The following is a 57,671-nucleotide window of genomic DNA, read 5'->3' on the forward strand; positions in this document are numbered from 1 at the left end:
AGGGCGCCACCTTCGTCCGCAACGAGAACTGGGACCCGAAGACGGACACCATCCGCACGGGCCTGCCGGACAAGGTCACCTTCACGGTGACGACCAACCCGGACGACATGGACGCCCGCCTGCTCTCCGGCGACATCGACCTCGCGGTCGACGGCACCGGCCTCCAGCAGGCCGCGAAGAACAAGGTCCTCAAGGACCCGAACCTCAAGAAGAACGCGGACAACCCGTTCACCGGCTACATCCGCTACTTCGCCTTCCCGCAGACGGTCGCGCCGTTCGACAACATCGAGTGCCGCAAGGCCGTCATCTACGCGGCCGACCCGAAGTCCCTGCAGACCGCCCGCGGCGGCCCGACCAGCGGTGACCTCGGCGCCAACATGCTGCCGCCCGGCATCCCCGGCTCCGACAAGAGCTACGACCCCTGGGGCCTGACCAAGGGCCAGCCGCAGGAGGACAAGGCCAAGGAGGCCCTGAAGGCCTGCGGCAAGCCCGACGGCTTCGAGACCACCATCGCGGTGCGCAACAACCGCGCCCCCGAGGTGAAGACGGCCGAGTCCCTCCAGGCCTCGCTCGCCAAGGTCGGCATCAAGGCCACCATCGACCAGTACGACGGCAAGCTCTCCTCCTCCACGATCGGCTCGCCCGAGAACGTGAAGAAGAAGGGCTACGGCATCATCGTCATGGGCTGGGGCGCCGACTACAACTCCGGCTCGGGCTTCCTCCAGCCGCTCGTCGACGGCTCGTTCATCCTGCCGAACGGCAACAACAACTACACGGAGCTGAACGACCCGGAGATCAACGGGCTGTTCGACAAGGCCGCCGCCGCCGCGACGCCGGACGCCGCCGCGCCGTTCTACACCGACATCAACAAGAAGATCATGGAGAAGGCGCTCTACCTTCCCATCAACTTCGACAAGGCCTTCGTCTACCACAACCCCCGTCTGACAAACGTCTACTTCAACGACTCCATGGGCAAGATCGACCTCGCCGTGATCGGCGTGGGCAAGTAGCCACCGGGCGAGTCGCCACGTAACAACAGGCAAGTGCCTTCACCGCACATGCGCTAGTCCGAAGGGCAGGTGAAGGCCGCAGGCGGCGGCTGCCGTCCCCACGAGGGGCGGCGGCCGCCCGCCCCGGCGGCCGACTGCAGTGCTCGTCTACCTCATACGGCGGCTGTTCAACGTCGCCGCCACGCTGCTGGTGGTCTCCGTGGTCACCTTCGGCATCTTCTTCGCGGTCCCCAAGATCACGGGCAGCGATCCGGCGCTCATGTACGCCGGCCGCGAGACCAACGAGACCGCCCTGGCGGGCATCCGCGTGAAGATGGGCTTCGACAAGCCCATTTCCGAGCAGTACCTGACCTTCGTCAAGGGGATCTTCGTCGGCCGCGACTACGACGGCGGCACCGAGACCACCCACTGCGAAGCACCCTGCTTCGGCTACTCGTTCAAGACCGAGGCGCCCGTCTGGGAGACCATGGTCGACCGCATGCCGGTCACCCTCTCCCTCGCGCTCGGCGCGGCGGTCATCTGGGTCCTCGCGGGCGTCGCCACCGGTGTGGTCTCGGCGCTCAAGCGCCGCACCGCCGTCGACCGCACCGTCATGGTCGGCGCCCTCGCCGGCGTCTCCCTGCCGATCTTCTTCACCGGGATGGTCGCCCCCGCGATCTTCGTCTACAGCCTCGGCTGGCTCGACGTCTCCAACTACAAACCGCTCACCGAGGACCCCGGGGCCTGGCTCAACTCCCTGATCCTGCCCTGGATCACCCTGGCCTTCCTCTTCGCCGCCACCTACGCCCGCATCACCCGCGCCACGATGCTGGAGGTCCTCGGCGAGGACTACATCCGCACCGCCCGCGCCAAGGGCCTCAAGGAGGGCGTGGTCATCCGCAAGCACGCCCTGCGCTCCACCCTCACCCCGATCGTCACGATGTTCGGCCTCGACCTCGGCGGCCTCCTCGGCGGCGCCGTGCTCACCGAGACGACCTTCAACTTCCAGGGCCTCGGGACGGCAGCCGTCGCCGCCATCGGCCAGGGCGACCTCCCCGTGATCATGGGCGTCACCCTGCTCGCCGCGCTGTTCGTGGTGATGGCCAACCTGATCGTGGACCTGCTGTACGCCGTCATCGACCCGCGCGTGAGGCTGACGTGACCGAGAACCCCACCGCCGGATCCGGCGGCCCCGCCGCGGCCACCGCCGGCGGCCCCGCGTTCGTCCCCGAGCAGGCCGGCCCGCGCAGCGGCGCCTTCCTGTCGGTGCGCGACCTCAAGGTGCACTTCCCGACCGACGACGGCCTCGTGAAGTCCGTCGACGGGCTGTCCTTCGAGCTGGAGCGCGGCAAGACGCTGGGCATCGTCGGCGAGTCCGGCTCCGGGAAGTCGGTGACCTCGCTGGCCATCATGGGCCTGCACCGCACCGGCAACGCCCGCAGCCGCCCGCACATCTCCGGCGAGGTCGTCCTCGACGGCGAGGACCTCGTCAAGGCGGACGCCGACCACGTGCGCACGCTGCGCGGCCGCAAGATGGCGATGGTCTTCCAGGACCCGCTGTCCGCGATGCACCCCTACTACACCGTCGGCAAGCAGATCGTCGAGGCGTACCGCACGCACCACGACACCGACAAGAAGGCCGCCCGCAAGCGGGCGGTCGAGATGCTCGACCGCGTCGGCATCCCCGAGCCGCACCGGCGCGTGGACGCCTACCCGCACGAGTTCTCCGGCGGCATGCGCCAGCGCGCGATGATCGCGATGGCCCTGGTCAACAACCCGGAGCTGCTCATCGCCGACGAGCCGACCACCGCCCTCGACGTCACCGTGCAGGCGCAGATCCTCGACCTGATCCGCGACCTCCAGCGGGAGTTCGGATCCGCCGTCATCATGATCACGCACGACCTCGGCGTGGTCGCCGAGATGGCCGACGACATCCTCGTCATGTACGGCGGCCGCTGCGTCGAGCGCGGCACCGCGGAGAAGGTCTTCTACGAGCCCCGCCACCCCTACACCTGGGGGCTGCTCGGCTCCATGCCGCGCATCGACCGCGAGCAGACCGAGCGCCTGATCCCGGTCAAGGGCTCCCCGCCCAGCCTCATCAACATCCCGAGCGGCTGCGCGTTCAACCCGCGCTGCCCGTACGCGGACGTCCCCGAGGGCGGTATCACCCGCACCCGCCGGCCCGAGCTGACCGAGGACGGCAGCGGGCACTGGTCGGCCTGCCACATGACGCAGGAGGAGCGGACCCGGATCTGGACCGAAGAGATTGCGCCGAAGCTGTGACCGACATGACGAAGAAGGACACGGCCGGGGCGGGCGCGCCGGAGGCGACCGCCGAGGAACCGCTGCTGAAGGTGACCGGCCTGGTCAAGCACTTCCCCATCAACAAGGGACTGCTGCGCCGGCAGGTCGCGGCCGTCAAGGCCGTCGACGGGATCGACTTCGACGTCCGGCGCGGTGAGACGCTCGGCGTCGTGGGCGAGTCCGGCTGCGGCAAGTCCACGATGGGCCGGCTGATCACCCGCCTGCTGGAGCCCACCGGCGGCACGGTCGAGTTCGAGGGCCGCGACATCACGCACCTCGGGGTCGCCGGGATGCGGCCGCTGCGGCGCGATGTGCAGATGATCTTCCAGGACCCGTACGGCTCGCTGAACCCGCGCCACACGGTCGGCACGATCGTCAGCGCGCCGTTCAAGCTCCAGGGCGTCGAGCCGGAGGGCGGGCTCAAGGCGGAGGTGCAGCGCCTGCTGTCCCTGGTCGGCCTCAACCCCGAGCACTACAACCGCTACCCGCACGAGTTCTCCGGCGGCCAGCGCCAGCGCATCGGCATCGCCCGCGCGCTGGCGCTCAAGCCGAAGCTGGTCGTCGCCGACGAGCCGGTGTCCGCACTGGACGTGTCGATCCAGGCCCAGGTGGTCAACCTGCTGGACGACCTCCAGGAGGAGCTCGGCCTCACGTACGTGATCATCGCGCACGACCTGTCGGTCATCCGGCACGTCTCGGACCGCATCGCGGTCATGTACCTCGGCAAGATCGTGGAGCTGACCGACCGCACCTCGCTGTACGAGACCCCCATGCACCCGTACACCAAGGCGCTGCTGTCGGCCGTGCCCGTGCCGGACCCGCGCCGGCGCGGGGCGAAGAGCGGGCGCATCCTGCTCAAGGGCGACGTGCCCTCGCCGATCTCGCCGCCGAGCGGCTGCCGCTTCCACACCCGCTGCTGGAAGGCGACGCAGATCTGCACCGTCAAGGAGCCGCCGCTGGCGGCGCTGGCCACGGGGCACCAGGTGGCCTGCCACCACCCGGAGAACGCCCCCGACCAGGCGCCCGGCGACCCGGCCCTGCCCGGTGCGGCGGACGCCCTCGCCGCGGTGACGCCCTAGGGACCGAAGGGCCGGCACTGGACAGACGGCCCGTCCCCGGGGCACCTTCGTCCGACGGCCCGGGCACCGAGTAGCGGTCGGTGCCCGGGCCGCCGGCCTGTCCGCCGGGGCCGTCCGGCGGGCGGGCGGCGGGCGGGCGGCACAATGGGGCGGTGCTCCACGACCTCTTCCCGCCCGGGATCCAGCACGCGCTGGACCTCGCGGGCATCTTCGTCTTCGCCACCGCGGGCGCCCTGCTCGCCGTGCGCAAGAACTTCGACGTCTTCGGCATCGCGGTCCTCGCCGAGGTAACCGCCCTGGGCGGCGGCCTCTTCCGCGACCTCGTCATCGGCGCCGTCCCGCCGGCCGCCTTCGCCGAGCTCAGCTTCTTCGTCACCCCGCTGATCGCCGCGGCCCTCGTCTTCTTCCTCCACCCCGAGGTGCAGCGGATCAACCGGGCCATCAAGGTCTTCGACGCCGCGGGCCTGGCCCTGTTCTGCGTGACCGGCACGACGAAGGCGTACGAGTACGGGCTCGGCCTCACCGCGTCCGCCGCGCTCGGGCTGGCCACGGCCGTCGGCGGCGGCGTCCTGCGCGACGTCCTCGCCAACGAGGTGCCCACGCTGCTGCGCGACCGGGAGATGTACGCCGTGCCCGCCACCGTCGGCGCGGCGATGGTGGCCCTCTCCATCGCCTTCGGCGCGCTGAACGCGCTGACCACGGCCGCCGCCATCGTCACCACCTTCGTGCTGCGGCTGCTCGCCATGCAGTTCCACTGGCGGGCCCCGCTGGCCTGGAACCGCCGCTCGGCGGTGTCCGAGGAGCCGTGATCAGCACGCCACATCGAAAAGCTACCGCTTAGTAGTCTTCGGTTGTAGGCTCGATCCCATGGCATACGCAGCAGCCCAGGCCTCCATCGGCGACAGCGAGTTCGACCGCGACACCACCCTCACCGAGCGGGCCGGCGAGCCCGGGGTGTACGACGCCGAGCTCTCGGCCGGATGGACGATCATCACCGCCGTCAACGGCGGCTACCTGCTGGCCATGGTCGGCAGGGCGCTGGCGGCGGCCCTCCCGCACCCGGACCCCTTCACGGTCTCCGCCCACTACCTCACCTCCAGCGAGCCCGGCCCCGCCGTCATCCGCACCGAGGTCGTCCGCGTCGGCCGCACCCTCTCCACCGGCCAGGCCTCCCTGTACCAGTACGACGAGACCGGCGCCGAGGTCGAGCGGATCCGCGTCGTCGCCTCCTACGGCGACCTCGCCGCCCTCCCGGACGACGTCCGCACCACCGCCCTCCCGCCCGCGATGCCGCCGTACGAGGCCTGCCTCGGTCCGGAGGCCGGCCCGGCCCCCATCCCCGGCAGCAACGCCATCGTCGACCGGCTCCGCCTGCGGCTGGACCCGGCGACCGCCGGCTGGGCGCTCGGCGCCCCCTCCGGCAAGGGCGAGATGCGGGCCTGGTTCGAGCTGGCCGACGGCCGGGACGCCGACCCGCTGTCCCTGCTCCTCGCCGTCGACGCCCTCCCGCCGACCTGCTTCGACCTCGGCATGATGGGCTGGAGCCCGACCGTCGAGCTGACCGCGCACGTCCGCCGCCGCCCCGCCCCCGGCCCGCTGCGGATCTCCATCACCACCCGGAACCTGGCCGGCGGCTTCCTGGAGGAGGACGCCGAGGTCTGGGACTCCGAGGACCGCCTGGTCGCCCAGTCCCGCCAGCTGGCCCGCGCCCCGCGGAGCTGACCCGCGGAGCTGGCCCGCGGCAGCCCGGCCCCCGGCGGGCCGGAGCGGAGGGCGGCGTGGGCCCCGGGCGCCCCGGGGCTCGTAGAATCGGGAAATCATGGCCTACCTCGACCACGCCGCCACCACTCCGATGCTCCCGGAGGCCGCCGCGGCGATGACCGCGCAGTTCGCCGCCACGGGCAACGCCTCCTCGCTGCACGCCGCCGGCCGGCGCGCCCGCCGGACCGTCGAGGAGGCCCGCGAGGCCCTCGCCGAGGCGCTCGGCGCCCGGCCCAGCGAGGTCGTCTTCACCGCCGGCGGCACCGAGGCCGACAACCTCGCCGTCAAGGGCCTCTACTGGGCGCGCCGAGCCCAGGACCCCGCCCGCACCCGGGTCCTGGCCAGCCCCGTCGAGCACCACGCCGTCCTCGACGCCGTCCACTGGCTCGCCGAGCACGAGGGCGCCCGCGTCGAGTACCTGCCGGTCGACCGGTACGGCCGCGTCAGCCCCGGCGAGCTGCGCGAGGCCATCGCCCGCAACCCCGGCGACGTGGCCCTGGCCACCGTGATGTGGGCCAACAACGAGATCGGCACCGTCATGCCGGTCCGCGAACTCGCCGAGGCGTCAGCCGAGTTCGGGGTCCCGCTGCACTCCGACGCCGTCCAGGCCGTCGGCCAGCTCGACGTCCGCTTCGGGGACAGCGGGCTCGCCGCGATGACCGTGAGCGGCCACAAGATCGGCGGCCCCTACGGCATCGGCGCCCTGCTGCTCGGCCGCGACCAGGCGCCCGTCCCCGTCCTGCACGGCGGAGGCCAGGAGCGGCACGTCCGCTCCGGCACCCTCGACGTGCCCGCCATCGCCGCCTTCGCCGTGGCCGCCGTCCTCGCCGCCGAGCGGCGCGAGCGGTTCGCCGCGGAGGTCGGGCGGCTGCGCGACGAGCTGGTCCGCGCCGTGCGCGCCGCCGTGCCCGACGCCGTCCTCGGCGGGGACCCCGACAACCGGCTCCCTGCGAACGCGCACTTCAGCTTCCCCGGCTGCGAGGGCGACTCCCTGCTGCTGCTGCTCGACGCCCAGGGCATCGAGTGCTCCACCGGCTCCGCCTGCACCGCCGGCGTGGCCCAGCCCAGCCACGTCCTCCTCGCGACCGGCACCGACCCGGAGCTGGCCCGCGGCACCCTGCGCTTCTCCCTCGGCCACACCTCCACCGAGGAGGACGTCGCCGCCGTGGCCGCCGCCATCGGCCCCGCCGTCGAACGCGCCCGCACCGCCGGGCTCTCCTGACGGGCCGACCGGGGCCGGACAGACTCGCGGTCCGACGGTCAGGCGGAGCCCTTGCCCGCCGCCTCGGCCCGCACCAGGCGCAGGTACCGGTCCCAGTCCCAGTGCGGCCCGGGATCGGTGTGGTCCGTGCCCGGCACCTCGGAGTGCGCCACTATGTGCCTGCGGTCCACCGGTATGCCGTACCGGCGGCAGATGTCGCCCGCCAGCCGCGCCGAGGACGCGTACATGGCGTCCGTGAAGTCCCGCGGCCGCTCCACGTAGCCGACGTGCTCGATGCCGATGCTCCGCTCGTTCATCGAGCGGTTCCCGGCGTGGAAGGCGACGTCCAGCTCGCGGACCATCTGCTCCACATGCCCGTCCTGGCGGACTATGTAGTGCGCCGACGCCTTGTGCCACGGGTTCCTGAAGGCGTCCACCGACGAGGCGAAGCCGCCCTGCGTGACATGCACCACGATCCGGTCGACGCGGTAGTCGTCCGGCCGGTCGGCCAGCCGCCAGTTCGCCGGCGAGGCCGCCGTCCAGCCCGCGCCCGCGTAGTCCAGCTCGCCCTCCTTGCGCGGCTTGGACACCCCCGGCAGCAGCCACCACAGCCGCCGCACCTCGTCCGCCCCGGCCGCGCCCGCCACGGCGAGGACGCCGAGGCCGCCGAACAGCACCGCCCGGCGCGTCCTGCCCCGGCCCGGCCCGCCGGCGGGCCTCCCCGCCTTCTCCCCGGTTCCCATGCGCTCACCCCCTGCCCCCGACAACGCACTGTGACCCCGCACGGTTCCCCCGTACCCTGGAAGGCGCTATGACTGAGAACCTGCCGCGCCCCGCCCGCCCCCTCCGCGTCCTGGCCGCCATGTCCGGCGGTGTGGACTCCGCCGTCGCCGCCGCCCGCGCGGTCGAAGCCGGGCACGACGTGACCGGCGTCCACCTGGCGCTCTCCGCGAACCCGCAGTCCTTCCGGACGGGCGCGCGCGGCTGCTGCACCATCGAGGACTCCCGGGACGCCCGCCGCGCGGCCGACGTCATCGGCATCCCCTTCTACTGCTGGGACCTCGCCGAGCGCTTCCGCGAGGACGTGGTGGAGGACTTCGTCGCCGAGTACGAGGCGGGCCGGACCCCTAACCCGTGCCTGCGCTGCAACGAGAAGATCAAGTTCGCGGCGCTCCTCGACAAGGCCCTCGCCCTCGGCTTCGACGCGGTCTGCACCGGCCACTACGCGACGATCGTCGTGGGCGAGGACGGCACCCGCGAGCTGCACCGCGCCTCCGACATGGCCAAGGACCAGTCGTACGTCCTCGGCGTCCTCGACGAGAAGCAGCTCGCCCACGCCCTCTTCCCGCTCGGCGACACGATCACCACCAAGGAGGAGATCCGCGCCGAGGCGGAGCGGCGCGGCCTCGCCGTCGCGAAGAAGCCCGACAGCCACGACATCTGCTTCATCGCCGACGGCGACACCCAGGGCTTCCTCGCCAAGCGCCTCGGCCGCGCCGAGGGCGACATCGTCGACGAGTCCGGCGCCAAGGTGGGCACCCACGACGGCGCCTACGGCTTCACCATCGGCCAGCGCAAGGGCCTGCGCATCGGCCACCCCGCCCCCGACGGCAAGCCGCGCTACGTCCTCGACATCTCCCCGGTGAACAACACCGTGACCGTCGGCCCCGCCGAGTCCCTCGACATCGGCGCCCTCACCGCGATCCGCCCCCGCTGGTGCGGCTCCACGCCCGCCGCCCCGGGCACGTACACCGCCCAGCTGCGCGCCCACGGCGGCGAGACCGAGGTCTTCGCCGAGGTCGTCGACGGCGAGCTGCGCGTCCGGTTCACCGAGCCGGTCCGCGGCGTGGCCCCCGGCCAGGCGATCGTCCTCTACGACGGCACCCGCGTCGTCGGCTCCGCCACCATCGCCACGACCACCCGCGCCGCCGCCGCGGTCTGACGCCGGGCGGCCGCCCCCGCGGCCGCCCGCCTCCTTCGCGGGCTCACACCACCGTCAGGACGATCTTGCCGGTGGTGCGGCCCTGCTCCCCGATCTCGTGGGCCTTCGCCGCCTGCTCCAGCGGCAGCACCGTCTCCACCAGCGGCTTGAGCAGGCCCCGCTCGACCAGGGCGGTGATCTCCTCCAGGCCCTTGAGGTCGGGCTCCACCACCACGAAGGAGGCGCGCACCCCGTCCGCCCCGGCAGGGACGTCCGGACCGAGCAGGGTCACCAGGTGGCCGCCGGGCTTCAGCACCTCCAGGGAGCGCTGCGCGACCTCCCCGCCGAGCGCGTCCAGCACCACGTCCACGTCCGAGACCGCCTCGGCGAAGTCCCCGGCGCGGTAGTCGACCAGCTCGTCGGCGCCGAGCTCGCGCAGCACCCCGTGCTTGGCCGCGCTGGCGGTGCCGATGACGTACGCGCCGCGGGCCTTGGCGATCTGCACGGCCAGGTGGCCGACCCCGCCGGCCGCCGCGTGGACCAGCACCCGCTGCCCCGCCGCGACCCCGGCCGTGTCGACCAGCGCCTGCCACGCGGTCAGCGCCGCCAGCGGCAGCGCGGCCGCCTGCACATGGTCGAGAGAGGCGGGCTTGCGCGCGAAGTGGCGCGCCGGGGCCGTCACGTATTCCGCGTAACCGCCCGCCTGCTGCGGGAAGCGGGGCATCCCGTACACCTCGTCGCCCGGACGGTACAGCGTCACCCCCGGTCCGACCGCCTCGACGGTGCCCGAGACGTCCCAGCCGACCACCGGGACCGGGCCCCAGCCGACGAAGGCGCCGCTGGCGCGCGTCTTCCAGTCCACGGGGTTCACGCCGGCCGCGTGCACCCGTACGAGGATCTCGCCCAGCCCCGGCTCGGGCCGGTCCACCTCGGTCTCGGTGAGGACCTCGGGACCGCCCCACCGGCTGACGACGACGGCACGCATGGATATCTCCTTTTATGTCTGTTCCACACCGGTTTTCCCGGGTGGGGGCACCAGCTTCGCCGCCGCCGTGCCCGCGCAGTACTGGCCGGACGGCCACCATGTGACAGGATCTGGCCATGCACCGTGTCGCCGTACTCGCCCTCGAAGGCGTCCCCCCGTTCGAGCTCGGAATGCCCTCCCGGGTCTTCGGCAACGCCTACGACGACTCCGGGAACCCGCTCTACGAGGTCACCGTCTGCACCGCGGACGGTCAGCCCGTGGCCAGCGACGCCGGGTTCACGATCGGCGTCTCGGCCGGCCCCGAGGCGCTCGCGGCCGCCGACACCGTGGTCATCCCGCCCACGCACGCCATGGGCGAACTCCTCCAGGGCGCGCCCCTGCCGCAGGCGTACGCCGACGCCCTCGCCCGGATCCGCCCCGGAGCCCGGATCGTGTCCATCTGCACCGGCTCCTACGTGCTCGCCGCCGCCGGGATGCTCGACGGCCGGCCCGCGACCACCCACTGGCTCAAGGCCCTGGAGTTCCAGCGGGCCTTCCCGCGCGTCAAGGTCGACGAGGACGTCCTCTTCGTCGACGACGGCGACATCCTCACCTCCGCCGGCGTGGCCGCCGGCATCGACCTGTGCCTGCACCTCATCCGCGCGGACCACGGCACCGCCGTCGCCAACCTCGCCGCCCGGCTGTGCGTCGTACCGCCCTGGCGCGACGGCGGACAGGCCCAGTACATCGAGCGGCCCGTGCCGGAGCCGACCGCCGCCACCACCACCGCCACCCGGGCCTGGGCCCTGGAGCGGCTCGCCGAGCCCCTGACCCTCGCCCGGCTCGCCGCCCACGCGCGGATGAGCCTGCGCACCTTCACCCGCCGCTTCCGCGACGAGGTCGGCATGACCCCCGTCCAGTGGCTGACCGGCCAGCGCCTGGAGGTCGCCCGGCACCTGCTGGAGTCCAGCGACCTCCCCGTCGACCTGGTCGCCCACCGCGCCGGCTTCGGCTCGGCCAACTCCCTGCGCCAGCACATGCGCAGCGCCCTAGGCGTCTCCCCGATCGCCTACCGCCGCACCTTCCGGCCGGCCGACGGCGAGGACGCCGGACCGGCCCGCCGCCGCGGCGCCCGCGCCGGGTCCGCCGAGCCCGCCCCCACCGGCTGACCGCCCCCGCAGGCCCGGCCGGAGCCGGGCTCCGGACCTGCGAGCATGGGCGGTATGCCTACACACCTGATCACCGGGGCCGGGGCCGGCATCGGCGCCGCCGTCGCCGCCCGCCTGCACGCCCGGGGCGACGACCTGATCCTGCTCGCCCGCGACGCCGCCCGCGCCCGGCAGCTCGTCGAGCGCTACCCGGGCGCCCGCACCCTCGTCGGCGACCTCGCCGACCCCGACCGGCTCTCCTGGGCCTTCGACAAGCAGGCGCTGCCCGACCGGCTCGACTCCCTCCTGCACATCGCCGGGATCGTCGACCTCGGACCCGTCGGCGAGCTGCGCCCCAAGACCTGGCACCAGCAACTCAACGTCAACCTGATCGCCCCCGCCGAGGTCACCCGGCTCCTCCTGCCGACCCTGCGCGCCTCCAAGGCCACCGTCGTCTTCGTCAACTCCGGCGCCGGGCTGAACGCGCACGCCGACTGGAGCGCGTACGCCGCCTCCAAGCACGGGCTGAAGGCGCTCGCCGACGCGCTGCGCGCCGAGGAGCGCGCCAACGGCATCCGCGTCACCTCCGTCTATCCCGGCCGCACCGCCACCGCCATGCAGGCAAAGGTGCACTCCCAGGAGGGCAAGGAGTACGACCCCTCCGCCTGGATCGACCCGGAGTCCGTGGCCACCACCATCCTGATGGCCCTCGACCTGCCCCGCGACGCCGAGGTCAACGACCTGACCGTGAGGCCGGGCCGGTGACCGCGAACGCCACCGGGGTCGGCTCCCTTCCCGGCGGCGACGCCCGCGAGGCCGCCAAGACCGCCACCGGCTCCTTCGAGGACTTCCCCTACCTGCCCGAGCTGCCCGCCCGCGGCCCCGGCGCCGACATGATCGGCCGCTCGCTCGGCCTGCTCGTGGACCTGTACGCGCACGTCGAGCCCAGCGGCTGGCGCATCAGCGACCGCCCCGGCCGCGACACCCGGCGCGCCAGGTCCTGGCTCGGCGAGGACCTCGACGCCCTGGAGGAGTTCACCCAGGGCTACACGGGGCGCCTGAAGGTGCAGGCCGTCGGCCCGTGGACGCTCGCCGCCGCGCTGGAGCTGCACGGCGGCGAGGCCGCCCTCCAGGACGCCGGCGCCTGCCGCGACCTGGCCGCCTCCCTCGCCGAGGGGCTGCGCGGCCACCTCGCCGACGTCCGCCGGCGCATCCCCGGCGCCGAGATCGTCCTCCAGTTCGACGAGCCGTCGCTCACCGCCGTCCTCACCGGCCGGATCCGCACCGCCAGCGGATACCGGACCTACCGGGCCGTGGACCGGCAGGTCGTCGAGGGGACCCTGCGCCAGCTGTTCGCCGTCCACGAGGGGGACGTCGTCGTCCACACCTGCGCCCCCGGCGTCCCCTTCGGCCTGCTCCGCCGGGCCGGCGCCCATGCGGTCTCGTTCGATTTCTCGCTGCTCACGGAGCGCGAGGACGAGGCCGTCGGCGAGGCCGTCGAAAGCGGCATGCGGCTCTTCGCCGGAGTCGTGCCGGGCACCGATGCCCCGTTGTCCGACCCGGGCGGTAGCGTCATGGGTGTCAGGAAGCTTTGGCGCAGGCTGGGGCTGGCCCCGGGCACCCTCGCGGAGTCCGTCACGGTCACCCCGTCGTGCGGCCTCGCGGGCGCCTCGCCCGCCTACGCCCGCGCGGCGCAGGCCCACTGCGTCCGCGCGGCGAGGTCCCTCGCCGACAACCCTGAGTGACGAACCGAGACGGGCCACGGGAGGACACGGCATGGCAGCCGAACAGCAGGACACGGCGGTACCGGCGGCGGTGCGCGAGCAGCACATGCTGCTGGCCGAGCAGGTCGAGGAGCACCGCTTCCGGTACTACGTGAACGACCAGCCGGTCGTCAGCGACGCCGAGTTCGACCGGCTGCTGCGCTCGCTGGAGGCGCTCGAGGAGCAGTACCCGGAGCTGCGCACGCCCGACTCGCCGACCCAGAAGGTGGCGGGCGCGTACGAGACGGACTTCGCGTCCGTCGAGCACCGCGAGCGCATGCTCTCCCTCGACAACGCCTTCGACGACGAGGAGCTGTCCGGCTGGGCGGACCGCGTCGCCCGGGACGTGGGCACCCCGGACTTCCACTACCTGTGCGAGCTCAAGGTGGACGGCCTCGCGGTCAACCTCACCTACGAGAAGGGCCGGCTGACCCGCGCCGCCACCCGCGGCGACGGCCGCACCGGCGAGGACATCACGCCCAACGTCCGCACCATCGCGGAGGTTCCCGACCGCCTCTCCGGCGACCGCATCCCCGACCTCGTCGAGATCCGCGGCGAGGTCTTCTTCCCGATGGAGAAGTTCGAGGAGCTCAACGCCCGCCTCGTCGCCGCCGGCGACAAGCCGTTCGCCAACCCGCGCAACGCGGCGGCCGGATCGCTGCGCCAGAAGGACCCCAAGGTCACCGCGACCCGCCCGCTGCACATGGTGGTGCACGGCATCGGCGCCCGCGAGGGCTTCGGGATCGCCACCCTGTCGCAGGCGTACGGGCTCCTGCGCGAATGGGGCCTGCCCACCGCCCGGCACAACCGGGTGGTGTCCTCCCTGGCCGAGGTCCGCGAGTTCATCGCGCACTTCGGCGAGCACCGCCACTCCGTGGAGCACGAGATCGACGGCGTCGTCGTCAAGCTCGACGAGATCCCGCTCCAGGGCCGGCTCGGCTCCACGGCGCGCGCCCCGCGCTGGGCGATCGCCTGGAAGTACGCCCCCGAGGAGGTCAACACCCGGCTCGTCGACATCAAGGTGGGCGTCGGCCGCACCGGGCGGGTCACCCCGTACGCGCAGGTGGAGCCGGTGACGGTGGCCGGCTCCGAGGTGGAGTTCGCGACCCTGCACAACCAGGAGGTCGTCAAGGCCAAGGGCGTCCTCATCGGCGACACCGTCGTCCTGCGCAAGGCCGGGGACGTCATCCCCGAGATCCTCGGCCCCGTCGTGGACCTGCGCGACGGCACCGAGCGGGAGTTCACGATGCCCGCCGAGTGCCCCGAGTGCGGTACGCCGCTGCGGGCCATGAAGGAAGGCGACATCGACCTGCGCTGCCCCAACGCGCGGACGTGCCCGGCCCAGTTGCGCGAGCGGCTGTTCTACCTCGCGGGCCGGCAGTGCCTCGACATCGAGAACTTCGGCGCCGTCGCCGCGGCGGCGCTCACCAACCCGCTGGAGCCGGCCGAGCCGCCGATGCGCGACGAGGGCGACCTGTTCGACCTCACCATCGAACAGCTGCTGCCCATCAAGGCGTACGTCCTCGACGCCGACAGCGGGCTGCCCAAGCGCGACCCGAAGACCGGCGAGGAGAAGGTCGTCACGGTCTTCGCCAACCAGAAGGGCGAGCCGAAGAAGAACGCCCTGGCGATGCTGGAGAACATCGCCGCGGCGAAGGAGCGGCCGCTGGCCCGCTTCATCAACGGCCTGTCGATCCGGCACGTCGGCCCCGTCGCCGCGGAGACGCTGGCGCGCGCCTTCCGGTCCGTCGAGCGGATCGAGCAGGCCACCGAGGAGGAGCTGGCCGCGACCGAGGGCGTCGGGCCGATCATCGCGGCCGCCGTCAAGGAATGGTTCGCGGTCGACTGGCACCAGGAGATCCTGCGCAAGTGGCGGGCCGCCGGCGTCCGCATGGAGGACGAGGGCTCCGGCGAGGACGAGGGCCCGCGCCCGCTCGAAGGCCTCACGGTCGTCGTCACCGGCACCCTGCAGCACCACACCCGCGACGGCGCCAAGGAGGCCCTCCAGAGCCGCGGCGCCAAGGTCACCGGCTCGGTCTCGAAGAAGACCTCCTTCGTCGTCGTCGGCGAGAACCCCGGCTCCAAGTACGACAAGGCCGTACAGCTGAAGCTGCCCGTCCTCGACGAGGCGGGCTTCGCCGTCCTGCTGGAGCAGGGCCCCGAGGCGGCGCGCGCGGCCGCCCTCCCTGCCGAGGGCGGTGCGGCGGCGGCCCCGGCGGTCGAATAGCACCCCCGGGCCGTCCGCACGGCGCAGGCGGCGCCGGTGGACGGATGCGTGGCGTGCGGCCGTGCGAGCGGGCGCACGCCCGGCGCGGCAGCCGGCGGCAAACGGCCGGTACAGGGCTGTTGGCGGCGTGGTGACCTGTCGGATCATCGGACGGGTGAGCCGGGGGTCCTGGTCCCAACTCACCTGTTCGGCGGATACCGTACTGATGAGGATGGCTGGGTCGCGTTCGGGCAACCGCCGCCGACCGCTGCCCCTGGGAGCCTCTCGCGTCCTACTGTTGAGGGGTGCGCCTGTCGTGCACGGCTGCGTGGTGCGATGCCAGCCGTGATGGCATGACATCGGGGCCATCGCGTGACATCGGCAGAGCCGGCTGTGAGAGGGACGGGCATGAAACCCACCGATAGCGCCGACCCGTCACCTGATGTCGGCGGGGAGATCCCGCCCATGCGGACGGGACGGCCGGGCGTCCGGCGCGCCAGGACGCCCGACACCCGCCCGCTCGACACGGGGACGGGACAGCAGGGGGCCGCGCAGCGCACCGTGCTGCCGGTCGCCGTGGTCGGCCTGGCCGCCGTCCTCCTCGCCGCGGCCGTCGCGGCGGCGCTGATCGACCGTCAGGCGCTGTTCCCCGGCGGCGCGGTCGGCTGGGCGCTCGCCCTGCTGACCGGCATCATCGTCGGCCACCTGGTCGCCCTCGGCCGCGACCGCTGGTGGGGCGGCACCGGATCGGGCGCGGCCCTGACCCTCGGCGTGCTCCTCCTCTACGGCTGGCTGCCCGCCGGGCTCGTCTCCCTCTCCGTCGTCTCGCTGGTGTGGGCCGCCCGCCGGCACCGCTGGCGGCAGGGACTGCTGCACGGCGCCGCGGACATCCTCGGCATCGGCGCCGGGGCCCTTGTCCTCGCCGCCTTCGGGGAGGCGCCCACCGTCGAGTCGCCGTGGACGCCGGACACCTGGGGCCTGGAGGCCGCGCCCGAGGTCGTCCTGGTGGCCGTCGCCTACCTGCTGGTCACCCGCCTGCTGCTGTGGCTCGCCCTGGGACGGCGCGGCGGGGGCCTGCGCACCGCCGCCCGCACGGCCCTGCTGCGGCAGGCGTTAGTCGCGGTCGCCCTGCTCGGCATCGCCCCGCTGATCTGCGTCGTCGCCGTCGCGCAGCCCCTGCTGCTGCCGCTGTTCGCCGTGCCGCTGATCGCCCTGGACTCCACCCTGCGGATCGCGCGCGCCCGCGCCGAGGAGCAGCTGCGCGACCCGCTGACCGGGCTGCCGAACCGGCAGTGGCTGCTGGAGCGCACCTGGTCCGCGCTTGACGAGGCTGAACGTTTGGGCACCCGCTCGGCCCTCGTGCTGATCGACCTGGACCGCTTCCGGGCCGTCAACGACACCCTCGGCCACCTGGCCGGGGACCGGCTGCTGCTCCAGATCGCCGAGCGGCTCCACCAGGCCCTGCCCGGGGAGGCCGAGGCCGCCCGGCTCGGCGGCGACGAGTTCGCCGTCCTCCTGCCCGTCGCGGACTCCGCGACCAGCGCCCAGCGGGTCGCCCGGCACCTCGTCGCCGAACTCAGCTCCCCCCTGGACCTGGACGGCCTCACCCTCGTCCTGGAGGCCAGCGCGGGCCTCGCCGTCTTCCCCGACCACGCGCTCGACGCCGAGGGGCTGCTGCGGCGCGCCGACGTGGCCATGTACCAGGCCAAGCGGGACCGCACCGGGGTGGAGGTGTACGAGTCCAAGCGGGACAGCAACACGCCCGACCGGCTCGGCCTCCTCGGCGACCTGCGCCGCGCCCTCGACGCGGGCGAGGTCGAGCTGCACTACCAGCCGAAGGTCCGCTTCGACGGCCAGGTGGCCGGTCTGGAGGCGCTGGTGCGCTGGGTGCACCCGGAGCGCGGGCGGGTCCCTCCCGACGAGTTCATCGCGATCGCCGAGACCTCCGGGCTGATGCCCCACCTGACCGAGTACGTCCTGGAGACCGCCCTGGCCCAGGTGGCCCGCTGGCGGGCGCAGGGCCTCAAGGTCCCGGTCGCCGTCAACGTCTCGCCCCGCGACGTCCACACCCCCGGCTTCGCCGGCGCGGTCGCGGCCCGCCTCGCCCGGCACGGCGTCCCCGCGAGCGGTCTCCAGCTGGAGATAACGGAGCACGTCCTGCTGGAGGACCCGCAGCGGGCCGCCGACACGATGGCCGGCCTGACCGGCCACGGCGTGAAGATGTCGCTGGACGACTTCGGCACGGGCTACTCCTCGCTCGTCCACCTGCGCCGGCTGCCGGTCAGCGAGCTGAAGATCGACCGCTCGTTCGTGGCCCGGCTCGCGGTCGACGCGCAGGACGCGGAGATCGTCCGCTGCACCGTCGACCTGGCGCACTCGCTCGGCCTGCTCGTCGTCGCCGAGGGTGTGGAGGACGACGAGACCTGGGAGCGGCTGCGCGACCTCGGCTGCGACGCCGTCCAGGGGTGGCTGGTCGCGGCCGCCATGCCGCCGCAGGAGGCCACCGCCTGGCTGCTGGCCCGCGGCGAGCGCGGCTGGCGCCGGCCGGCGGACATCACCCGCGAGCTGTCGCCGGCCCCCGCGCCCGCGGAGTCCCCGGCGCCGTAGCGGCACGCGCCCGGGCCCGGGCCCGGCGGTCCGCCCGCGGCGCGGTCCGCCCGCCGCCGGGCCCGGCGGGCGCCCCGGGGGCAAAGGGTGTCGTGGCCCAGGGGCCCGGCCCCATAGGATTGGTGGGAAAACACTCACTCACCACCCCCAGAGGATCGCTGCATGCCTGGCATTTCGCGCGAGGAGGTCGCCCACCTCGCTCGGCTGGCGCGTATGGAACTGTCCGGTGAAGAGCTCGATCACTTCGCCGGACAGCTCGACGACATCATCGGCGCGGTCGCCCGCGTGTCCGAGGTCGCCGACCAAGACGTACCGCCGACCTCCCACCCGCTGCCGCTGACGAACGTCATGCGCGCGGACGAGGTCCGACCGTCGCTCACCCCCGCGCAGGCGCTCTCCGGCGCCCCCGCCCAGGAGCAGCAGCGTTTCAAGGTGCCGCAGATCCTGGGGGAGGACTAATCACCATGGCTGACACGCACATCATCAAGCTCACGGCCGCCCAGACCGCCGAGAAGATCGCCTCCGGCGAGCTGACGGCCGTCGAGGTCACCGAGGCCCACCTGGCCCGCATCGAGGCGACCGACGAGAAGGTCCACGCCTTCCTCCACGTCGACCGCGAGGGCGCCCTCGCCCAGGCCCGCGCCGTCGACGCCAAGCGCGAGCGCGGCGAGGAGCTCGGCCCGCTGGCCGGCGTCCCGCTCGCCCTCAAGGACATCTTCACCACCGTCGGGGTCCCGACCACCGTCGGCTCGAAGATCCTCGAAGGCTGGATCCCGCCGTACGACGCCACCCTGACGCGCAAGCTGAAGGAAGCCGGCGTCGTCATCCTGGGCAAGACCAACATGGACGAGTTCGCCATGGGCTCCTCCACCGAGAACAGCGCCTACGGCCCCACCGGCAACCCCTGGGACCTCACCCGCATCCCCGGCGGCTCCGGCGGCGGCTCCGCGGCCGCGCTGGCCGCCTACCAGGCGCCCCTCGCCATCGGCACGGACACCGGCGGCTCCATCCGCCAGCCCGCCGCCGTCACCGGCACCGTCGGCGTGAAGCCCACGTACGGCGCGGTCTCCCGCTACGGCATGGTCGCCTTCTCCTCCTCCCTCGACCAGGGCGGCCCCTGCGCCCGCACGGTCCTGGACGCGGCCCTGCTGCACGAGGTGATCGCCGGGCACGACCCGCTGGACTCCACCTCCATCGACGCGCCGGTCCCGCCGGTCGTCGAGGCCGCCCGCAACGGCTCCGTCGCCGGCATGCGCGTCGGCGTCGTCAAGCAGTTCCGCGGCGAGGGCTACCAGGCCGGCGTCGTGCAGCGCTTCGAGGAGTCCGTCGAGCTGCTGCGGGAGCTCGGCGCCGAGATCGTCGAGCTGGACTGCCCGTCCTTCGACCTCGCGATGGCCGCGTACTACCTGATCGCGCCGTCCGAGTGCTCCTCGAACCTGGCCCGCTTCGACGCCATGCGCTACGGCCTGCGCGTCGGCGACGACGGCACGAAGTCCGCCGAGGAGGTCACCGCGCTGACCCGCGAGGCCGGCTTCGGCGACGAGGTCAAGCGCCGCGTCATCCTCGGCACGTACGCGCTGAGCTCCGGCTACTACGACGCGTACTACGGCTCGGCCCAGAAGGTCCGCACGCTGATCACCCGGGACTTCGAGAAGTCCTTCGAGCAGGTCGACGTGATCGTCTCCCCGACGACCCCGACGACGGCCTTCGCGATCGGCGAGCGCACCGACGACCCGCTGGCGATGTACCTCGCCGACCTGTGCACCATCCCGACCAACCTGGCCGGCAACGCCGCCATGTCGCTGCCCTGCGGCCTGGCGCCGGAGGACGGCCTCCCGGTCGGACTGCAGATCATCGCCCCGGCGATGAAGGACGACCGGCTGTACAAGGTCGGTGCCGCCGTCGAGGCCGCCTTCACCGAGCGCTGGGGCCACCCGCTGCTTGAGGAGGCTCCGTCGCTGTGAGCGCACTGTCCAAGGCCAAGGGCTTCAAGAAGTCGAAGTCCGGTACGTACCTGTCGATCGCGACCACCGCTTTCGGCGCCATCAGCGTGATCAAGCAGGCCAAGAAGGCCCGCACGGAGCAGGACACGCTCCAGCTGGTCGACGCCGTGGTGTCCGCCGCCGCCATCGTCACCGGTCTCGCCATCCTTTACCGCGAGCTGAAGCGCCTCGGCGACGACGACGTCCTGCTGGGCTGAGAGGGAAGTTTCACTGTGACCGTCACCGAACTGCTGTCGTACGAGGACGCCCTCGCGTCGTACGACCCCGTCATGGGCCTGGAGGTCCATGTCGAGCTCGGCACGAAGACCAAGATGTTCTGCGGCTGCTCGACCGAGCTGGGCGCCGAGCCCAACTCGCAGACCTGCCCCACCTGCCTCGGCCTGCCCGGCTCGCTGCCCGTCGTCAACGCGACCGGTGTCGAGTCCGCCGTCAAGATCGGCCTCGCGCTCCACTGCGAGATCGCCGAATGGTGCCGCTTCGCCCGGAAGAACTACTTCTATCCGGACATGCCGAAGAACTTCCAGACCTCCCAGTACGACGAGCCGATCGCCTACAACGGCTACCTCGACGTGCAGCTGGAGGACGGCGAGGTCTTCCGCGTGGAGATCGAGCGCGCCCACATGGAGGAGGACACCGGCAAGTCGCTGCACGTCGGCGGTGCCACCGGCCGCATCCACGGCGCCTCCCACTCCCTGCTGGACTACAACCGCGCCGGCATCCCGCTGATCGAGATCGTCACCAAGCCGATCGTCGGCGCCGGCTCCCGGGCCCCCGAGGTCGCCAAGGCCTACGTCGCCGAGCTGCGCGAGGTCATCAAGGCCCTCGGCGTCTCCGAGGCCCGCATGGACAAGGGCCAGATGCGCTGCGACGTCAACCTGTCGCTCCGCCCGCACGGCACCGAGCAGTTCGGCACCCGCTCGGAGACGAAGAACGTCAACTCGCTGCGCTCCGTGGAGCGCGCGGCGCGCTTCGAGATCCAGCGCCACGCGGCCGTCCTCAGCAGCGGCGGCACCATCGTCCAGGAGACCCGCCACTTCCACGAGGACGACGGCTCCACCACCTCCGGCCGCATCAAGGACAACGCCGAGGACTACCGGTACTTCCCGGAGCCCGACCTCGTCCCCGTCGCCCCGTCCCGCGAGTGGGTCGAGGAGCTGCGCGCCGGCCTGCCCGAGATGCCGCGCGTGCGCCGCAACCGGCTCCGCGAGGAGTGGGGCGTCAACGAGCACGACATGCAGTCGATCCTCAACGCGGGCGCGGTGGACTCCATCGTCGCCACGATCGAGGAGGGCGCCGACCCGGCCGCCGCCCGCAAGTGGTGGATGGGCGAGCTCGCCCGCAACGCCAACGAGCAGGGCGTCACGGTCGACGAGCTGCCGATCACCCCGGCGCAGGTCGCGCGCGTCGCGGCGCTGGTCGCGGCCGGCGACCTGAACGACAAGCTGGCCCGCCAGGTCATCGAGGGCGTCCTCGCCGGCGAGGGCACCCCCGACGAGGTCGTCGAGAAGCGCGGCCTGAAGGTCGTCTCGGACGAGGGCGCGCTCGGCGCTGCCGTCGACGAGGCGATCGCGGGCAACCCCGCCATCGCCGACAAGATCCGCGGCGGCAAGGTCGCCGCCGTCGGCGCGCTCGTCGGTGCGGTCATGAAGACCACCCGCGGCCAGGCGGACGCGGCCCGCGTCAAGGAGCTCATCCTGGAGAAGCTCGGCGTCTCCGCCTAGCCGGAGCCGGCGGCTCCGGCCCGCTGTACACGGAACGGCCCGCACCCCCGGGGGTGCGGGCCGTTCCGCTTCGCTGCGGCGGCTGTCAGCGGGCCGGGGTGCCGGGGGCGTCCAGGAAGGCCAGGCGGGCGCGCTTCGCCGGGATGCGGATCTCCGGCAGCACGATCTCGGGCAGCTCGACCTCCGGGCCCAGCGCGAACCCGGAACGCTCCAGGCGGGCGATCGCCTTGGCGTTGCGGGCGTCGGGCTCGGCGACGAGGCGGCGCGTGGTCCCGTCGGAGAAGGCGAACGCCGTGAAGGCGCCGATCAGCCGCCCGCTGAAGCCGCGCTCGGCGGCGCCCGCGGCCGGGGCGAGGAGCAGGTGCACGCCGGTGTCGCCGGGCAGCGCCTCGTAGCACTCGGAGACCCGGTCCGCCGTGCACTCGTACGTCTGGAAGAGGGCGACGGGCACCCCGTCGCGGCGCGCCAGGAACGCGTGGTGCGTGGTGCGGCGGTCGAGGTCCTCGTAGACCTCGCGCACGAGTTCGGGGCTCGCGCCCGTCATGCCCCAGAAGCGGGCGCGGTCCTCGCTGACCCAGCGGTGGATCAGCCCGGCGTCGGCGGCCGGGTCGACGGGGGTGAGGGTGACGGTGCCGAAGCCGTCGACGGCCTGCGTGTGGACGGGCTCGCGGGTGGTGGTGGCGGTCATGCGTCTTCCCTGGTGAGGCGGGTCCAGTCGGTGACGACGGGGACGAGTTCGCAGCGTGCCCACAGCGGCAGCTGGTCGCGGTGGTGGGGCGCTCCGGCGACGCCGTCGGCGCCGAGGGGCACGGCCCACAGGCTGTCCTCGCGGCGGCGGAGGTCCCACACGTAGCGGGCGGCCGAGGCGCGGCCGCACAGGTCGGTGAAGCCGGGGACGGTGGAGGTGGCGTTGACGCAGTCGTGGTCGCCGCCGAGGCCCGGCCACTCGGCGTCCGGGTCCGGGAGCGCCGACCACGGCGCGAGGCGGTGCACCTCGGACCAGGGGGCCTCGGGCGTGGCGGCCGCGGCGGTCTCCTCCAGGGCGGCGCGGACGTGCGCGGCCCGGTCGAGGCCGGGGAGCAGCGGCGAGCGCAGCAGCCCCTCCAGGGCGTAGCCGATGCGCGGAAGCAGGTACAGCCAGGGGTGGAACACCTCCGGGCCGGACGGCGGCCCCGCCAGGCCCTTCAGGGCCGGGTCGGCGGCGAAGCGGCGCACGACGGCGGCGCGCAGGGCGGCGAACAGGGTGGCGTCGGTGCTGCCGGCGTCCATGCGCCGGTCCCAGGCCAGGAGCCGGGAGCGCAGCGCCTGTGCCGCGGGGGAGAGCCCCTCCGGGGCGGGCAGCAGGGCGAGCAGCGGCTCCGCGGAGGCCAGGCGGGTGTCGGCGTGGATCGCGGCCATGGCCTTCGGGGACCAGTCCTCCGCGCCGGAGAGCAGCTCGCGGATGCGGTCTGCGCGGTGCGGGGGAGCGAACTCCACGCCGAGGGGAGAGGCGATGCCGCGGGCGTTGGCCATCACGGCGAAGCCCTGCACCGGCTCGGCGGGCGTCTGCGCCCAGCCCTGCCAGGCGTGGCGGGCGTCCCAGGCGGGCACGGGGCGCAGCCGGTTCGCGGGGTCGCGCAGCGGGACGGCGCCGGCGACGCGGTGCAGCAGGCCGCCCTCGGAGTCGGCGGCGTGGACGACGTTGACCGGCTCGGCCCAGCCGTCGAGGGCGCGGTCGATGTCGGCGACCGTGCGGGCGCGCAGCAGGGCGGGCAGCACGGCGAAGCCGAGGTCGCGGCGGACGCGGGGCGGGTAGCGCAGCGAGAGTGTCTGGTCGGCGCTCTCCTCGCGGGTGATGACCGGGCCGCGGGCGGTCTCCAGGACCTCGACCTCGACGGGGTCGGCGCCCGCGACGGCGATGGTCTCGGTGTGCCGGTGGACGGGCTCCCACACGCCGTCCGGGCCCAGCGCCTCGGTGCCGGAGCCGCCGGCGGCCGGGCGGAGCCGCTCCACGTAGAGGTCCTGGTAGTCGGACATCGCGTTGGTGATGGCCCAGGCGGCGGTGCCGGTGTGGCCGAAGTGGGCGAGGCCGGGGATGCCGGGGACGGCGATGCCGACGACGTCGTACTCCGGGCAGGCCAGGCGTATCTGCTGGTAGACGCCCGGCTCCTCGATGATCCGGTGGGGGTCGCCGGCGATGATCGCCGAGCCGGTGGCGGTCCGGTCGCCGGAGACGAGCCAGCCGTTGCTGCCGGCGGCGCCGGGGCCGTCGGTGGCGAAGAGGGTGGCGGCCTCGTCGCCGAGGGCGCGGGCGGCGCGCTCGCGCCACAGCTTGGTGGCGAACCCGGCGAACAGGATGTGCGTGGCGATCCAGATGCCGAGCGGGACCCACGGCTCCCACGGGACGGGGGTGTGGCCGGTGCGGGCGAAGCGCTCGTCGCGGGCGGCGCCCCGGGCCAGGCCGTCGTTGACGCCGTCGACGTACGCCCCGACCCAGGCGGCGGTCTCCGGATCGAGCGCCTCGTGGCAGCGGCGAGCGGTGTCGTCGAGGCGGCTCTGGCGGGCGAAGCGGTCCCAGGCGAGGGACTCCGGGCCGAGGAACGCGGCGCTGGCGCCCTGCGAGCGGTGGCGTTCGACCTCCAGCTGCCAGGCCCGGTCCACGGCCGTGGCCCGGCCCTGGGCGTAGGCCAGGCGGAGCGGGTCGGGGGCGCGCAGGTGCGGGATGCCCCAGTCGTCCCGGTACAGCTCGAAGTCGTCCGCGTCGCTCACAGGCTCACACTCTTCCCCAAGGCATTAGGTTAGGCTCGCCTAAGTGTAGGGGGCGGGTGCGGGTGCGGACGCGCGGGTCGGCCGGTCAGGCCCCGGTGGCGCCGTCGAGGGCCTCCCGCAGGAAGTCGGCGTGGCCGTTGTGGCGGGCGTACTCGTGGACCATGTGCAGCATCAGCAGCCGCAGCGAGGCGCTGCCCCCAACTGGGCACGAAGACCGCCACGTCGAGGGACGCGGCCTCCTCCTCCACGCGCCGCGCGTGTGCGACTTCCGCGTGCCACGCCGAGAACGCCTCCTCGCGGCCGCAGCCCTCCGGGTCGTAGGCGGCCTGGAAGTCGCCGCTGTCCGACCACAGGTGCGGCACGGCCGCACCCCCCCAGGGTGCGGCGGAACCAGTGGCGCTCCACCTCGGCCATGTGCCGCACCAGGCCCATCAGCGACAGGGTCGACGGCGGCATCGAACGGCGCCGCAGCTGCTCGTCGGTGAGGCCCTCGCACTTCAGGGCGAGGGTCGCGCGGTGGTAGTCCAGATACGCGCGCAGGGTCTCGCGCTCGCCGCCGGTCAGGGGCGGGTCGATGCGTTCCACGGGCGGATGCCCTCCTTGTCTCATGCCCGGCCGGGGCCGGGGCCGGGGCTCGGAGCGGGGTCGTGCAGCGGGGCGGCGGCGGGCTCCCGCACGTACGGCACCGTCGTACCCAGTACGCCGAAGCCCAGCCGCTCCAGGATCGGGCGGCTCTGCGCGGAGGCGTCCACATGCAGGTACGGGATGCCGCGCGCCGCGGCGATCCGGGCCCGGTGGGCCACCAGCAGCCGGTAGACGCCCCGGCCGCGCCACCCGGGCACCGTGCCGCCGCCCCACAGCCCGGCGAAGGGGCTGCCCGGCCGCATCTCCAGCCGGGCCGCGCTCACCGGGACGCCGCCGGCCGTCGCCACCACGGCGGCGACGGTCTCCGGCGCCTCGCGCAGCCGCTCCACCACCAGCTCCCGGATGCCGGGCGTGTGCCGGCCGAAGGCCGCCGTGTGGACGCGCTCCATCAGGTCCGCGCCCGCCGCGTCGTGCACCGGGTGCAGGGTGATGCCGGCGGGCGGCTCCAGCGGCAGCGCCGCGAGCTCCTCCGTCCGCCCCACCAGCACCGTCTCGGCCGGCTCGGGGACGAAGCCCGCGGCGCGCAGCCGTCCGCCCAGGTCGGCCGGGCGGTCGTGCCCGTACAGCTTCCACTCGAACGCGGAGCCGCGGCCGGCGAAGTACGCCACCTGCGCCGCGATCGCAGCGTCCGCCGTGTGCTCGTCCAGGTCCGACCAGACCACACCGTTCCAGCCGCTGCCCGGCGAGGTCTGCCGGACCACCCGGCCCGCCCGCTCGACCCGGCACCGGGCCGTGTCGGGAGGCGCGCACTCGCGCACGTGCCGGTCGTACGCGGCGAGCAGCCGCGCCGGCCCCTCGTGATCGCTTCCCATGGCGGCAGCCGACCACCGGAGCGACGGTCCGCGCAACTGCATTAGCCTCACCCCCGTGAACGACCTCTGCATCCACACCGGCAAGGCCGCCCCCGACGCCGCCGCCGACCGCGGCTGGCTCCTCGGGCACTTCAAGGACCCCGGCGACGCGCGCCACAGCGCGGACGTGGAGATCAAGTGGGGCGTCCACCCCAAGGGGGACGCCCGGGCGCAGTGGACCGCGGGGGAGGAGCGCACCGCCCTGCTGGTCCTGATCAGCGGGCGCTTCCGGATGGAGTTCCCCGATCGGGACGTCGTCCTCGCCGAGCAGGGCGACTACGTGGTGTGGGGCCGCGGCGTCGACCACTCCTGGTACGCGGAGGAGGAGTCGGTGGTCCTCACCGTCCGCTGGCCGTCCATCCCCGGCTACCGCGTCGACGAGCCGGCGGCGCAGCAGCAGGCCTGACCGGCCCGCCGCCACCGGTGCACATCTGTGATGATGCACACGAAACGGACCAACGATCACCGATTGCTGCGATCGTATGCGTGCGCACCATCCCGGCCGCCCCAGGAGCGATCCTCCCGGGTGCTTCGGCCCGGCCTTCACGCGTTCCAGAGTTCTTCGCATCGGGCTGCCTCCCGGTGAAGATCCGACCCACCAGGGAGCACGTCCGTTGGCAGCAATCGCTCGGTGGTGCATGCGGCACCGGCTGGCCGCCGTCCTGATCTGGCTGCTCGCCCTCGGCGGGACCGCCGCGGCCGCCGTGACCGCCGGAACGGCCTTCTCGACCGACTACGAGGTCCCCGGCACCGAGTCCAGCCGGGCCCACGCCCTCCTGCGCGAGGGATTCCCCGGCCAGGGCGGCGACACCGACACCGTCGTGTGGCGGACCCCCGCTCACCTCACGGCCCGCTCGCCGGGCGTCGAGCAGCGCATGACCCGGGCCCTCGACACCATCGCGGAGCTGCCGGGCGTCGGCTCGGTCGCCGGACCGTACGGGCCCGGGCCCGAGAGCGCCGCGCAGATCAGCGCCGACGGGCGCACCGCGTACGCCGTGGTGACCTTCGACCGGCAGGCGGACGCCGTCCCCGCCGCGCAGGCCCAGGCGGTCGTCGCCGCCGCCAGGAACGCCGCCACCGAAGCGGACGGGGTGCAGGTCGAGCTCGGCGGCCGGGCGATCGGCCTGGCCGAGGCGCCGAAGTCGCACCTCGCCGAGGCCATCGGCGTGGCCGTCGCCGCCCTCGTCCTCTTCCTCGCCTTCGGCTCGCTAGCGGCCAGCCTGCTCCCCATCGCGACGGCCCTGGTCTCCGTCGGCACCGCCTACTTCGGCATCGGCCTGCTCGGGCACGCCATGGCCGTCGCGGACTTCGCCCCCATGCTCGGCACCCTCGTCGGACTGGGCGTCGGCATCGACTACGCGCTGTTCATCGTCACCCGGCACCGCAAGGCGCTGCGGCGCGGCATGGGCGTGGCCGAGGCCGCCGAGCAGGCCGTCGCCACGACCGGCAGGGCCGTCGTCTTCGCCGGCGCCACCGTGTGCATCGCCCTGCTCGGCATGCTCGTGCTGCGGCTGAGCTTCCTCAACGGCGTCGCGATAGCCGCCTCGCTGACCGTCGTCCTCACCGTCGCCGCCTCGGTCACCCTGCTCCCCGCCCTCCTGTCGTACATCGGGATGAGCGCCCTCTCGCGGCGCGAGCGCCGCCGCCTCGCCGCCGACGGCCCGCAGCCGGAGCTGCCCACCGGGTTCGCCGCCCGCTGGTCCGCCTTCGTCGAGCGGCACCCCAAGAAGCTGGGCCTCCTGGCCGCCGCCGCCATGGCCGTGCTCGCCCTGCCGGCGCTCTCCCTCCACCTGGGCACCTCGGACCAGGGCAACAACCCCGAGACCAGCACCACCCGCCAGGCCTACGACCTGCTCGCCGACGGCTTCGGGCCCGGCGTCAACGGCCCTCTCACCGTCGTCGCCCGCCTCGACGGCGCCGGCGACCGGATCGCCGCCGAGCGCCTCGCCGAGGCACTGCGCGGGGCCGACGGCGTCGCCTCCGCCGGCCCCGCCGTCCTCAACCGCAGCGGCGACACCGCCGTCGTCACCGTCGTGCCCGAGTCGGCACCGCAGTCCCGGGCCACCAGCGACCTCGTCGCCCACCTGCGCGAGGACATCGTCCCGGCGGCCCGCGAGGGCACCGGCATGGAGGTCCACGTCGGCGGCGTGACCGCCGGCTACGACGACTTCGCAGACGTCATCGTCGGCAAGCTCCCCCTCTTCGTCGGCGTCGTCATCGCCCTCGGGTGCCTGCTGCTCCTGCTCGCCTTCCGGTCCATCGGCATCCCCCTCAAGGCCGCGGCCATGAACGTCGCCGCGGTCGCCTCCTCCTTCGGCGTCGTCGTCGCGATCTTCCAGTGGGGCTGGGGCAGCGAGGCGATGGGACTGGGCAGCGCCGGCCCGATCGAGCCCTTCCTCCCGGTGATCATGGTGTCGGTCCTCTTCGGGCTCTCCATGGACTACCAGGTCTTCCTCGTCAGCCGGATGTACGAGGAGTGGCTGGAGACCCGCGACAACCGGCGGGCCGTCCGCGTCGGCCTCGCAGAGACCAGCCGGGTCATCAACTCGGCCGCCGTCATCATGATCTCCGTCTTCCTGGCCTTCGTGCTCAGCGGCGACCGGATCATCGCCATGTTCGGCATCGCCCTCGCCGCGGCCGTCGCCCTCGACGCCTTCGTCCTGCGCACCCTCCTCGTCCCCGCGCTCATGCACCTGCTCGGCGGCGCGAACTGGTGGCTCCCGGCCTGGCTGGAGCGCCGCCTGCCGCGCATCAGCATCGAGCCGCCGGAGCCGGCCACCGCTGCCGCCCTCCCCGCCCAGCGCACCGCCGCACCGGCCGAGGACGACGCCGAACCGACGACCCCCTCCCGCTGACCGCCTGCCCGGCCCGGCGCCCCGCCCGCCGGCCCGGCGCCCAGCCCGCACGCCGCCGCGACCCATCCCGGCGGCGGCATCCCGCTGTCGGGGGCCGGCCTAAGACCCGGCCCCCGTAGCGGCCGGCCGTCTAGGGGAGGGGCGGGCCGGATCTAAGGCGGCCCCGCCCCCGCGAATGCGGCATGCGCCCGATGTGCCCCCGCCCCCCGGAACGCGACACTCGGACCACACCGACCGAGGTGACCGCAGACCGCAACCAGGGAGCACCGCATGTTCGAGTACGAGATGGCCGCCCTCCGCCGCGCCGACCTGATCCGCGAGGCCGACGACTACCGCCGGGCCCGCGAGGCCGAGGCCGCCCGCCGCACCTCCTCTCGCCGCCGGGAACCCGAAAGCGGGGTGGGGAAACAGCGGGGCCGCTTCGCACGCGCCGCATGACGCCGGACGCCACCGGGCGGGGTGCCGCCGGCCCGGAGGCCTGTGCGATGCTCGGCGGCGTGGAGACAAGATCCAGCAGCCCGGTGTTCGTCGGCCGGGCCGACGAACTCGCCGTGCTCACCGGAGCATTGGCGCGGGCCGCCGGCGGCGAGCCCCAGGCCCTGCTGATCGGCGGGGAGGCGGGCGTCGGCAAGACCCGCCTCACCGAGGAGTTCCTCGACGAGGCGGCCCGCAGGGGCGCCGTCGTCGCCGTCGGCGGCTGCGTCGAGATAGGGGCGGAGGGACTCCCCTTCGCCCCCTTCTCCACGGCCCTGCGCAGCCTGCACCGCGCCCTCCCCGGGGAGCTGGCCGCCGCGGCCGCCGGCCAGGAGGGCGAACTCGCCCGCATCCTCCCCGAACTCGGAGAGACGCCCCGCGGCCCGCACGACGAGGAGAGCACCGCCCGCCTCTTCGAGCTGACCGCCCGGATGCTGGAGCGCCTCGCCGCCGAACGCACCCTCGTCCTGGTCCTGGAGGACCTGCACTGGGCCGACACCTCCACCCGCCACCTCCTCGCCTACCTCTTCCGCACCCTCGCCGGCGGCCGGCTCGTCCTCGTCGCGACCTACCGCGCCGACGACGTCCACCGCCGCCACCCGCTGCGCCCCCTCCTCGCCGAACTCGACCGGATGCGCACCGTCCAGCGCATCGAGCTGCCCCGCTTCAACCGGGCCGAAGTACGCCGCCAGCTCGCCGGGATCCTCGCGGCACAGCCCGAAGAGGCCTTCGTCGACTCGGTCTTCGACCGCTCCGACGGCAACGCCTTCTTCGTCGAGGAACTCGTCGCCTCCCGGGCGAACGGCTGCCGCACCGGGCTCACCGAGTCCCTGCGCGACCTCCTCCTCGTCCGGGTCGAGGTCCTCCCCGAAGCCGCCCAGCGCGTCCTGCGGATCGTCGCCGAGGGCGGCTCCACCGTCGAGTACCCGCTGCTGCGCGCCGTCGCCGGGCTCACCGAGGACGAACTCATCGAAGCCCTCCGCGCCGCGGTCGGAGCGAACATCCTCGCCGCGACCTCCGACGGGGACGGCTACCGCTTCCGCCACTCCCTCGTCCGCGAGGCCGTCAGCGACGACCTCCTGCCCGGCGAGCGCGCCCGCGTCAACCGCCGCTACGCCGAGGCCATGGAGGCCGACGACACCCTCGCCCGTGCCGACGAACGCGTCATCCGCCTCGCCAGCCACTGGTACTACGCGAACGACCCCGCCAAGGCCCTTCCCGCGGTGCTCGCGGCATCCGTCGCCGCCCGCCGCCGGCACGCCTACTCCGAGCAGCTGCGGCTGCTGGAACGGGCCGTCGACCTGTGGGACGCCGCACCCGCGGAGGTCCGCGAGTCACTGCGCCCCGCCGACTACACCGACATCTACCCGCCCTGCGGATGCGACCCCGCCACAACCCCCCTCCAGCGGCTCGACCTGCTGGCCGAGGCAACCGTCGCCGCACGCTACGGCGGCGACCGCGAACGCGCCCTGAAGATCTCCAAGACGGCCCTGCGCCTGCTGGAGGAGGACGGGGACCCGCTGCGGGCCGCATGGTTCTGGACCGAGCGCTCCCGCCTCGTCGCCGGCACCGGCCGCGGCGACGGCTGGGACGAGATCGCCAAGGCCCGGCAGCTCGTCCAGGGCCTGCCGCCCTCCCAGGTGCACGCCGAAGTCCTCGTCCGGGCCGCCGGCTGGGGCATGCTCCACGACCCCGGCCCCGGCAACATCGCCGCCGCCGAACGCGCCGTCGAATACGCCCGGATGGTCGGCGCCGAGGACATCGAACTCAGCGCCCGCATCACCGTCGGCTGCCTGCTCACCGACTCCGGCGACCCCGAACGCGGACTCGCCGAGATGCACGCGGTCCGGGAACGGGCCACCGAACTGCACCTGATACCGATCGCCGGTCGCGCCCACATCAACCTCACCTCCCAACTCGAATCACTGGGACGCTCCCGCGAGGCCGTGGAACTGGCCGAGCGGGGCGTCGAACTCGTACGGGCCGCCCGCATGATGGACACCGAGGCCTGGGTCCGCGGCAACATGGCCGAGAGCCTCTACAGCCTCGGCCGCTGGGAAGAGGCCGCCGAGGCCGCCCACCGGGCCCTGCTGACCGGACAGAGCGCGGCCCCCCGCGGCTCGGCGGCGGCCCGCCTCGCCCACCTCGCCCTCGCCCGCGGCGAACTCGCCGAGGCCGCCGCCCGGCTCGCCGACGCCCACGCCCACTTCGGCACCCACGACAACCAGCCCCAGCACCGGATCCCGCTGAGCCGCCTCGCCGTCGGCGTCGCCGCAGGCGAGGGCCGCATCGCCGGTGTCCGCACCGAGGCCGCCGCCGCGATCGCCCGCGGCTTCCCCCTCGGACAGCACCGCTACGCCTGGCCGCTGCTCCTCGCCGCAGCCTCCGCCGAGGCGGACGCCCGCGGACTGCCCGCCGCCGACGCCGGCCGCGCCGACGCCCTCGCCGTGCTGCGCGGCGCCGCCCGCAACCTGGCCGCCCCGGTCCCCGTGTGGGCCGCGCATGCCGCGTTCTTCCGGGCCGAGCTGGCGCGCGCCGAGGCCCGCGACACCGCCGCCGACTGGACGGGGGTGGAGTCGGCCCTGCGCCCGCTGGACCGCCCCTACCTGCTGGCCCGCGCCCGCCACCGGCTCGCCGAAGCCCTCCTCGCGGCCGGCACCGACCGGGAGGCCGCCGCCCTGCTGCTGCGCCAGGCCCACGCCACCGCGGAACGGCTCGGCTCCCGCCGGCTCCGCGAGGAACTGGCGCTGCTGGCCCAGCGCGCCCGGCTGTCGCCCACCCCCGCACCCGCCCCGCCGGCCGCGGACACCGACCCCGCCGAGGCCTTCGGCCTGACCAGCCGCGAACGCGACGTCCTGCGCCTGGTCGCGGCGGGGAACACCAACCGGCGGATCGCCGAGGAGCTCTTCATCTCCCCGAAGACGGCCAGCGTCCACGTCTCCAACATCCTGGCCAAGCTGGGCGTCTCCGGCCGGGGCGAGGCAGCGGCCCTCGCCCACCGGCTGCGGCTGCTGCCGGGCCTCACTCCGCCCGGGGAGTCTGCTCCCCGCGGCGTATGAGGACCTTCCCGGAGTCCAGGTCTATCGGCCCGCACCCAGGATCACCGTCCGTGACGTCCGTCCGGGACAGCTCCAGCCGCTTGCGCTCCTCGTCCGTGTGCCTGCGCCCCGGGTTGAACAGCTCCTCGATCAGGTTGAACACCGTGCCACCGCACCTTCCGCCCCGGCCGGGGCACACCGGTCACCGGACCGTCAGGATCAGGATCCTGTCGTCGCCCGCCTCGGGGGATCCGCGGCGGTCCGTCTCGCTCGTCACCAGCAGCAGCCTGTCCCCGCCGAGGGCGACCACCGACCGCAGCCGGCCGTACGCGCCCTGCAGGAAGGCCTCGGGGGCGGCCGCCGGTCTGTCACCGGCCAGCGGGATCCGCCACAGCCGCTCGCCTTTCAGCGCGGCCATCCACACCGAGCCCTGGGCGACGGCGATGCCGCTGGGGGAGGCCTCGTCCGTCCGCCACACGGCGACCGGGTCGCGCATCCCCGCCAGGCCCGCCTTGCCCTCCGCCCGGGGCCAGCCGTAGTTCGCCCCGGGCTCGATCAGGTTCAGCTCGTCCCACGTGTTCTGGCCGAACTCCGCCGCCCACAGCCGCTTGTCCTGGTCCCAGGCGAGGCCCTGCACATTGCGGTGCCCGTAGGAGTAGACGACCGAGTCGGGCTCGGGATTGCCGTGTACCGGCTGCCCGTCCGGCGTCATCCGCAGGATCTTGCCGCCCAGGGACTTCCTGTCCTGGGCGAGACCCGTCTCGCCCGTCTCGCCCGTCCCCGCGTAGAGCATGCGGTCCGGGCCGAACGCGATCCTGCCGCCGTTGTGCACGACCCCCTTCGGGATGCCCCGCAGGACCGTGTCGGGCGCGCCGAGCTGCTGGCCCGGCTCGCGCTTCTCGTCATAGCGCATACGGGCGATGCGGTTGTCGGACTCCGTCGTGAAGTAGGCGTACACCATCCGGTCGGACGCGAACGACGGGGACAGGGCCAGGCCCAGCAGGCCGCCCTCACCGCCCGGCGCGACGCCGGGCACCTTCCCGACGACCGCCGCCTTCCCCGTCCCGGCCGAGACCCGGCTGATCGTTCCCTTGTCGCGGGAGGCGACCAGCAGGTCACCGTCGGGCAGGGGGGCCACGCCCCACGGCGACTCCAGGTCCCGCGCCATCTCCCCGGTGACCTCCACCGAGCCCTTCGCCGGCGCCGCTGACGGCGCCTGCGCCGACGCCGGGGCCGATCCGCTGGGCGCCCCGCGCGGCGGCGACGCGCCTGCGGTCCCGCCCGGCCCGCCCTCCGGCGAGCACCCCGCCAACAGCGCCCCGCACCCGGCGAGCGCCACGGCGGCCAGCACGCCGCGCGCCCGCCCGTACCCCCCGTACTCCGCGGGCCGGCCCGCACCCGCCCCGCCGAACCGCCGCCCCGTCCGCACCCTTCGCATGGTCCTGCTCCCCTCCGGTCCCGCGACCGCCCACCGCGATCGTGCCCGTCACCCGTCAAACCACTCGGGTGCCCCCGGAAGTTCCGCCCCTCGTACACCCGATCGAGTGGTCCTCGGTGTCGGCTCCTCCCGATCAGTCCCAGGACCCCACGGCCGCCGGCAGCGACGCGATCTCCGCCAGGTCGGCCGCCGTCAGCCGCAGCGCCGCCGCCCCCGCGTTCTCCGCCGCCCAGTCCGCCCGGTCCGCGCCCGGCACCGGCACCACCTGCGGCCCCTGCGCCAGCACCCACGCCAGCGCCACCTGCGCCGCCGTGACCTGCGGACCGTGCCGCCGGGCCACCCGCCGCAAGCCCGCGACGAGCACCTGGTTCGTCGCCATCGCCTCCGCGGTGAACCGCGGGTGCCTCGCCCGCACGTCCTCCCACTCGAAGCCCTGCCCCGGGGTCAGCGTCCCCGTCAGGAAGCCGCTGCCCAGCGGCATCGCCGCCAGGAACCCGACCCCGCGCGCCGCGCACCAGGGAAGCAGCCGCCGCAGCGCCTCCTGCGACCACACCGACAGCTCGGCCTGCACCGCGCTCACCGGGAACACCTGCTGGACGCGGTCCAGATGCCGCAGCACCGCCCCGTACGCCGGGTCGCCGCGGCGGCCCGCCCCCGGCCCGGCGCCCGCGCCGAGCGCGCAGAAGCCCAGCGCGCGCACCTTTCCCGCGCCCACCAGCTCGGCCATCGCGCCCCAGGTCTCCTCCACCGGGACCTCCGGGTCCACGCGGTGCAGCTGGTAGAGGTCGATGACGTCGGTGCGGAGCCGGCGCAGCGAGGCGTCGCAGGCCCGCCTCAGGTACTCCGGCCGCCCGCACGCCACCACGTGCTGCTCGCCCGCGCGCAGCCCCACCTTGGCGGACACGAACGCCTCCGCCCGGCGCTCGCGCAGAACCCGGCCCAGCAGCAGCTCGTTCGTGAACGGCCCGTACACGTCGGCCGTGTCGAGCAGGGTGCAGCCGAGGTCGAGGGCCGTGTGCACCGCCGCCAGCGACTCGTCGCCGCGCCGCCGCGAGGGCGCGTACGCCCAGCTCATCGGCATGCACCCGAGTCCGACGGCGCCCACCGCCAGCGCCCCCGCCCCGATCGACCTGCGCTCCACCCGTGCGTCCCCCTCCGCGTCCGCCAACAACCTAACGGCTTGATCGCGATCCCTTGGCATAGCCTCGTGATCATGACTGCAAAGACCCCGGACGTCTGGCTTCCGTTCCCGCCGGAGGAGGTCGAGGGCCTCCCCGACTGCTTCCGCTACCGGCGCTGGGACGGCGAGGACGACTTCCCCGCCGATCCGGCCGACTGCACCTTCTACGTCACCCCGTACATGAAGTCGCCCGAGGTGACCCTGCGGCCGCTGGCGGGCATGCCGGACATCGAGGTCGTGCAGACCCTCACCGCCGGCGTCGACCACGTCCTCGGCGGCCTCGACCGGCTGCCGGCCGGGGTCCGGCTGTGCAACGCCCGCGGAGTCCACGAGGCCAGCACGGCCGAACTCGCGCTCACCCTCGTCCTCGCCTCGCTGCGCGGCATCCCCGGCATGGTCCGCGGCCAGGACCGCGAGCAGTGGCTCGGCGGCTTCTACTCCGCCCTCGCCGACAAGTCCGTGCTCATCGTGGGCTACGGATCCGTCGGCGCGGCCGTCGAAGACCGGCTCGCGGCATTCGAGTGCGCGCGAATCACGCGCGTCGCGCGCGCGGCGCGCACCACCGCGCGCGGGCCCGTGCACGCCCTCGACGACCTTCCCCGCCTCCTCCCGGACGCCGACGTCGTCATCCTCTGCACCCCGCTCACCGACGCCACCCGCGGCCTCGCGGGCAGGGACTTCCTGGCGCGCATGGCGGACGGCGCCCTGCTGGTGAACATCGCCCGCGGGCCCGTCGTCGACACCGGGGCCCTCCTCGCCGAGCTGGAGTCGGGCCGGCTGAGCGCGGCCCTCGACGTCACCGACCCCGAACCGCTGCCCGCAGGGCATCCGCTGTGGCACGCTCGGAACGTCCTCATCACGCCGCATGTCGGCGGCAGCAGCTCCGCCTTCGAGCCGCGCGCCAAGCGCCTGGTGGCGCGCCAGCTCGGCCGCTTCGCGGCGGGGGAGCCGCTGGAGAACACGGTGCTGATCACCAGCTGACGCCCGGTGCGCACGCTCAGCATCCGTCCGGACGCGCTCAGTGGCCACAGTTCCCCATATGGTAACTCAGCGTAGAGCTTCTATATCGCTGAGTGACGAAAGTGGTGTATCGTCCGGAACAAGGGGCTGCGCCACGAACGTCTGGCGCTGGGGTGATCGGACACTTTGGGGGGCGACGGGCGATGCACGGCCAATGGACCAGGGATCCGCTGCGGCACAGCCGCCGGAAACGACGAAGGGGCACGCCGGAACCGGCCTGCGAGGGGGACCGGTGAACGCCCCGGGCGCGGCCGTGATCGGCCGGCCGCACACCTGCGGGGGCGGCAGGAGCCTCGCGATGCAGCTGCTCCTCGCCGTGGTCAGCGGCGGCTACGCGGTCGGCGCCGCCCTCGGCTGGGGCTCCCAGGAACTCGCCGAGATCATGGGCGACTTCGGCCTCAGCGCCGCCGCCCTGCTCGCGGCCGTCTCCTGCTACGCGTACGCGCGGACCATCGACAGCCGCGAGCGCCCCGCCTGGCTGCTCTTCGCGTTCTCCTCCCTCATGGCGGCCTGCGGCAACGCCGTCTGGGGCTGGTACGAGGTCGTCCTGGGCGAGCCCGTGCCCAAGCCGTCGCTGGCCGACTTCGCCTTCCTCTGCTTCGCGCCGCCCGCCATCGTGGGCCTGCTCGTCCTCGCCAAGCGCCCCGTCACGCGCGCCGGCTGGGTGTGCCTCGTGCTGGACTCCTGGCTTATCGGCGGCTCGCTGCTGACCCTCTCCTGGAGCCTCGCCCTCGCCAACGCCGCGCGGACCGCGCAGGAGGGCGGCGCCGGCAGCGTGCCGCGCGCCGCGTTCTCGCTCGCCTACCCCCTGCTCGACATCGCCCTCGTCTCGATGGTGCTCGTCCTGCACTTCCGGCGCTCCGAGGTCAACCGGTCCGCTGTCAACACCGCCATCGCGGCGCTCGCCCTCACCGTGCTCAGCGACGCCCTCTTCACCTCGCCGCTGCTGAGCGCGGGCTACCAGTCCGGCCAGCTGCTCGACGCGGGCTGGTTCGCCGGCTCGCTCCTCCTCGCGTACGCGCCCTGGGGCGCCCGCCGGCTGCCGTCCGGCCCCGCCGGGCGGGGCCCCGACCGCCAGGCCGGCCGGCCGATCACCGGCTCGCTGCCCGCGCTGTCGCCGTACCTGGCGGCCGCCGTCTGCACCTTGGGGATCCTCTACAACGTCGTCGACGGGCGGAAGGTCGACCGCGTGGTCGTCTTCACCGGCTGCACCGTCGTCCTCGCCCTCGTCATCCGACAGGGCATCATGCTCCTCGACAACGTCGCGCTGACGCAGGAGCTGGCGCAGAAGGAGAACCACTTCCGCTCCCTGGTCCAGGGCTCCAGCGACGTCATCATGATCGCCGACCCGGCCGGAACGCTCCGCTACGTCAGCCCGGCCGCCGCGGGGGTGTACGGCCGCGAGGCGGAGGAGCTCGTCGGCACCGAGCTCGCCGCCCTGATCCACCCGCACGACCTGGGCCGCGTCGTCCACGAGGTGCGCCGCTTCCTCGCCGCCCCGCCGGCCGAGGAGCCCACCACCCGCATCGAGTGCCGCTTCAGGTCCGGCGGCGGCGAATGGCTCAACGTCGAGTCCACCGTCAACCGCCACCAGGGCGGCCTCATCCTCAACAGCCGCGACGTCACCGAACGGGTCCGGCTCCAGGCCCAGCTCCAGCACAGCGCCGAGCACGACCCGCTCACCGACCTCCCCAACCGGGCCCTGTTCACCCGCCGGGTCCGCCGGGCCCTCACGGGGCGGCGCGCGGGCGACCGCGGCACCGCGGTCCTCTTCATCGACCTCGACGGCTTCAAGGCCGTCAACGACACCATCGGCCACCAGGCCGGGGACGAGCTGCTCGTCGAGGCGGCGCGCCGGCTCCAGGAATCGGTGCGCTCCGGGGACACCGCCGCCCGCCTCGGCGGCGACGAGTTCGCCGCGCTGATCGCAGGCGACGCGGCCCGCGACCGGAGCGCCCGCGAGCACCAGGTCCGCGAGATCGCGGACCGGCTGCGCGCCACCCTCTCGCAGCCGTACCGGGTCGGCGGGACCGAGGTGAGGGTGGCCGCGAGCATCGGCGTGGCCTTCGCCGAGCCGGGGATCACCCCGACCGACCTGATGCGCAACGCGGACCTCGCGATGTACCGGGCCAAGGCGGGCGGCAAGGACCGCGTCGAGCTGTACGCCCCGCAGATGCAGGCCGACGCCGTACGGCGGGCGGAGGCCGCGGGCCGGCTGCGGACGGCGCTGCGCGGCGGCGAGTTCGCCCTGCTGCACCAGCCGGTGGTCTCCCTGGAGACGGGCGAGGTCAGCGCCGTCGCGGCGCAGGCCCGCTGGCGCTCGGGGCAGGGGATCCTCTTCACCCCGGCCGAGTTCCTGAGGGTCGCCGAGCAGGGCGAGGGCGCCGCGGCCGCGGAGGCGGCCGCCGCCGCGAACCGGCCGGACGGCGCGGCCCCCGGCGAGCGGGGCCGGCCCGCGGAGATCGCCCGCTGGCTGCTGGAGCAGGCCGTCCGCGAGGCGGCCGAGCGGCACGCGGCGGGACACGGCGTACCGGTGTCCGTGCGGATGGGCGCCGACCGGCTGCTGGACCGGGCCGGACCGCCGGCCTCGCTGGAGGCGCTGCTGCGCCGCCACGGGCTGCCGCCCGGGTCGCTGGTGGTCGAGCTGGCCGAGAGCGACCCCCGGGTCCCCTTCGACGAGCTGGAGCGCCGCCTGGCCGCCCTGCGCCGGCTCGGCGTCCTGGTCGCCCTGGACGGCTTCGGCAGCGGCTACGCCGGCATCGGGGCCCTGCGCAGGCTCCCGGTGGACATCCTCAAGCTGGACCCGGCGCTGGTCGCCGGCGTCGTCGAGTCCTCGCGCCTCCGCAAGATCGCCGCAGGCCTCTTGCGTATCGCAAACGATCTGGGCATGCAGTCGGTCGCCGAGGGGGTCGACCTCCCGGAGCAGGTCCTGGCCCTGCGGTCCATGGGGTGCACGCACGGCCAGGGGATGGCGTTTTCCGGCCCGCTCGACGAGTACAGGCTGCGGCGGGCGCTGGTGCGCGGTACGTTCCCAGTACCGGGCGGGGCGGTCGAGCCCGCCCTGGCCGGTGGTGCGTCCGGGGGCGCGATGGCCGTCCGGAGAGGCTCACATAATGAGACGCCCGTCCCACCTACTTGACATCCCCCTCCCGGCGGAGGGAGGGTCAGTGCCATGCGCACCCGAATTCTCGTACTTGGAAAGCGCGTCGGCTGAAGCCGGGACCTGCATGTCCCCGCTCCGTGCACCCGACGCGCTCCCCTCGCTTGCCATCCGGCACGAGGGGTTTTTTGTTGCACTGGCACACCTTCGAACCGTCGTAAAACCCTCAGCTTCGAGAAGAGAATGCCGATGACCGAGCAGGCCTCCGGGGCCCAGCATCCGCAGCCGCGGCCCCGTTCCGGCGGACAGCAGCCCGCCGCCGTTGAGCACGTCACGGGTGCGCAGTCCCTCATCCGCTCTCTCGAAGAGGTGGGGTGCGACACCGTCTTCGGCATTCCGGGCGGCGCGATCCTCCCGGCGTACGACCCGATGATGGACAGCACCAAGGTCCGCCACATCCTGGTCCGGCACGAGCAGGGCGCCGGCCACGCGGCCACCGGCTACGCGCAGGCCACCGGCAAGGTCGGCGTCTGCATGGCCACCTCCGGCCCCGGCGCCACGAACCTCGTCACCCCGATCGCCGACGCGCACATGGACTCCGTCCCGCTCGTCGCCATCACCGGCCAGGTCTCCTCCAAGGCGATCGGCACCGACGCCTTCCAGGAGGCGGACATCGTCGGCATCACCATGCCGATCACCAAGCACAACTTCCTGGTCACCAAGGCCGAGGACATCCCGAAGACCATCGCCGAGGCCTTCCACATCGCGTCCACCGGCCGCCCGGGCCCGGTCCTCGTCGACATCGCCAAGGACGCCCTCCAGGCCCGGACCGCCTTCTCCTGGCCGCCCAGCCAGGACCTGCCCGGCTACCGCCCGGTCACCAAGCCGCACGCCAAGCAGATCCGCGAGGCCGCCAAGCTCATCTGCCAGGCCAAGCGCCCGGTCCTGTACGTCGGCGGCGGCGTCATGAAGTCCGGCGCGACCGCCGAGCTGAAGGTCCTCGCCGAACTCTCCGGCGTCCCGGTCACCACCACCCTGATGGCGCTGGGCTCCTTCCCCGACAGCCACCCGCTGCACATCGGCATGCCGGGCATGCACGGCGCGGTCACCGCCGTCACCGCCCTGCAGAAGTCCGACCTGCTGATCGCGCTCGGCACCCGCTTCGACGACCGGGTCACCGGCAAGCTCGACAGCTTCGCCCCCTACGCCAAGGTCATCCACGCGGACATCGACCCGGCCGAGATCGGCAAGAACCGCGAGGTCGACGTCCCGATCGTCGGAGACGCCCGCGAGGTCATCGCCGACCTGATCCAGGCGATCCAGGCCGAGCACAACGACGGCAACGCCGGCGACTACGCCGCCTGGTGGAGGGACCTCAACCGCTGGCGCGAGACCTACCCGCTCGGCTACGACACCCCCGACGACGGCATGCTCTCGCCGCAGCAGGTCATCCAGCGCATCGGCGAACTCGCCCCGCCGCACACCGTCTTCGCGGCCGGCGTCGGCCAGCACCAGATGTGGGCCTCGCACTTCATCCAGTACGAGGAGCCCCGCACCTGGCTGAACTCCGGCGGCGCCGGGACCATGGGCTACGCGGTCCCCGCCGCGATGGGCGCCAAGGTCGGCGTCCCGGACCGCACGGTCTGGGCGATCGACGGCGACGGCTGCTTCCAGATGACCAATCAGGAACTGGTCACCTGCGCCCTGAACAACATCCCGATCAAGGTCGCGATCATCAACAACGGCGCGCTGGGCATGGTCCGCCAGTGGCAGACCCTGTTCTACAACCAGCGGTACTCCAACACCGTGCTGCACGCCGACGACACCGGCCACGACACCGTCGGCTCCCAGCTCGGCGAGTCGACCGCGCCCCGCAAGGGCACCCGCGTCCCGGACTTCGTCAAGCTGGCCGAGGCGATGGGCTGCGTGGCGCTGCGCTGCGAGGACCCGGCCGACCTCGACAAGGTCATCGCCGAGGCCAACGCCATCAACGACCGCACCGTCGTGATCGACTTCATCGTCCACGAGGACGCCATGGTGTGGCCGATGGTCGCCGCCGGCACCTCCAACGACGAGGTCATGGCCGCCCGGGGCGTCCGTCCCGACTTCGGCGACAACGAAGACGACTGAGCCGGAAGAGCCGAGAGAGAGAACGCCCCACATGTCCAAGCACACGCTCTCCGTCCTGGTCGAGAACACCCCCGGCATCCTGGCCCGGATCGCCGCGCTGTTCTCCCGCCGCGGGTTCAACATCGACTCCCTCGCGGTCGGCGTCACCGAGCACCCCGACATCTCCCGCATCACGATCGTCGTGAACGTCGAGGACCTCCCGCTGGAGCAGGTGACCAAGCAGCTGAACAAGCTGGTCAACGTGCTCAAGATCGTCGAGCTGGAGCCGTCCAACGCCATCGAGCGCGAACTCGTCCTGGTGAAGGTCCGCGCCGACAACGAGACCCGCTCGCAGATCATCGAGATCGTGCAGCTCTTCCGGGCCAAGACCGTCGACGTCTCCCCGGAGGCCGTCACCATCGAGGCCACCGGCGGCGCCGACAAGCTCGGGGCCATGCTGAAGATGCTGGAGCCGTTCGGCATCAAGGAACTCGTCCAGTCCGGCACGATCGCGATCGGGCGCGGCGGACGGTCCATCACGGACCGCAGCCTGCGCGCGCTCGAGCGCAGCGCCTGACCCTTTTGGCTCTCGCATCGCGAGACCAGGAAACTTCGTCCACGTTCCCCGCCGTACGGTGGGAGCAACACCAGCGCACCAAGGAGATATCCCAGTGGCCGAGCTGTTCTACGAGAACGACGCCGACCTGTCCATCATCCAGGGCCGCAAGGTCGCGGTCATCGGCTACGGCAGCCAGGGCCACGCCCACGCGCTGTCGCTGCGTGACTCCGGCGTCGATGTCGTCGTCGGCCTGAAGGAGGGCTCCAAGTCCAAGGCCAAGGCCGAGGAGCAGGGGCTGAAGGTCCTGCCGGTGGCCGAGGCCGCCGAGTGGGCGAACGTCATCATGATCCTGGCGCCGGACCCGCTCCAGGCCGAGATCTACGAGGAGTCCGTCAAGGACCACCTGAAGGAGGGCGACGCGCTCTTCTTCGGCCACGGCTTCAACGTCCGCTACGGCTTCATCAAGCCCCCGTCCAACGTGGACGTCGCGCTCGTCGCCCCGAAGGGCCCGGGCCACCTGGTCCGCCGCCAGTACGAGGAGGGCCGCGGCGTCCCGTGCATCGCCGCCGTCGAGCAGGACGCCACCGGCAAGGCCTTCGACCTCGCGCTCTCCTACGCGGCCGGCATCGGCGGCACCCGCGCCGGCGTCATCAAGACCACCTTCAAGGAGGAGACCGAGACCGACCTGTTCGGTGAGCAGGCCGTCCTCTGCGGTGGTGCCTCCGCCCTGGTCAAGGCCGGTTTCGAGACCCTGACCGAGGCCGGCTACCAGCCGGAGATCGCCTACTTCGAGTGCCTGCACGAGCTGAAGCTCATCGTGGACCTCATGTACGAGGGCGGCCTGGAGAAGATGCGCTGGTCGGTCTCCGAGACCGCCGAGTGGGGCGACTACGTCACCGGCCCCCGCATCATCACCGACGCCACCAAGGCCGAGATGAAGAAGGTCCTTGCCGAGATCCAGAGCGGCGAGTTCGCCAACACCTGGATGGCCGAGTACAAGGCCGGCCTGCCCAAGTACAACGAGTACAAGAAGGCCGACGAGGAGCACCTGCTGGAGACCACCGGCAAGAAGCTGCGCAAGCTGATGAGCTGGGTCGACAGCGAAGAGAACTGATCCGCGGCGGGGGGGGGGGGGAGAAACCCCCCCCCCCCCCCCCCCCCCCCCCCCCCCCCCCCCCCCCCCCCCCCCCCCCCCGCCGCACCCCGGGCAGCCCGAGCGCAGACCCCGGCAGCGTGGCTTGTCCACCCCGGCCAACCCCGGACGGGTGATCCTTACGGACAGGCGGAAACCGGGCCCGGATCCGCCACTACACTGCTCAACACAACGCGTCAGGCCCACAGTGTCGTGCGTCTTCCACGCGGCTAGCCCCTCCACCGCCTGCGGCCGTCGGGACGGCCGTCCGCACTGGACTTGTGAGGACCCACGTGAGCTCGAAACCTGTCGTACTCATCGCCGAAGAGCTGTCGCCCGCCACCGTCGAGGCGCTCGGCCCGGACTTCGAGATCCGGCACTGCAACGGCGCCGACCGCGCCGAGCTGATCCCCGCCATCGCCGACGTCGACGCCGTCCTGGTGCGCTCGGCGACGAAGGTCGACGCCGAGGCCATCGCCGCCGCCCGCAAGCTGAAGGTCGTCGCGCGCGCCGGGGTCGGCCTCGACAACGTCGACGTCTCCGCCGCCACCAAGGCCGGCGTGATGGTCGTGAACGCGCCGACCTCCAACATCGTCACCGCCGCCGAACTCGCCTGCGGCCTGCTCATCGCCACCGCCCGCCACATCCCGCAGGCCAACACGGCCCTGAAGAACGGCGAGTGGAAGCGCAGCAAGTACACCGGCGTCGAGCTCAGCGAGAAGACCCTCGGCGTCGTCGGCCTCGGCCGGATCGGCGTGCTCGTCGCCCAGCGGATGTCCGCCTTCGGCATGAAGGTCGTCGCCTACGACCCCTACGTGCAGCCCGCGCGCGCCGCCCAGATGGGCGTCAAGATGCTCGCGCTGGACGAGCTGCTGGAGGTCGCCGACTTCATCACCGTCCACCTGCCGAAGACGCCGGAGACGATCGGCCTCATCGGCGACGACGCCCTGCACAAGGTGAAGCCGTCGGTCCGCATCGTCAACGCGGCGCGCGGCGGCATCGTGGACGAGGCCGCGCTGTACTCCGCGCTCAAGGAGGGCCGCGTCGCCGGTGCCGGTCTCGACGTGTACGCCAAGGAGCCCTGCACGGACTCCCCGCTCTTCGAGCTCGACCAGGTCGTCTGCACCCCGCACCTCGGCGCGTCCACGGACGAGGCCCAGGAGAAGGCCGGCATCGCCGTCGCCCGGTCCGTGCGCCTCGCCCTCGCCGGCGAGCTGGTGCCGGACGCGGTCAACGTCCAGGGTGGCGTGATCGCCGAGGACGTCCGCCCGGGCCTGCCGCTCGCCGAGAAGCTCGGCCGGATCTTCACCGCGCTCGCGGGCGAGGTCGCGGTCCGCCTGGACGTCGAGGTCTGCGGCGAGATCACCCAGCACGACGTGAAGGTGCTGGAGCTCTCCGCCCTCAAGGGCGTCTTCGAGGACGTCGTCGACGAGACGGTCTCCTACGTCAACGCCCCGCTCTTCGCGCAGGAGCGCGGCGTCGAGGTCCGCCTGACCACCAGCTCGGAGTCCCCGGACCACCGCAACGTGGTGACCGTCCGCGGCACCCTGGCGGACGGCCAGGAGGTGGCGGTCTCCGGCACGCTCGCCGGCCCCAAGCACCTCCAGAAGATCGTCGGCGTCGGCGAGTACGACGTGGACCTGGCGCTTGCCGACCACATGGTCGTGCTCCGCTACACCGACCGTCCCGGCGTCGTCGGCACCGTCGGCCGGATCCTCGGCGAGGGCGGCCTGAACATCGCGGGCATGCAGGTGGCGCGTGCGGAGGAGCACGGCGAGGCGCTCGCCGTCCTCACCGTGGACGACACCGTTCCGGCGACCGTGCTGGCCGAGATCGCCGACGCGATCGGCGCGACGTCGGCCCGCACGGTGAACCTGGCCGACTGACCCCCGTACGCGACCGCGCGCCGCGGTGCACCGCCGAAGGGCCCGGGGAGGAGTAGTCCCCGGGCTCCTTCGCGTCCGGCGTCAGGCGTGCAGGCGGGCCGTTTTGAGGGCCATGTGGAGGAGCAGGCGGTCCTCGCCCTCGTCGAGGTCGAGCCCGGTCAGCTGCTCCACCCGGGCCAGCCGGTAGTACAGGGTCTGGCGGTGGATGCCGAGGGCCGCCGCAGCCCGGCCCGCCTGGCCCGCGCAGTCCAGGTATACCTCCGCAGTCCGGGCCAGTTCCCGCTGCGCCGGGCCGAGGAGGGGGCGGGCCGCCGGGTCGTCCGCCGGGGTGGCGGAGGCGAGCGCCGACAGCATCCGGTACGGGCCGATCGCCGACCAGCGGGCCACCGGGCCGAGCCGCGGCTGGGCGGCCGCCGCCCGGGCCGCCGCCGAGGCCTGCGCCCAGGCGTCCGCGAGCCCGCCGAGGCCCCGGCCGGGCTCCGCGATCCCCGCGGCCGGGCCGCCGGGCGCGCCGCCGCCCGCGGCGACCGCCACCGCGCCGGCGGCCCTCCCGTCCGCCGCCGCACCGGCCGTGCCCGCCGCACCGGGCGCCGCCGTACGGGCCGCGCCCGCCGCTGCTCCCGGTGCCGCCGCGCCCGCCGCCGTACGGGCGGCTGCGCCGCCGGGGCCGGCCCCGAGCAGGCGGGACGCCACGGCCTCCGCCGGGCCGAGGACGTCCGACGCGCGCAGCCTGACCAGTACGGCCAGCGCCCGGCCCGCGCCGTCCCGCGGCCCCGAGCCGGTCCGGCCCGGCTCTCCGGCAGCGTCCGGCGCGCCCTGCCCGGGGCCCGCGTCCGGCCCGCGCCCCTGCACCACGCACACCGCCGCGGCTCCCGGCACGGTCGCCGGGGCCTCTCCGGGCCAGGGGGCCACGCACACCACCGTGTGCAGCTCCTCCGCGGCCGCCGGGCCGAGCGCCGCCCGCAGCGCCGAGACGGCCATGTCCTGCTGCCAGCCGCGGCCCGCGGTCAGCACCGCGCGGAACTCCCGCGACAGGTCGGCGCCCGCCTTGGCCTCCTCGGCGAGGAGGACGCCGATCCGGTCCGCCACCTCCATGGCGGCGGCCAGCGCCTCCGGTCCCGGGCCCGGCTCCCGGTCCAGGAGCCACACGTACCCCTGCACGATCCCGCGGTAGCGCACCGGCAGGCAGATCCGGCCCCGGAAGACGCCCGCGTCCGGCGCCGCCGGGATCCGGACGGGGCCGGTGGCGCGGGCGATGCCGAAGCCCTCGAACCAGGACCGCACGGCCGCGGTCGACCCGCGGGTCAGGATCGAGCGGGTCCGCACCGGGTCCATGGCGAGGTCGTCGTCGCTGTCGTGCGCGCCGAAGGCGATCAGGCGGAAGTCCCGGTTCTCCAGTGTCGCGGGGGCGCCGAGCAGCGTGGAGATCTCGTCCACCAGGTCCTGGTAATCGCCTTTCACCCGGCCATTCTCCCACCCGCAAACCCGTCTTTCAGACAGGTGTATGAGATCGCGGACACGGATGCGTGACAGCTGTCGATGGCAGGGAAAAGAGTCCATCCTTAGGTTTCACGGTGGTTTCACTTGCGTTTTCCCTGCGGTCCCCGCCCGCCCCCGCGGAGGGCCCGTGACTGCTTCTGCCACCTGTTGGAGGTGCCCCGTGCTGGGTCCCGCGATCCTCGCCGCCTCGCGCAGCGACAAGATGCGCCGAATCGTCTCTGCCGCCCCGGTGACCAAGCCCGTGGTGACCCGCTTCATCCCCGGCGAGACGGTCGACCAGGTCATCCCGATCGTGGAGGACCTCGCCCGCAAGGGCCTCGAGGTGACCCTGGACGTCGTCGGCGAGGACATCACCACGGTGGAGCAGTCCTACGCCGCCCGCGACGCCTACCTGGAGCTCATCGGGCGCCTGAAGGACCTCGGCCTCGGCGAGAGGGCCGAGATGTCGGTGAAGCTGTCGATGTTCGGCCAGGCGCTGGAGGGCGGCCACGAACTCGCCCTCGCCAACGTCCGCCCGGTCGTCGAGGCCGCCGCCGCGATCGGCACCACGGTGACCCTCGACGCCGAGGACCACACCACCCTCGACTCGATGTTCGCCATCCACGAGGAGCTGCGGAAGGACTTCCCGCAGACCGGCTGCGTCATCCAGGCGTACCTCTTCCGCACCGAGGCCGACGCCCGCCGCCTGGCCGACGCCGGCAGCCGCGTCCGCATCGTGAAGGGCGCCTACAAGGAGCCCGCCGAGGTCGCCTACCAGGACAAGGGCGAGATCGACAAGGCGTACGTCCGCATCCTGAAGACGCTCATGGAGGGCAAGGGCTACCCGATGATCGGGTCCCACGACCCCCGCCTGATCGCCATCGGGCAGGAGCTGGCCCGCAAGGCCGGCCGCAAGCCCGACGAGTACGAGTTCCAGATGCTGTACGGCATCCGCAGCGAGGAGCACCTGCGGCTCGCCGCCGAGGGCCACCGCATGCGCGTCTACACCGCGTACGGGACCGACTGGTACGGCTACTTCATGCGCCGCCTCGCCGAGAAGCCCGCGAACCTGCTCTTCTTCCTCCGCTCGATGATCACCAAGAACTAGGTCAAGGAGTTTTCAGACCCATGGATGCTGTGACCCAGGTCCCCGCCCCGGTCAACGAGCCGGTCCACTCGTACGCTCCCGGCAGCCCCGAGCGCGCGCGCCTCGAGGAGCAGCTGAAGCTGCTGTCCGAGAACCCGATCGAGCTGCCGATGACGATCAACGGCGTCAAGCGGATGGGCGGCGGAGAGCGCTTCGACGTGGTCCAGCCGCACGACCACAAGTCGGTGATCGGCACCTACGCCAACGCCACCGCGGCCGACGCGCAGGACGCCGTCGACGCCGCCCTGGCCGCCGCCCCGGCGTGGCGCGCCATGTCCTTCGACGACCGCGCCGCGATCATCCTGCGCGCCGCCGAGCTGCTGGCCGGCCCGTGGCGCGAGAAGCTGGCCGCCTCCACCATGCTCGGCCAGTCCAAGACCGCCCAGCAGGCCGAGATCGACACCCCCTGCGAGCTCGTCGACTTCTGGCGCTTCAACGTCCACTTCGCCCGCCAGATCCTGGCGGAGCAGCCGGTCGCGAACTCCGCCGGCGTGTGGAACCGCAGCGACCACCGCCCGCTGGAGGGCTTCGTCTACGCGATCACGCCGTTCAACTTCACGGCGATCGCCGGCAACCTGCCGACCGCCCCGGCCCTGATGGGCAACGTGGTCGTCTGGAAGCCGTCCCCGACGCAGACGCACTCCGCGGTGCTGCTGATGGAGCTCCTGGAGGAGGCCGGCCTCCCCAAGGGCGTCATCAACCTCGTCACCGGCGACGGCATCGCCGTCTCCGAGGTGGCCCTGAACCACCCGGAGCTCGCCGGCATCCACTTCACCGGCTCGACCAAGACCTTCCAGTACCTGTGGAAGACGGTCGGCAACAACATCGAGAAGTACCGCTCGTACCCGCGCCTGGTCGGCGAGACCGGCGGCAAGGACTTCGTCGTCGCGCACCCCTCCGCGGACCGCGCCGTCCTGAAGACCGCCCTGACCCGCGGCTCCTTCGAGTTCCAGGGCCAGAAGTGCTCTGCGTCCTCCCGCGCCTACATCCCGGCGTCCATCTGGAACGACGGCTTCAAGGAGCAGTTCGCCGCCGAGGTCGACGGCATCGCCATGGGTGACGTCCGCGACCTGTCGAACTTCATCGGCGCCGTCATCGACGAGCGCTCCTTCGCGAAGAACAAGGCCGCGATCGACCGTGCCAAGGCCGATCCGACCTGCACGATCGTCGCGGGCGGCAGCTACGACGACTCCGAGGGCTACTTCGTCCGCCCGACGGTCATCGAGTGCACCGACCCGGAGAACGAGGTCTTCACGACCGAGTACTTCGGCCCGATCCTCGCCGTCCACGTCTACGAGGACGACGCGTTCGACGCGATGCTGGAGCAGATGGAGTCGGTCTCCGACTACGCGCTGACCGGCTCGATCATCGCCGGTGACCGCTACGCCGCCGCCCACGCGATGGACAAGCTCCGCTTCGCCGCCGGCAACTTCTACATCAACGACAAGTCGACCGGCGCCGTCGTCGGCCAGCAGCCCTTCGGCGGCGGCCGCGCCTCCGGCACCAACGACAAGGCCGGTGCCGCCAGCAACCTCCAGCGCTGGGTCTCGACCCGCTCCATCAAGGAGACGCTGGTCCCGCCGACCGAGTACGGCTACCCGCACATGGGCTGATCCCCGGCCCGCCCTGCCCCGCCCCCGCTCCGGTACCCCCAAGTCCGGAGCGGGGGCGGTCTCCATTCCGGGGCCGCCGCGCGGCTCAGACCTCGACCAGCACCTGCTCCAACGTCTTGCGGACCAGGTCGGGCACTTGGCAGTCGTCGGCCGGGTAGCCGACCGGGATCACGGCGAAGGCCTTCTCGTTCTCAGGCCGGCCCAGCACGTGCGCGAGGAACCGCATCGGGCTCGGGGTGTGCACCAGCGCGGCCAGCCCGGACAGGTGCAGCGCGGTCAGCAGCATCCCGACGGCGATGCCGACCGACTCGTCGACGTAGTAGTGCTTGCGCCTGCTGCCGTCCTCACCGAGCCAGTAGCGCTGCTGGAAGACGACGACCAGCGCGGGGGCGTCCGTCAGGTGCGCCTTGACGGCGTCCGTGCCGAGCGGGCGCAGGGCCGCCAGCCACTCGTCGCCGAGCCGGCCCTCGTAGGAGAGCTGCTCCTCCTGCTCGGCGGCGGCGCGGATCTGCCGGCGCACCTCCGGGTCCTTGACCAGGACGAAGGTCCACGGCTGCTGGTGGGCCCCGGACGGCGCGGTCGCCGCGCAGGCGATGGCGTCGCGGACGGCCTGCTCCGGCACCGGGTCGGGGGAGAACGCGCGGACGGTGCGCCGCCGCCCCATGAGCTCGCGCAGCTCCGCGGCGCGCTCCAGGGTCCGGCCGGCCGGCATCCGCTCGGGCCGGTAGGCGACGGGACGGTACGGCTCCCCGTGCGTGGGGGTCCACTGCTGGGCGGTAGGTGACATGGGGCGAGTGTGCCGAGGGGGGCCGGTGCGGGCCAGTACCGCGCCCCGGACGTTTGTCCCGTTCTGCGGGGTGGGGGCGGGAATGGCACCGGCGAGCACCGGCCGATCCGCCGGACGGCGGTCCGGTCGCGGCGCCGGCTGTCCGGGCACGTCCCGGCACCCGGCACCCGGCACCCGGCACCCGGCACCCGCCGGGCCGGGCCGGGCAGGGCCACGACGACCTGCGGGGAGCGGCCCGCGCGGCGGTCGCGTGAGCGGCGCGGAAACCCCGCGCGGCCGGGGTACCCGTACGGGCGGCGGGCGGGGAGCGGGCTCCGCATTCCGGATGGTCCGCCTGTTTCCGGCCCTTTCCGGCGGGACCCGGCGGCCGGTTCGCGCCGGCCCGGCGGCGGCCGGGCGTCCGCGCGGCACACTGGGGGCATGACCGGCACCCGCACGCGCCTCGCGCACACCTCGCAGCTGGCGGCCGGGGAGCTCTCGGCCGTACGGGGGCTCCTCGACGGCGCCTTCGAGGGCGACTTCGGCGAGGAGGACTTCGAGCACGCGCTCGGCGGCATGCACGCCCTGGTGTACCGCGGCGGGGAGCTCCTCGCGCACGGCAGCGTCGTCCAGCGGCGGGTCGTCCACGCGGACCGCGCCCTGCGCTGCGGGTACGTCGAGGCCGTCGCGGTCCGGGCGGACGCGCGGCGGAGCGGCCTCGGCGGCGCCGTGATGGCCGCCCTGGAGGAGGTCATCGGCCGGGCGTACGTGCTCGGCGCGCTCTCCGCCTCCGACGAGGGCGCCGCCCTGTACGGGGGCCGCGGCTGGTCGGTGTGGGGCGGCCGGATCGGCGCCCTCTCGCCCGGCGGCCCGGTCCGCCTGCCGGAGGAGGAGGGCTCGACGTACGTGTGGGCGCCGGACGGGGCCCTGCCCGACCCCGCCGGGGGCCTGTGGTTCGACTGGCGCGACGGCGACGTCCTGTAGTGCCCGGCCCCGCCTGCCCGTTCAGCCGGGCAGGCGGACCAGCATCTTGCCGGTGTTGGCGCCGCGCAGGACGCCGAGGAACGCCTCCACCGTGCGGTCGATCCCCTCCACGACGGTCGTGTCGGTGCCCACGCGCCCGCTGCGCAGGTGCGGGACGAGGAACTCCTCCAACTCCTCCTGGAGGTCCGTGTGGTGGCGGACCAGGACCCCCTCCAGGCGGAGCGACTTGTGCACCACCTCGAAGAGGTTGCGCGGCGCGGCCGGCGAGCGGTCCCCGTTGTACGTCGAGACGGCGCCGACCCAGGCGATCCGCCCGAACTCCCGCAGCGCCCCGATGGCCCCCTCCAGGTGGTCCGTGCCGACGTTGTCCACGTACACGTCGATGCCGTCCGGCGCCGCCTTCGCGAGCAGTTCGCCGACCGGGCCGTCGTGGTAGTCGAACGCCGCGTCGAAGCCGAGCACATCGGTGAGGTGGCGGACCTTCGCCGGGGTGCCGGCGCTGCCGATGATCCGGCGGGCGCCCAGCAGCCGCGCGATGTGCCCGACGGCGGTGCCCACGCCGCCGGCCGCGGCCGACACGTACAGGTCCTCGCCGGCGCGCAGGCCCGCGGTCCGGGTGAGCGCGGCGTACGCGGTCAGGCCGGTTCCGCCGAGGATGCCGAGGTGGGCCTCCAGCGGGACGCCCTCGTGGCGGCGGATCCGGCGGGTGCCGTCCCCGCCCGGCGCGACCAGCGCGTGCGTGCGCCAGCCCTGGCGGTGGAAGACGAGGTCCCCCTCCTCCAGGCCCGGGGCACGGGAGGCGAGGACCCTGCCCACGGCGCGGCCCTCCAGGGGGGCGCCCAGCGCGAATCCGCCCTCGCCGCCGTCCATCATCCCGCGGTGGTACGGGTCCACGGACAGCAGGAGGTTCTGCACCAGGGCGGTCCCCGGGGCCGGCTCCGGCACCGGCACACGGGCCAGGGCGAAGTCGGACGCGGAGGGGAAGCCGGAGGGGCGGGCGGTCTGGTGCACGGCGTACGCGGTGTTCTCGGTCATGGCGAGGACGCTAGGGAGGAATCCCCGGGCCGGGCAGGGGGTTGGGCTCATGGAAGCACCCGACCCATGAACACCGCTCATACACCGAGGTGGAAGCCGCCCATGGCACCCCGACAGGCCGAACTCGCCCCGCACGAACTGCGGATCCTCCTCGCCGTCGCCGAGACCGGGGGCTTCTCCGCCGCCGCGGCGCGGCTCGGCCTGACCCAGTCCGCGGTCTCCCACTCGGTGCGCGGCAGCGAGGCCAAGGTGGGGGCCGTCCTCTTCGAGCGCGGGCGGGCCGGCGCTGTGCCCACCGCGGCGGGGGAGCGGGCCGCGGCTCTCGCCCGGCGGATCCTGCGCCTGTACGAGGTCCTCGGCGCGGAGGCGCGCGCCGCCGCGGCCGGCGGCTCCGGCGCCGACGGCGCACTGCGCGGCGTGCTGCGCATCGCCGCGTTCCGCAGCGCCGCCCTGCACCTGCTGCCGTCCGCGCTGGAGCGGCTCGCCGCCCGCCACCCCGGGGTCCGCGCGGAGGTGCGGGTGGTGAGGGAGGTGGGCGAGGGCGCCGCGGGGGAGGTGGCCGCGGGCCGCGCCGACCTGGGGATCGCCACGCTCGACCCCGCCGCCGGGCTGCCGCCGGGGCTGGTGGGCGGGGTGCTCGTACGGGAGGAGTACGCGCTGGTGCACCCTGCCGGGCACGCCGACCCGAAGTCGCTGCCCCTGCTCGACTGGGACGAGAACTGCGGCTCCTACACCCGGGAGTGGTGGCGGGCCCAGGACTGGATCCCGGGCGCCACGGTGAAGGCGGAGGACGACGGGATGGTGCTCACCATGGTGGGCCGCGGGGCCGGCATGGCGATCATGCCCGAGCTGTCGCTGCGCGAGGCCGGGGAGTCAGTCGCCGTCACCGGACTGGGCCCCTCGGGTCCCGTCCGGAACGTGGGATACGTCACCACCCCGGAATCCGCCGCCACGGTCGCCGTCAGGGCTCTGATCAGGGAACTTCGCCAGGAGAGGGGCTGAAAGAGGAGGCCTGGGCGGGGGTCGTCCGGAGGACCGGCCGTCTCAGATAGTAGGAAGTCCGAGTAATTGCGGAGACATACAGCGGCAGCTGTCCTAGCTTTGTAGAAGCCGAACGTCTCGCCGATCCGGCGAATGGCGGCCCGCGGCGCGCGCCCCCGACAGGCAACCCCTGTGGCGCAGCGCCCCCGCCCCTTCCGGCGCCTTGAAGGAACCCCTCATCCGCGGCCGAGCCGCGCCGTGATCTCAAGGAGTCGATCACCGTGACCAAGACCACCCCCGCCGCCCCCCGCCGCGTCCGCCGCTCCTCCGCCGCCGACGCCGACCGCAGGAACGCCGCCGCCGCCCTGCAGCGCGCCCTGGACCGCCGCGACAACGGCGGCGCGACCGGCCACTGACGAGGCCGCGGACCGGGCGCCGTCCTCCCGGCGGTGCCCCGGCCGGAACTTCCCGCCCCCGACCCCACCCGCCGCACCGATCGCCCACGACACGCGCTGTCCGGATGATGGACGCCATATGTCTGAGGGCTGGGACACGGAGTACGGTTCCGACATGTCGACCAGCATCAATCTCGCAGTGATCCCCGGTGACGGCATCGGCCAGGAAGTCGTGGCCCAGGGCCTCAAGGTCCTCGCCGCCGTCCTGCCCCAGGACGTGAAGCTGGAGACGAGGGAGTACGACCTCGGCGCCCGGCGCTGGCACCGCACCGGCGAGACCCTGCCGGACGCGGAGCTGGAGGCGCTGAAGGCCCACGACGCGATCCTGTTGGGCGCCATCGGCGACCCCTCGGTCCCGTCCGGCGTCCTGGAGCGCGGCCTGCTGCTGAAGCTCCGCTTCGCCTTCGACCACTACGTCAACCTGCGCCCGTCGAAGCTCTTCCCGAACACGGCCACCCCGCTCGCCGGCCGCCCGGAGATCGACTTCGTGGTGGTCCGCGAGGGCACCGAGGGCCCGTACACCGGCAACGGCGGCAGCCTGCGCACCGGCACCCCCGCCGAGGTCGCCACCGAGGTCAGCGTCAACACCGCCTACGGCGTCGAGCGCGTCGTGCGCGACGCGTACGAGCGGGCCGCCGCCCGTCCCCGCAAGAAGCTGACGCTGGTGCACAAGAACAACGTCCTCGTGTACGCCGGGCACATGTGGAAGAACATCTTCGACAAGGTGGGGCGCGAGTATCCGCAGGTCACCACGGACTACCTGCACGTCGACGCCGCGACGATCTTCTTCGTCACCCAGCCCGAGCGCTTCGACGTCATCGTCACGGACAACCTCTTCGGCGACATCCTCACCGACCTGGCCGCGGCCGTGACCGGCGGCATCGGCCTCGCCGCCTCCGGGAACATCAACCCGACGGGCGCCTTCCCCTCCATGTTCGAGCCGGTCCACGGCTCGGCCCCCGACATCGCGGGCACCGGCAAGGCCGACCCGACCGCGACCGTCCTGTCCGTCGCCCTGATGCTGCGCCACCTCGGCTACGGGGAGCAGGCCGTCCGCATCGAGGACGCGGTCGCCGCCGATCTCGCGGAGCGCGACGGCACCTTCCGCAGCACGGACCGGATCGGCGACGCGCTCGCCGCACGAGTAGCCGGCTGACCCGGCCGCCACGCCCCAGGAAGCCGCCGGGTCGCGCGACCAGCACCCGGCGGCTTTTCCTGCGCGGCCCCGGGTGCCACCATCTCCCCTGGGCCGCACACCTCCCCGCTTCACCGAAGCCGCCTCGCGCGCGATAATCGGACGCGAGACCGCGGAATGCGGGGAAGCTCGGACGTCCTGTACGCCGTGAGCGCGGTCCGCCCTACCCAACCGGTGAAGGACAAGCACTCATGACGACGCCCACGATCGAGCTCAAGCCCTCCTCGAACCCCCTGTCCGACGCGGAGCGCGAGGCGATCCTGGCCAGCCCCGGCTTCGGCCGCCACTTCACCGACCACATGGTGACGATCAAGTGGACCGAGGGGCGCGGCTGGCACGACGCGGAGCTCGTCCCGTACGCGCCGCTGTCGGTCGACCCCGCCAACATGACGCTGCACTACGCGCAGACGATCTTCGAGGGGCTGAAGGCCTACCGCCAGCCCGACGGCACCGTCGCCACCTTCCGCCCGGAGGCCAACGCCGAGCGCTTCCAGGCATCCGCCCGCCGCATGGCCATGCCCGAGCTGCCGACCGAGCTCTTCATCGAGGCCTGCGACGCGCTCATCAAGCAGGACAGCGCCTGGGTGCCCTCCTCCGGCGAGGCCTCCCTCTACCTGCGGCCCTTCATGTTCGCGACCGAGGTCGGCCTCGGCGTCCGCCCGGCCAACGAGTTCCTGTTCATGGTCATCGCCTCGCCGGCCGGCGCCTACTTCGCCGGCGGCGTGAAGCCCGTCTCCGTCTGGCTCTCCGAGGAGTACGTGCGCGCGGTCAAGGGCGGCACCGGCGCGGCCAAGACCGGCGGCAACTACGCGGCCTCCCTCGTCGCCCAGGCGCAGGCCGCCGCGCACGGCTGCGACCAGGTGGTCTGGCTCGACGCCGTCGAGCACCGCTGGATCGAGGAGATGGGCGGCATGAACCTGTACTTCGTGTACGGCGACCGCATCGTCACCCCGGAGCTGACCGGCTCGCTCCTGCCCGGCATCACCCGCGACTCGCTCCTCACCATCGCACGCGACCTCGGCTACACCGCCGAGGAGGGGCGCATCTCCACCGAGGACTGGAAGCGCGACAACGAGAACGGCACCCTGACCGAGGTGTTCGCCTGCGGCACCGCCGCCGTCATCACGCCCGTCGGCTCCGTGAAGTCCGAGCGGGCCTCCTGGACGCAGGGCAGCGGCGAGCCCGGCGAGGTCACCATGAAGCTCCGCAAGGCGCTGCTCGACCTCCAGACCGGCCACCGCGCCGACACCCACGGCTGGATGCACCCCCTCGGCTAGTCCGAAGCCGCCGAGACACGGAGGAGGCCCCCCGCGCGCCGCGCGGGGGGCCTCCTCCGTACCGGGCCGGGCGGGGGAGCGGGGTCAGCGCTCGCCGTCCGCCCCGTCCTGCCGCCGCTCGTCCTTGCGGCGCTCGGTGCCGTCGACGGCGGCGCCCACCACGAAGTCCCCGAAGGCGTAGGCCAGGCCGGCCATCCCCTTGACGATCCTGCCCGCCACGTACACCAGCTCTTCCACGGCGCCTCCCCTTGGCTGTGCTCTCCGGTCGTGCCCTACTCGGCCGCCGCGGCGGCCGCCGCCCGCGCCGGGGCGGCCGCGGTGTGCTGCGGCCGGACCGCCAGCGCCGCGTAGACCGCGCCGCCGATCAGCCCCGACAGGACGAAACTGCAGTCCACCCCGCCGGTGAGGGCCAGCAGGGGGCCCTCGTACAGCGGTGTCGACACGGCGGCCAGGCCGACCCCGGCACCCGCCGCCCAGGAGGCGGTGGCGCGCAGGTTCCACCCGCCGCTGTACCAGTAGACGCCGCCGCGGGCCCGGCGGTTGAACACCTGGAGGGATTCGGCGTCGTACTCCCCGCGGCACCGGCGGTAGCCGATCAGGGTGATCACGGCCCACGGGGTGCCGATCGCGGTCAGCAGCAGCACGAACGAGGTCATGGCGGACTGCACGTCCCACTCGAACGAGCCGACGAAGACGAAGGCGGTGGCGACGGCGGCCGCGGCCAGCGTGGCCGTGGCGCGCGTGACCCGGGGCACGATGGCGTCGAGGTCGAGGCCCATCGAGTAGAGCATCAGCCCCGCGTTGCCGACCGAGCCGGCGGCTGCGGCGGCCAGCAGCGGCACCAGGTACCACAGCGGTGCGGCGGCGACGAGCGGCCCCGCGTAGTCGGCGCCCGCCCGCGCGGCGAGCGCGGTGAACGTGCCGAACAGCTGCGGCACGAGCAGGCCGGCCAGGAGCCCCAGGCAGGTGGCCCGCAGCACCGTGCGGGGGCTGTGCCGGCGCGGCGAGATGTAGCGGGTGTAGTCGCCCAGCAGGGTGATGAACGCGACGGGGCCGCTGAGCCCGGCCGCGACTGCGGCCAGCAGCCACGTCGGCCAGAACGAGCCGAGCAGGTAGTCGGTCCCGGGCGGGGCGTCGGCGGTGAAAGCGGGCGCGTAGGCGGCCACGCCGAGGGCCAGCAGGGCGAGCATGGCGACGGAGAGCAGCTTGCTCATCCGCAGCAGCAGCCGGTAGCCGAAGACGGCGGCCGCCACGGTGAACACCGCGAGCCCGCCGTACATCGCCGCCCGCACCGCACCGGTGTCCGGGAGGCCGGTCAGCCGGGAGAGGGTGGCGGCCATCACGTCGCCGCCGATCCACAGGGTCAGGGCGGTGTAGCCGAGGGAGAGCAGCAGCCCCACCACCGAGCCGACGAGCCGGCCGCGGACGCCGAACTGGGCGCCGCTGGAGGTGGAGAGGTTGGTGGCCGTGCGCAGGGAGACCAGGGCGAGCGGCGCGGTGAAGGCGATGCCGGCGAGGGTTCCGGCCACGATGGCGGTGACGGACGGGACCAGGCCCAGCCCGAAGGACGGGGGCAGCCAGCCGAACACGATCACGCCGAGGCACAGATTGGAGCCGAGCAGGATCGACACGAGGTCGCGGGGGCCGCTGGTCCGCTCCTCCTCGGGGATGGTGTCGACTCCGCGCTGTTCTATGGGCATGGGGGGACTCCCTTGGGCAGGGCGGGGGGTGGTGGCGCTTTGTTTGAACGGCACTCAATGTGACCCAATCCTTGGTGTCCGGTCAATGGTTCCGTGCCATGCAATCGAGAGTTAGAGTGATGCTCTAATCCAGCGAGTCAAAAGGTGGTGGATCGGCGTGCGGCTGACCCCTACGGAGCGCGACCGCCTGCTGTTGCGCAGCGCCGCGGAGCTTGCCCGGGCCCGGCGGGCCCGCGGCCTCCGCCTGAACGTCCCCGAGGCCACCGCGCTCGTCGCGGACACGGTGTGCGAGGCCGCACGCGACGGAAAGCGCCTGGCCGAGGCCATCGAGGAGGCC

General features: G+C 73.6%; 49 protein-coding genes and 1 pseudogene (2 of these 50 cut by a window edge). 35 read left to right on the forward strand and 15 right to left on the reverse strand.

Annotation, left to right across the window (positions count from 1 at the left end):
• The 7 genes from ACZ462_RS03130 to ACZ462_RS03160 form a co-directional block, all read left to right on the forward strand.
• On the forward strand, window positions 1-1,010 hold the 3' portion of the coding sequence (locus ACZ462_RS03130) for an ABC transporter substrate-binding protein (RefSeq protein WP_467802714.1). It extends 754 nt beyond the left edge of the window; 1,010 of the gene's 1,764 nt are visible here — the last part of the coding sequence; its start codon lies off the left edge, out of view; it ends in the stop codon at window positions 1,008-1,010.
• Window positions 1,011-1,149: 139 nt separating this feature from the next.
• Window positions 1,150-2,151, forward strand: a complete 1,002-nt coding sequence (locus ACZ462_RS03135) for an ABC transporter permease (RefSeq protein WP_189809085.1) — start codon at window positions 1,150-1,152, stop codon at window positions 2,149-2,151.
• A 98-nt stretch (window positions 2,152-2,249) separates the two neighbouring features.
• Complete coding sequence (locus ACZ462_RS03140) at window positions 2,250-3,272, forward strand: ABC transporter ATP-binding protein (RefSeq protein WP_467802888.1); 1,023 nt, start codon at window positions 2,250-2,252, stop codon at window positions 3,270-3,272.
• Between the two features lie 5 nt (window positions 3,273-3,277).
• A complete protein-coding gene (locus ACZ462_RS03145) occupies window positions 3,278-4,372 on the forward strand; it encodes an ABC transporter ATP-binding protein (protein ID WP_467802716.1) in 1,095 nt (364 codons plus the stop codon).
• Window positions 4,373-4,524: 152 nt separating this feature from the next.
• Window positions 4,525-5,181 (forward strand): trimeric intracellular cation channel family protein, encoded by a 657-nt coding sequence (locus ACZ462_RS03150; RefSeq protein ID WP_467802718.1) that lies wholly within the window; start codon window positions 4,525-4,527, stop codon window positions 5,179-5,181.
• A gap of 58 nt (window positions 5,182-5,239) precedes the next feature.
• Complete coding sequence (locus ACZ462_RS03155) at window positions 5,240-6,094, forward strand: thioesterase family protein (protein WP_467802720.1); 855 nt, start codon at window positions 5,240-5,242, stop codon at window positions 6,092-6,094.
• A gap of 97 nt (window positions 6,095-6,191) precedes the next feature.
• On the forward strand, window positions 6,192-7,355 hold the full coding sequence (locus tag ACZ462_RS03160; protein WP_467802721.1) for a cysteine desulfurase family protein: 1,164 nt from the start codon (window positions 6,192-6,194) through the stop codon (window positions 7,353-7,355).
• Between the two features lie 38 nt (window positions 7,356-7,393).
• Here ACZ462_RS03160 and ACZ462_RS03165 read toward each other — a convergent pair whose 3' ends face one another.
• Window positions 7,394-8,077 carry an N-acetylmuramoyl-L-alanine amidase gene (locus ACZ462_RS03165; protein ID WP_467802722.1) on the reverse strand — a complete coding sequence of 228 codons (684 nt, stop codon included), beginning with the start codon at window positions 8,075-8,077 and terminating at the stop codon, window positions 7,394-7,396.
• 68 nt (window positions 8,078-8,145) lie between these two features.
• Here ACZ462_RS03165 and mnmA point away from each other — a divergent pair, with 68 nt between their 5' ends.
• Complete coding sequence (gene mnmA / locus ACZ462_RS03170; protein WP_365517003.1) at window positions 8,146-9,276, forward strand: tRNA 2-thiouridine(34) synthase MnmA; 1,131 nt, start codon at window positions 8,146-8,148, stop codon at window positions 9,274-9,276.
• 43 nt (window positions 9,277-9,319) lie between these two features.
• Here the strand turns inward: mnmA and ACZ462_RS03175 are convergent, their stop codons facing one another.
• Window positions 9,320-10,240: an NADP-dependent oxidoreductase gene (locus ACZ462_RS03175; protein WP_467802723.1), complete on the reverse strand. Its 921-nt coding sequence runs from the start codon at window positions 10,238-10,240 to the stop codon at window positions 9,320-9,322.
• Window positions 10,241-10,356: 116 nt separating this feature from the next.
• Here ACZ462_RS03175 and ACZ462_RS03180 point away from each other — a divergent pair, with 116 nt between their 5' ends.
• The 9 genes from ACZ462_RS03180 (at window position 10,357) to gatB (ending at window position 21,667) form a co-directional block, all read left to right on the forward strand.
• Complete coding sequence (locus ACZ462_RS03180) at window positions 10,357-11,388, forward strand: GlxA family transcriptional regulator (RefSeq protein ID WP_467802725.1); 1,032 nt, start codon at window positions 10,357-10,359, stop codon at window positions 11,386-11,388.
• Between the two features lie 54 nt (window positions 11,389-11,442).
• Window positions 11,443-12,132, forward strand: coding sequence for an SDR family oxidoreductase (locus tag ACZ462_RS03185; RefSeq protein ID WP_467802727.1), 690 nt, complete (start codon window positions 11,443-11,445; stop codon window positions 12,130-12,132).
• Window positions 12,129-13,112 (forward strand): methionine synthase, encoded by a 984-nt coding sequence (locus ACZ462_RS03190; protein ID WP_467802729.1) that lies wholly within the window; start codon window positions 12,129-12,131, stop codon window positions 13,110-13,112. Before ACZ462_RS03185 ends, ACZ462_RS03190 begins: the two co-directional genes overlap by 4 nt.
• 31 nt (window positions 13,113-13,143) lie before the next feature.
• Window positions 13,144-15,357, forward strand: a complete 2,214-nt coding sequence (ligA, locus tag ACZ462_RS03195) for an NAD-dependent DNA ligase LigA (protein WP_467802731.1) — start codon at window positions 13,144-13,146, stop codon at window positions 15,355-15,357.
• 540 nt (window positions 15,358-15,897) lie between these two features.
• Window positions 15,898-17,943: a putative bifunctional diguanylate cyclase/phosphodiesterase gene (locus ACZ462_RS03200; RefSeq protein ID WP_467802889.1), complete on the forward strand. Its 2,046-nt coding sequence runs from the start codon at window positions 15,898-15,900 to the stop codon at window positions 17,941-17,943.
• A gap of 162 nt (window positions 17,944-18,105) precedes the next feature.
• Window positions 18,106-18,402 (forward strand): Asp-tRNA(Asn)/Glu-tRNA(Gln) amidotransferase subunit GatC, encoded by a 297-nt coding sequence (gatC, locus tag ACZ462_RS03205; protein WP_114054294.1) that lies wholly within the window; start codon window positions 18,106-18,108, stop codon window positions 18,400-18,402.
• Window positions 18,403-18,407: 5 nt separating this feature from the next.
• Window positions 18,408-19,907 carry an Asp-tRNA(Asn)/Glu-tRNA(Gln) amidotransferase subunit GatA gene (gatA, locus tag ACZ462_RS03210; protein WP_467802733.1) on the forward strand — a complete coding sequence of 500 codons (1,500 nt, stop codon included), beginning with the start codon at window positions 18,408-18,410 and terminating at the stop codon, window positions 19,905-19,907.
• On the forward strand, window positions 19,904-20,143 hold the full coding sequence (locus tag ACZ462_RS03215) for a hypothetical protein (RefSeq protein ID WP_467802735.1): 240 nt from the start codon (window positions 19,904-19,906) through the stop codon (window positions 20,141-20,143). The genes gatA and ACZ462_RS03215 overlap by 4 nt, the downstream gene beginning before the upstream one ends.
• Before the next feature lie 72 nt (window positions 20,144-20,215).
• The gene (gene gatB / locus ACZ462_RS03220; RefSeq protein ID WP_467802890.1) at window positions 20,216-21,667 is read left to right on the forward strand and encodes an Asp-tRNA(Asn)/Glu-tRNA(Gln) amidotransferase subunit GatB; all 1,452 of its coding nucleotides are present in this window, start codon (window positions 20,216-20,218) and stop codon (window positions 21,665-21,667) included.
• 85 nt (window positions 21,668-21,752) lie between these two features.
• Here gatB and ACZ462_RS03225 read toward each other — a convergent pair whose 3' ends face one another.
• The 5 genes and pseudogenes from ACZ462_RS03225 to ACZ462_RS03245 form a co-directional block, all read right to left on the reverse strand.
• Complete coding sequence (locus ACZ462_RS03225; protein WP_467802737.1) at window positions 21,753-22,355, reverse strand: GNAT family N-acetyltransferase; 603 nt, start codon at window positions 22,353-22,355, stop codon at window positions 21,753-21,755.
• Complete coding sequence (locus ACZ462_RS03230; protein ID WP_467802738.1) at window positions 22,352-24,415, reverse strand: penicillin acylase family protein; 2,064 nt, start codon at window positions 24,413-24,415, stop codon at window positions 22,352-22,354. The genes ACZ462_RS03225 and ACZ462_RS03230 overlap by 4 nt, the downstream gene beginning before the upstream one ends.
• Before the next feature lie 85 nt (window positions 24,416-24,500).
• Window positions 24,501-24,911 carry a mycothiol transferase gene (locus tag ACZ462_RS03235; RefSeq protein ID WP_467802891.1) on the reverse strand — a complete coding sequence of 137 codons (411 nt, stop codon included), beginning with the start codon at window positions 24,909-24,911 and terminating at the stop codon, window positions 24,501-24,503.
• Window positions 24,842-25,024: pseudogene (locus ACZ462_RS03240) on the reverse strand (mycothiol transferase); the annotation flags it as partial. The gene ACZ462_RS03235 and the pseudogene ACZ462_RS03240, both read right to left, overlap by 70 nt.
• Window positions 25,021-25,872 carry a GNAT family N-acetyltransferase gene (locus ACZ462_RS03245; RefSeq protein ID WP_467802739.1) on the reverse strand — a complete coding sequence of 284 codons (852 nt, stop codon included), beginning with the start codon at window positions 25,870-25,872 and terminating at the stop codon, window positions 25,021-25,023. The pseudogene ACZ462_RS03240 and the gene ACZ462_RS03245, both read right to left, overlap by 4 nt.
• Window positions 25,873-25,927: 55 nt before the next feature.
• Between ACZ462_RS03245 and ACZ462_RS03250 the strand changes: the two genes are divergently transcribed.
• From ACZ462_RS03250 to ACZ462_RS03265, 4 genes are all read left to right on the forward strand, one after another.
• Window positions 25,928-26,317, forward strand: a complete 390-nt coding sequence (locus tag ACZ462_RS03250) for a cupin domain-containing protein (RefSeq protein ID WP_467802740.1) — start codon at window positions 25,928-25,930, stop codon at window positions 26,315-26,317.
• 208 nt (window positions 26,318-26,525) lie between these two features.
• Complete coding sequence (locus tag ACZ462_RS03255) at window positions 26,526-28,766, forward strand: MMPL family transporter (protein WP_467802742.1); 2,241 nt, start codon at window positions 26,526-26,528, stop codon at window positions 28,764-28,766.
• A gap of 270 nt (window positions 28,767-29,036) precedes the next feature.
• A complete protein-coding gene (locus ACZ462_RS03260; RefSeq protein ID WP_467802744.1) occupies window positions 29,037-29,204 on the forward strand; it encodes a hypothetical protein in 168 nt (55 codons plus the stop codon).
• Entirely contained in the window at window positions 29,201-32,299 is a 3,099-nt protein-coding gene (locus ACZ462_RS03265; RefSeq protein WP_467802746.1) for an ATP-binding protein, read from the forward strand. Before ACZ462_RS03260 ends, ACZ462_RS03265 begins: the two co-directional genes overlap by 4 nt.
• Here the strand turns inward: ACZ462_RS03265 and ACZ462_RS03270 are convergent.
• The 3 genes from ACZ462_RS03270 to ACZ462_RS03280 form a co-directional block, all read right to left on the reverse strand.
• Window positions 32,262-32,441: a DUF6191 domain-containing protein gene (locus ACZ462_RS03270; protein ID WP_467802748.1), complete on the reverse strand. Its 180-nt coding sequence runs from the start codon at window positions 32,439-32,441 to the stop codon at window positions 32,262-32,264. The genes ACZ462_RS03265 and ACZ462_RS03270 overlap by 38 nt on opposite strands.
• A 39-nt stretch (window positions 32,442-32,480) precedes the next feature.
• Window positions 32,481-33,716, reverse strand: a complete 1,236-nt coding sequence (locus tag ACZ462_RS03275; RefSeq protein WP_467802749.1) for a PQQ-dependent sugar dehydrogenase — start codon at window positions 33,714-33,716, stop codon at window positions 32,481-32,483.
• 133 nt (window positions 33,717-33,849) lie between these two features.
• Window positions 33,850-34,857 (reverse strand): aldo/keto reductase, encoded by a 1,008-nt coding sequence (locus ACZ462_RS03280; RefSeq protein ID WP_467802751.1) that lies wholly within the window; start codon window positions 34,855-34,857, stop codon window positions 33,850-33,852.
• Window positions 34,858-34,929: 72 nt separating this feature from the next.
• On the opposite strand from ACZ462_RS03280, the gene ACZ462_RS03285 reads away from it, so the two are divergent.
• From ACZ462_RS03285 to serA, 6 genes are all read left to right on the forward strand, one after another.
• Complete coding sequence (locus ACZ462_RS03285) at window positions 34,930-35,877, forward strand: 2-hydroxyacid dehydrogenase (RefSeq protein WP_467802752.1); 948 nt, start codon at window positions 34,930-34,932, stop codon at window positions 35,875-35,877.
• Window positions 35,878-36,214: 337 nt separating this feature from the next.
• Window positions 36,215-39,055 (forward strand): putative bifunctional diguanylate cyclase/phosphodiesterase, encoded by a 2,841-nt coding sequence (locus tag ACZ462_RS03290; RefSeq protein ID WP_467802893.1) that lies wholly within the window; start codon window positions 36,215-36,217, stop codon window positions 39,053-39,055.
• A gap of 204 nt (window positions 39,056-39,259) precedes the next feature.
• Entirely contained in the window at window positions 39,260-41,146 is a 1,887-nt protein-coding gene (locus ACZ462_RS03295; RefSeq protein ID WP_467802754.1) for an acetolactate synthase large subunit, read from the forward strand.
• A 31-nt stretch (window positions 41,147-41,177) separates the two neighbouring features.
• The gene (gene ilvN, locus ACZ462_RS03300; protein WP_189809055.1) at window positions 41,178-41,702 is read left to right on the forward strand and encodes an acetolactate synthase small subunit; all 525 of its coding nucleotides are present in this window, start codon (window positions 41,178-41,180) and stop codon (window positions 41,700-41,702) included.
• Between the two features lie 94 nt (window positions 41,703-41,796).
• A complete protein-coding gene (gene ilvC / locus ACZ462_RS03305; protein ID WP_125543393.1) occupies window positions 41,797-42,798 on the forward strand; it encodes a ketol-acid reductoisomerase in 1,002 nt (333 codons plus the stop codon).
• Window positions 42,799-43,109: 311 nt separating this feature from the next.
• Window positions 43,110-44,702 (forward strand): phosphoglycerate dehydrogenase, encoded by a 1,593-nt coding sequence (gene serA, locus ACZ462_RS03310; protein WP_467809579.1) that lies wholly within the window; start codon window positions 43,110-43,112, stop codon window positions 44,700-44,702.
• Window positions 44,703-44,783: 81 nt separating this feature from the next.
• Here serA and ACZ462_RS03315 read toward each other — a convergent pair whose 3' ends face one another.
• A complete protein-coding gene (locus ACZ462_RS03315; RefSeq protein WP_467809578.1) occupies window positions 44,784-46,163 on the reverse strand; it encodes a PucR family transcriptional regulator in 1,380 nt (459 codons plus the stop codon).
• Between the two features lie 199 nt (window positions 46,164-46,362).
• Here ACZ462_RS03315 and ACZ462_RS03320 point away from each other — a divergent pair, with 199 nt between their 5' ends.
• Both ACZ462_RS03320 and pruA read left to right on the forward strand, forming a co-directional pair.
• A complete protein-coding gene (locus ACZ462_RS03320) occupies window positions 46,363-47,289 on the forward strand; it encodes a proline dehydrogenase family protein (RefSeq protein ID WP_467809577.1) in 927 nt (308 codons plus the stop codon).
• Between the two features lie 20 nt (window positions 47,290-47,309).
• Entirely contained in the window at window positions 47,310-48,941 is a 1,632-nt protein-coding gene (pruA, locus tag ACZ462_RS03325) for an L-glutamate gamma-semialdehyde dehydrogenase (protein WP_467809575.1), read from the forward strand.
• 85 nt (window positions 48,942-49,026) lie between these two features.
• On the opposite strand, the gene ACZ462_RS03330 is transcribed toward pruA, so the two are convergent.
• Complete coding sequence (locus ACZ462_RS03330; protein ID WP_467809574.1) at window positions 49,027-49,728, reverse strand: nitroreductase family protein; 702 nt, start codon at window positions 49,726-49,728, stop codon at window positions 49,027-49,029.
• Window positions 49,729-50,148: 420 nt separating this feature from the next.
• On the opposite strand from ACZ462_RS03330, the gene ACZ462_RS03335 reads away from it, so the two are divergent.
• Window positions 50,149-50,691, forward strand: coding sequence for a GNAT family N-acetyltransferase (locus ACZ462_RS03335; RefSeq protein WP_467809572.1), 543 nt, complete (start codon window positions 50,149-50,151; stop codon window positions 50,689-50,691).
• 21 nt (window positions 50,692-50,712) lie between these two features.
• Here the strand turns inward: ACZ462_RS03335 and ACZ462_RS03340 are convergent, their stop codons facing one another.
• Window positions 50,713-51,726, reverse strand: a complete 1,014-nt coding sequence (locus ACZ462_RS03340; RefSeq protein WP_467809571.1) for an NADP-dependent oxidoreductase — start codon at window positions 51,724-51,726, stop codon at window positions 50,713-50,715.
• Window positions 51,727-51,828: 102 nt separating this feature from the next.
• Between ACZ462_RS03340 and ACZ462_RS03345 the strand changes: the two genes are divergently transcribed.
• From ACZ462_RS03345 to ACZ462_RS03360, 4 genes are all read left to right on the forward strand, one after another.
• Window positions 51,829-52,728: a LysR family transcriptional regulator gene (locus tag ACZ462_RS03345; protein WP_467809570.1), complete on the forward strand. Its 900-nt coding sequence runs from the start codon at window positions 51,829-51,831 to the stop codon at window positions 52,726-52,728.
• A 260-nt stretch (window positions 52,729-52,988) separates the two neighbouring features.
• Window positions 52,989-53,123 (forward strand): hypothetical protein, encoded by a 135-nt coding sequence (locus tag ACZ462_RS03350; protein ID WP_467809569.1) that lies wholly within the window; start codon window positions 52,989-52,991, stop codon window positions 53,121-53,123.
• A 154-nt stretch (window positions 53,124-53,277) separates the two neighbouring features.
• Window positions 53,278-54,318 carry a 3-isopropylmalate dehydrogenase gene (locus ACZ462_RS03355; RefSeq protein ID WP_467809568.1) on the forward strand — a complete coding sequence of 347 codons (1,041 nt, stop codon included), beginning with the start codon at window positions 53,278-53,280 and terminating at the stop codon, window positions 54,316-54,318.
• A 230-nt stretch (window positions 54,319-54,548) separates the two neighbouring features.
• Window positions 54,549-55,634, forward strand: coding sequence for a branched-chain amino acid aminotransferase (locus tag ACZ462_RS03360; protein WP_467809567.1), 1,086 nt, complete (start codon window positions 54,549-54,551; stop codon window positions 55,632-55,634).
• An 84-nt stretch (window positions 55,635-55,718) separates the two neighbouring features.
• Here ACZ462_RS03360 and ACZ462_RS03365 read toward each other — a convergent pair whose 3' ends face one another.
• Together ACZ462_RS03365 and ACZ462_RS03370 are read right to left on the reverse strand one after the other, a co-directional pair.
• On the reverse strand, window positions 55,719-55,871 hold the full coding sequence (locus tag ACZ462_RS03365; protein ID WP_467809565.1) for a hypothetical protein: 153 nt from the start codon (window positions 55,869-55,871) through the stop codon (window positions 55,719-55,721).
• 35 nt (window positions 55,872-55,906) lie between these two features.
• The gene (locus ACZ462_RS03370; protein ID WP_467809564.1) at window positions 55,907-57,334 is read right to left on the reverse strand and encodes a cytosine permease; all 1,428 of its coding nucleotides are present in this window, start codon (window positions 57,332-57,334) and stop codon (window positions 55,907-55,909) included.
• 157 nt (window positions 57,335-57,491) lie between these two features.
• Here ACZ462_RS03370 and ureA point away from each other — a divergent pair, with 157 nt between their 5' ends.
• On the forward strand, window positions 57,492-57,671 hold the 5' end (the start) of the coding sequence (ureA, locus tag ACZ462_RS03375) for an urease subunit gamma (RefSeq protein ID WP_467809563.1). Its footprint extends 543 nt past the window's final position; the window shows 180 of its 723 coding nt (coding positions 1-180); it begins with the start codon at window positions 57,492-57,494; its stop codon lies beyond the right edge, outside the window.

It is taken from the genome of Streptomyces sp. NPDC031121, from assembly GCF_055570615.1.

Coding starts and splice junctions, on each gene's coding strand:
- ACZ462_RS03145 (WP_467802716.1), top strand. CDS start 3,278: ATGACGAAGAAGGACACGGCCGGGGCGGGCGCGCCGGAGGCGACCGCC.
- ACZ462_RS03155 (WP_467802720.1), top strand. CDS start 5,240: ATGGCATACGCAGCAGCCCAGGCCTCCATCGGCGACAGCGAGTTCGAC.
- ACZ462_RS03160 (WP_467802721.1), top strand. CDS start 6,192: ATGGCCTACCTCGACCACGCCGCCACCACTCCGATGCTCCCGGAGGCC.
- ACZ462_RS03165 (WP_467802722.1), bottom strand. CDS start 8,077: ATGGGAACCGGGGAGAAGGCGGGGAGGCCCGCCGGCGGGCCGGGCCGG.
- mnmA (WP_365517003.1), top strand. CDS start 8,146: ATGACTGAGAACCTGCCGCGCCCCGCCCGCCCCCTCCGCGTCCTGGCC.
- ACZ462_RS03175 (WP_467802723.1), bottom strand. CDS start 10,240: ATGCGTGCCGTCGTCGTCAGCCGGTGGGGCGGTCCCGAGGTCCTCACC.
- ACZ462_RS03180 (WP_467802725.1), top strand. CDS start 10,357: ATGCACCGTGTCGCCGTACTCGCCCTCGAAGGCGTCCCCCCGTTCGAG.
- ACZ462_RS03185 (WP_467802727.1), top strand. CDS start 11,443: ATGCCTACACACCTGATCACCGGGGCCGGGGCCGGCATCGGCGCCGCC.
- ligA (WP_467802731.1), top strand. CDS start 13,144: ATGGCAGCCGAACAGCAGGACACGGCGGTACCGGCGGCGGTGCGCGAG.
- gatC (WP_114054294.1), top strand. CDS start 18,106: ATGCCTGGCATTTCGCGCGAGGAGGTCGCCCACCTCGCTCGGCTGGCG.
- gatA (WP_467802733.1), top strand. CDS start 18,408: ATGGCTGACACGCACATCATCAAGCTCACGGCCGCCCAGACCGCCGAG.
- gatB (WP_467802890.1), top strand. CDS start 20,216: ATGGGCCTGGAGGTCCATGTCGAGCTCGGCACGAAGACCAAGATGTTC.
- ACZ462_RS03225 (WP_467802737.1), bottom strand. CDS start 22,355: ATGACCGCCACCACCACCCGCGAGCCCGTCCACACGCAGGCCGTCGAC.
- ACZ462_RS03245 (WP_467802739.1), bottom strand. CDS start 25,872: ATGGGAAGCGATCACGAGGGGCCGGCGCGGCTGCTCGCCGCGTACGAC.
- ACZ462_RS03260 (WP_467802744.1), top strand. CDS start 29,037: ATGTTCGAGTACGAGATGGCCGCCCTCCGCCGCGCCGACCTGATCCGC.
- ACZ462_RS03265 (WP_467802746.1), top strand. CDS start 29,201: ATGACGCCGGACGCCACCGGGCGGGGTGCCGCCGGCCCGGAGGCCTGT.
- ACZ462_RS03275 (WP_467802749.1), bottom strand. CDS start 33,716: ATGCGAAGGGTGCGGACGGGGCGGCGGTTCGGCGGGGCGGGTGCGGGC.
- ACZ462_RS03285 (WP_467802752.1), top strand. CDS start 34,930: ATGACTGCAAAGACCCCGGACGTCTGGCTTCCGTTCCCGCCGGAGGAG.
- ACZ462_RS03290 (WP_467802893.1), top strand. CDS start 36,215: ATGCAGCTGCTCCTCGCCGTGGTCAGCGGCGGCTACGCGGTCGGCGCC.
- ACZ462_RS03295 (WP_467802754.1), top strand. CDS start 39,260: ATGCCGATGACCGAGCAGGCCTCCGGGGCCCAGCATCCGCAGCCGCGG.
- ilvN (WP_189809055.1), top strand. CDS start 41,178: ATGTCCAAGCACACGCTCTCCGTCCTGGTCGAGAACACCCCCGGCATC.
- pruA (WP_467809575.1), top strand. CDS start 47,310: ATGGATGCTGTGACCCAGGTCCCCGCCCCGGTCAACGAGCCGGTCCAC.
- ACZ462_RS03330 (WP_467809574.1), bottom strand. CDS start 49,728: ATGTCACCTACCGCCCAGCAGTGGACCCCCACGCACGGGGAGCCGTAC.
- ACZ462_RS03335 (WP_467809572.1), top strand. CDS start 50,149: ATGACCGGCACCCGCACGCGCCTCGCGCACACCTCGCAGCTGGCGGCC.
- ACZ462_RS03340 (WP_467809571.1), bottom strand. CDS start 51,726: ATGACCGAGAACACCGCGTACGCCGTGCACCAGACCGCCCGCCCCTCC.
- ACZ462_RS03345 (WP_467809570.1), top strand. CDS start 51,829: ATGGCACCCCGACAGGCCGAACTCGCCCCGCACGAACTGCGGATCCTC.
- ACZ462_RS03355 (WP_467809568.1), top strand. CDS start 53,278: ATGTCGACCAGCATCAATCTCGCAGTGATCCCCGGTGACGGCATCGGC.
- ACZ462_RS03360 (WP_467809567.1), top strand. CDS start 54,549: ATGACGACGCCCACGATCGAGCTCAAGCCCTCCTCGAACCCCCTGTCC.
- ACZ462_RS03370 (WP_467809564.1), bottom strand. CDS start 57,334: ATGCCCATAGAACAGCGCGGAGTCGACACCATCCCCGAGGAGGAGCGG.